This is a genomic window from Streptomyces sp. NPDC107454, from assembly GCF_055582885.1.
Map to the genome: position 1 here is coordinate 1 of NZ_JBVJPA010000018.1, position 55782 is coordinate 55782.

Here is a 55782-nt window from a genome sequence, read left to right on the forward strand (position 1 = left end):
CTGTGGTGGCGGGGTTGGGGTGGTTGTCCTGGTGGACGGTGAGCAGGGTCATGTGGGTCTCCGTGGTGCTGTGGGAGGTGCCGGGATGGACCGTGCAGGGTCATAAGATACGAACCTACCGGTTTTCTTTTCAAGGGTGGGCGGGGAATTTCGCGGGGGTGGGTCGGGGGGTCGGGGTGTGGGGTCGGGTGGGGGTGTGCGGGGTGCATATTCACTGGCTCGCTGGGGGTGTGTGGTGGGGATCTTCGCTGGGTAAGCGGGGGTTTTGATTCCGTTCTGTGGGTGTCTTCCGGGGGTTGGGGGTGGTGTGCGAGGCTCGGGGTCGGGTGGTTGTGGGGGTGTGCTGGGGTCTCTTGTGTGGGTCTCGGGTGAGGCTATAGTGAAACCGGCCGAGCGGTTTTGTTTTGCGAGTGGTTCTCTGGTGGGTGTCGGTGGTGCCGGGGGTGGTTTCCGGGATGCGTATGGCCCGGGTCGGCACCCGGACGCACACGGTCCGGGGTCCTCTTTCGGGGTGAGTGGCGCGGGTCATGCGCATGGCTTCGTAGCTCGAGGGCCTGTACCTCGGTGGGCGACAGGCGTGTGGTGTGTGCGCATTCGGTCTTGTTTTCCTGGGACACCTCACCAGGAAGGACGCAGCGACGGCCGCGATGAACTACCGCGTCGGCGCGGTGGACGCCGAACAACTGGCTGCGGAGCTGGAGAAGAACCGGTTGCTGACGTCTGATCGAGGCAACTGACGCTCACCCACTACTGGCTACTTGCCCCTGAAAGGGGTCTGGCCTCGTGGTGATGCTGGTGTGGAGGGGCGGCGACGTGCCGTCAGTTTGCGGGCGGCCTCTGTGGAGAAGCAGCGCCGGGGCCGAAGGAAGCATGGAACGTCAGCAAAATCGACTCTCGGGTGAGCAGGCGACCCGATCGGCCCAACTTCCCAGGCCGGCCCATCACGTTGGTGCCATGCGCACGCGTCGGCCCCTGCCCGGGGAGGGGCCCGCGGTGCTCGGCAAGGATCCGCCTGGAGGCCTCAAGTGGTGGCCTTCTCGTGTGCCGGGCTGAGGTAGTGCGTGGTGGTCTGTTCGGCGTGCGGGATGAGCAGGCCCTGCAACTCCTCGGCTGCGACCTTGAGCAGGTCGCCGTCACGGGTGGCGTGGAGGGTTTCGAGGACGAAGGTGACGTGGGTGGAGTCCTCGGTGACGCGGGTGCGGTGGGCGTCGCGGTGGTTCCAGTGGCGGGTCAGGACGCCGGTGGTGTCGGCGTAGATGATCTCGCCCGGCTTGGGGTTCTCGGTGGTGTCGGGTTCGCCGAGCGGGGTGAAGGTCTCGGTGCCGTCCGCGTGGCGGATGTCGACGTCCCCAGTGACGTGGTCGAGGTCGAAGGCGCCGGCGGGCAGACCGTGGCGGACGGAGACGGCGTTGTAGGAGTCGACGGGCGGGTTGATACGCGGCAGGGCCCCCTTCTTCGCGAGGCGGCGACCGAGCGCGTCGACGCTGGGGCGGATGCGGCGAGGGTTGGTGCCGAAGGCGCGGTAGGCGGTGTGCCACGCCTCGATACGGGGGTCGTCCTCGTTGGCGGGCTGCCAGGCGCCGTCGGCAAGTTGCTGCTCCAGGTCCTCCACGGCGGCGGTGGTGTGGGGCCAGGATTCATGGCTACGCAGGCCGGTCGCGGTGACCAGGGCGACAAGGGTGTCGGGGAAGGCGTCGGCGACGGCGGGGCTGAGGCGGAAGACGGTCATGAGCGGGGTTCCGTTCCTGTGTGCGTGCGGACGGGCGCGGGTCAGGGCTTCCAGGGTCCGATGCGGTCCAGGCGGCGGCGCTGCTGGAGGGCGGTGGGTACGTCGAGGCCCTGGCCGCGCGCGGTGAGGTGGTCGGCGACGGCGGTGCGGTGCTCGACGGGTTTGTGGTCGTCGTACTTGAACTTGGCCACCACGTCGGTGACTTCGAGGCGCAGGCCGCGGATGCCGGGCAGCATCCGGCCATACGGCGGCTGGTCGACGGCGACGGGGGCGTGGTCGCCGTCGGGCTGGAAGTGGGCGAGCTGGCGGCGCAGCAGCTCGGCCTTGGCCTCGGGGTCGTCGATGATGTGGGCGCGGCAGGTGAACTGGACGGCCGTGTAGTAGCTGGTGGGGACGCCGTCGGTGAGCGGGGTGCCGGCTGTGGCGCGCCATGGGCCGGGGATGAACGCGTAGTCGCCGAAAACGGTGAGCAGGACGTTCGGGTCGTGGTCGATCGACTTCCAGGCCGGGTTGGGACGGGCGAGGTGGACCAGGAGGTGGTCACCGTCGCTGCTGAAGTGGGTGGGGACGGCGACGGGCGGGTGGCTGGGCAGGCCGTTGACGCTCAGGATTCCGAAGTCGTGCCCATCGGCGATCCAACTCTGCCATTCGGCTTCGTCCAGGTTGGTGTCCCAGGGCTGGATGAACATGCTGTGCTCCTTGCGTAGTGGGCGGAGGTGGGGGCGGGGAGCGGGGTTCAGGCGAGAGCGAGGAGGCTGACGGCGACGGCGGCGGTGCCCAGCCCGACGAGCTGGGCGCGACGGATGCGTTCGGCGAGCACGCTGCGGGCGAGCAGGACGGTTCCGGCCGGGTAGAGAGCGGTGATCACGGCGACGACGGTGAGGTCCCCGCCGCGGGCGGCGAGAAGGAACAGCAGGTTCGCCACGGAGTCCAGCACGCCGGCGGCTGTCGACATCGCGTAGGCGGGGCGCTCGGAGCCGAGCCTGCGGTACATGAGGCCGGCCGCGGCCAGGGTGACGGCAGAGGAGACCGCCCGGCCGATGATCAGCGGGGCCACGCCGCTGTCGGAGGGTGCCTGGTGCAGGAAGATCAGCTGGAGGGCGATGGCACCGCCCGCGCCGAAGGCCAACAGCAGCGCGGTGCGCGACGGGCGTGCCGCCCCGGGGCCATGTCCGGCGCTGACCAGGACCACCGCGACCAGCGCGAGCGGCAGGCCCACCAGCCCGGCGGCGCCGAGGTGCTCGCCCTGCAGCAGACCCACGCCGACGGGCAGCACGGCGGACACGAGGGCGGTGACGGGCGAGAGTACGTTCATCGGGCCGATCGCCAGGGTGCGGTAGAGCAGGGCGAACGCGGCGGCCGAGGCGATGCCGGACGCGGCGCCCCAGCCGAGGGCGCCGACGCTGAACGAGGCGCCGAGGAACGGCCACAGCAGCAGCTCGACCGCGAGAGAGGCCGGGGCCGCGATCATCACGGTACGCAGCACATGAGCCTTACGTGCCCCCAGACCACCGAGGAAGTCGGCGCATCCGTAGGCGAGTGAGCTGCCCAGGGCCAGCAGCAGAGCGGTCACGGTACATCCCTTACGATTCGATGGAACGACTAAACGGTACAACAAACCGACTGAGGTGTGTCAACCAAACGACCGGGCGGTGCACTACAGTGACCCACTGGCGAGGATGGTGATCGGATGGCCGAGACAGAGGCAGCCCTGCGGACGCTCGCGCACAACGTCAGGACGGCCCGCACCCGCGCGGGCCTGTCCCTGGACGAGCTCGGCCGTCGCGCCAAGGTCAGCAAGGGGGCTCTCGTCGGGTTGGAGAAGGCGCAGGGCAACCCGAACTTCGCCACCCTGGTCCGGCTGGCCGACACTCTTGGCGTCTCGGTGTCCGCTCTGCTGGAGGGGCCGTCCGAAGGCCGCGTCCGTGTCGTGGCCGCCGACGCCGTGATGCCCTTGTGGACCGGTGTGCAGGGCAGCGAGGCCCGGCTCATGCTGACGACCTCGGGCCCGGCGCCGGTCGAGGTCTGGCGCTGGAAACTGGAACCGGGCGAGGAGTACCCCAGCCACCCCCACCAGGCCGGAGTCGTGGAGACCGTCAGCGTCACCGCCGGCCGGATGACCCTGATCGTCGACGGCGCCGAGCACACCGTTGAAGTCGGGCAGACCGCCACCTTCGACGGCGACGCTCCGCACACCTACCGTGGCGCCGGCACCGAACCCTGCCGGCTGATCATGACGGTCCACCTGCCACCCGGTCCCGTTTCCACCGCCTGAGCCGACGACACCCGGGTGGGCCGCAGTGGCGCCGTCCCCTTCGTCCTGGCCGCCGGCTGCGGACGGCCCCGTTCGGTCGTTCTGCCGCGGTACTTCTCGGCGCCGTGGGTTGTGTCCCTGGCGACAGGGCGGTGAGGACCCAGGCAACCGGCGTCGCCCCGCGCTCGCGCATAGGTCAGATGACGTAGCCATGGCAGCCGCCGCACGAACTACGTCATTTGGCTCAATCGAAGGCTGATGCCGCCCTTCTAACGTTCGGGTCATCATCCCGACCGAGTCCGGAACGGAATTCCGGGCGAAGGAGGCAATGCCGTGAGCGAAGTGAAGAACATCGTGTTGGTCCACGGCGGTTTCGTCGATGGCTCGGGCTGGCAGGGCGTCTACGATCATCTGACCGCCGACGGCTACCGGGTCACCGTCGTGCAGAATCCGCCCCTGTCACTGGCCGGCGACGTCGCCGCGACGCACCAGATCCTTGACGACCTCAACGGCCCTGCCGTTCTGATCACGCGTTTCGCGGCACCCAGGCGTATCGAGCTTCTCCTCACCCCGGCCGCGGAGATCAGAACGAGAGCGGCTCTCGGCCACGGAGGATACGAAGCGGCATTCCTGCGGGCGACCTCGGTGAGCCCCGCCGGTGTCCTTCCGCATTTCCAGGCACCTACCCTGTGGCTGATCCAGGACCTCGTGGAGTCGGCCCTTCTCTCCGGTCGGCACGCCGAAGCCGAGGCGCACGTCGCAGCGCTGCGCCGCGCCCAGGTACCCGCGATATTCGGACAGGCCGGCTCTGGTGACGCACGGCGCGGCCGCCATGAGGCCGACGGCGACCGGTTCGTGGCACAGTTCGCACGCGCGCTGGCCCTGCCGGGCGCCGACACCTGGCCGTTCGGCCTTGCCCGCATCCGGCTCTTCTACGGCGAACGCCTTCGGCGCGCCGAGGCCACGCAGACAGCGCGTGAACAACTCAACGCCACCCTCACGACCTTCAATCAGCTGGGGGCATCGCCCTGGGGCGACCGCGCGCGCAGCGAACCGCGAGCATCAGGCCTCGCGGCTGTCCAAGCCGGCGCCTCGCCGGACACCCGCCTGTCTCCCCAGGAGTACGAGATCGCGAGGCTCGCCGCCGTGGGTATGACGAACAAGCAGATCGGTCAACGGCTGCACCTCTCGCCGCGGACCGTGGGAAGCCACCTCTACCAGGTCTTCCCCAAACTGGGCATCACCTCTCGCGCAGCGCTCCGCGATGCCCTGCGAGAGCCCGGGAAAGCAGCGGACGCCGGACCGAAGGACACTGTGCCTCCGCAGCCGTGATCGCCGACCTGCGCGGGACGGCCCTGAGCGGCAGTACTGCGTGGAGTACTGGGCCACAAACCCCGCTTCGGCGACATGGCCCGGACGCGATACCGCGCCGACCCCGCCTTCAGTCGCGAGACCTGCATGGCTGGCGCTGCCACAAAGGGCGCCAGCTATGGAAACCAGACCTCGCCGATGCTGTCCTCGCCCTCCTCGCTCCGGTCGACGACGAACGCCGACTCGAAGCGCTCTTCATCCGCGTAGACGGACAGAGCGCCGCCCGTGAGCATATGGAGGAAGCCGTCATAGTCGAAGAACCCTTCATCACTGATGTCGTATCCCTCGCCCAACCGGTCGGGGTCGATCCCCACAGCGGCCAGAGTGCCACGCGGGTCGCCAGTGATCTCCAGCTCGTCGAAGCCCTCGACCATCAGATCAGGGGTACCGGGCACAGCAACAAGGATCTTCGTGTACGAGGCGCCGAAGTCGCGTTCGCAGACAGCGACGATCCGGGCATCCGGATGCTTCTTCCTCTGCGCCTGGAACTCGTCCTCCAAAGCACTGGCCATTACCCCGTCTTCGACAAGCGCAGGGTCGCTGATCTTCACCGTGGAGCCCCACACGGCCGCGCGTACGCCATCCAGCTCTTCCCGGCTGGCCGGGCTTCCCGGATGCTCCAGCCGCGACGGAGCGCACTCACGGCGGATCACCGACACGGTCGACAAGGACAGCACCGCGGCCCTGGCCGCCCCCGGATCGTGGGCAGTAACAGGCGGCCGCTCATTGGGCTGGAGCGGGGCCGCGAAGGGGGGATGGACGACGACCAGATGCGCGTGCCCGCTGTGACGGGGATTCACCTGCGTTCCGGGGGATACGGGACTCATGCCGCCGAGCGTATGCCGTAGCCCGCGATCCGGATGTAACGGTCCTGTGGAGAAGGGGAGTTGACCCGGTTGTCGAACTGTGTATCGACTACGGCCGGTACACGCGTGTGTCTAGCGTGAGGTCCGTTCGTCGGCGCCACATTGACCACGGGGGCCCCTGGCGCCACGAACACCCCATGCCCTACTGGGCCCCCACGGGGACATCACGTGCCAAAACCCATACGCAACCGGCGGTTGCGTGCGCTGCGCCGGTCGGCCGTCGCACTAGCGTGCGCTACGGTCATGGCCCTCACCGGGCTTCCCGGAATCACCATGGCGACCGCTGCACCGAAGCCGCTGGATCCGGGCAAGCGCTGTGACGAGTTGTACGGCCTGCCGAGCAGCACCAGCCCGACCGTTGACCTGCCGGAGTTCGACGCGTCCCGCGCGAAGTCCCAGTGGGACGAATACGAGTATGTCAACCCCGCCAAGGAGTGGGACGGCCTCGGGTCGCCGTCCGCCACCAAGGAAGCCGCACTGTCCAAGCTGACCAAGGCCCCGGCGACACAGCCGGACCGGGTCTGGTGGAGGTGGCTCCAGCAGAAGGACAAATACCCCAGGTTCGAGGACTACCGGGACGCGAAGTTCATCACCAACTCCGGGAACGACCCCCGCGGCAAGGCCTTCGAACGGAAGGTGATCAAGGATCACGGGCTGGTCGGACCGGACTGGATCTGCCAGAAGGAGGTCGAGTTCAAGGACCCCGACACCGGCAAGACCTACCGGCGCAAGCTCGACGCCTACAACACGCGGACGAAGCAGATCCTGGAGATCAAGTCCAACGGCAGCCCGGACCGCAGAGAGATCCCCAAGGACCTCGCATGGGCCAAGGACCCCAACTGGAAAGACAGTCGGGCCAAGTTCGTCTTCGCCGAGCCTCAGAAGGCCGACGCGAAGAAGTTCCTGGGAGACATGCGCCAGATCGCCGGGGACCGGGTCACCGAGTACAACTACCGCTCCGACCGCGTGGAGCTCGCCCCCAAGGGCGGACAGCGCGCCACGAGCGGTCTGCTGCAGCCCCCGGGCCAGTCCGGCTCCACCCGTGGCGGCGCCACCGACCTGATCCGCGAGTCGCGGCCCACCCCGAAGGACATGGCGGAATACCTGAACCGCAGGAACGTCGCCAACCCGGGTGGTCTGCCCCGTGGCCCCGGCGGCGTCGACTTCTCCACCCTGGACCTGAAGTACATCGGCAAGCCGGTCAAGGGCAAGGGCGTCGACTTCGCGTTCGACGCGAACGAGGACCCCACCGAGAACTCCGGATGGGGCGGCAAAGCCAAGGCCCAGCTCATCTCGGACGCGTTCTTCACCTGGCTCGCCCTGAGCCCCGACAAGTTCTGGGTCAACCTCAACCCGGATGAGCCGGACCGCATCATGGACGCCAAGTTCGGCAAGACCGACGCCGGCCGTGTGCTCCTGGAAGCCGACCTCCAGATGAAGCACGACTTCTACAAGGCCATGGACCCCGATACCGACCTCGGCAAACGCTATTGGGCGGCCCTGCCCAAGCAGAACGGCTACCCGTGCATGCCCGGCCTGCGCAACTGGATCGAGCCGAAGACCGCGCAGGTCCGCGAGCAGGACGGCGGCATCTACATCCTTGACACCCCGCTGCGCCTGAAGTCGACCGCGCAGACCACGATCACCCCCGGCCCCGGCACGCCGATCTGCACCCCGAACGAGGCCGAGACCAAGGCGGCACAGCGCGTCATCGACCAGATGATCGTCCCCGCGGTGGAGAAGACCATCAACACCGCACCCCAGTACGCCGACCTGCGGCGCGTCTACACCGCCCGCGTCGCCGCCGAGTACATCCGCCAGCAGGACGCCAAGGCGCCCACCGACTACCACAAGATCATCAACAGTGGTGATGTCTCCCGCTGGCCGCTGCGCGCGCCCAACCAGAACTGGACCCGCGAGGCCCTGTTCCAGAAGTACCGGTACATCTACACCCACGGCGAGTTCGAGTACAAGATTCCTGCGAACGGCACCGTCCAGGTCTACCTGGTGGGCGGCGTCGACATGTCCAAGCAGCCCAAGCACAACGTCAGCAAGGCGCGCTTCACCGCCCAGCACCGCTACCTGCCCCGACAGGCGCAGACCAGCGTGAAGACCCTCACCGACAACACCGACATGACGGGACAGGTCCTTCTAGGCGCGAACACCGCCGCTGACGACACCGGCACATCCACTCCCACGCCCACGCCAACCCCGACACCGACACACACGGGCAAGCCGACTCCCACCCCGACCCACAGCGGTGGAGGCGGCGGAAGCACGCACACCCCGGCACCCGCCACGCCCGCACCCAGCGAGCCGGGCGGTGACCTCGCGCACACCGGCAACGACTCCCCGATCGGCCTGATCTCGGGTATCGCCGCCGCCCTTGCCGTGGCCGGCGGGGCGCTCGTGTGGTGGATGCGCCGCCGCAAGACCGCCCAGGAGTAGCTCCCGGCGGACGAACACACACGATGGGGCCGGTACGCAACCCGCGTACCGGCCCCATCATTTCAACAGCCCTGGGGGATGCAGGGCAGCAGGCGAGTCGATGCCGCCACCGACGAACTCGGCCGGGAGTACGTCCGGGTCAATGGCGTGCCCCTCCGGCATCATCGAAACAGCCCTGGCCTACGACCCCGCCACCGGTGAGCTCATCGTCGGCATCGACGTCCGGCCGGTCCGCACTTGGCCGGGGGTGATGAGAACAGCAGCCTTGTGCAGTTCGTCGCGTCGGACGACGCGGGCTACTCGACCGGCGCGGAGTTCGTCGCCGACGGCGGCTACCTACCAGGGTCCGTCCCCGCCGCGAAGCTGGGGCCCTCCGCGCTTCGGAGAGGTGCGGCCGGGCCCGGACTGCGCGCCTCGGGCAGGCGCAGCAGAAAACATGCACCGGGTGTCCGGCCCGTGAGGGTGAGCGTGCCCTGGTGACAGCGGGCGAGGTCGCGGGCGATGGCGAGCCCCAGGCCGGTGCCGCCGGAATCGCGCGAGCGGGCGTCATCGAGCCGGGTGAAGCGTTCGAAGATTCGCTCAGCGTCCCCGGCGGGCACGCCCGGTCCGTCGTCGCGCACCGTGGTGACGACCCAGCCGTCCTGATTCCGGACGGTGACCAGGATGTGGTCTGCGGCATGGCGGACGGCGTTGTCGACGAGATTGCGCAGCAGCCGCTCGAGTTCGTTCCGGTTGCCGTGAACAAGTGCGGGACCAGTGCTGCCACATGTGAGGGACAACGGGCGGTCGGCAAGCGGGTATTGCTCGATCAGGCGGGAGGCGAGAGCTGCCAGGTCGACAGTGGCGGGCCTGGCCACCGGCACGCGGGCGTCGAGGCGGGCAAGGAGCAGGAGATCCTCGGCGAGAGCCTGGAGACGGCGGGTCTGTCGTGCGGCGGTGGTGGCCGCGGCAGGCCAGTCGGTGCGCTCGGGGTAGGCGAGCGCGACTTCCAGGCTGGCCAGCAGCGTGGTGAGGGGACTGCGCAGTTCGTGGGCGGCGTCCGCGACGAAGCGCCGCTGCTGGGCGGCGGCGTCGTCGAGACGCTGAAGGGTGGTGTTGATGGTGGTGGCCAGGGCGGCGATCTCGTCACCGGTGTCGGGGACGTCGACGCGTTCGCGGGGGTCGGTCGCGGTGACCGAGGCGGTGCGGGCGCGGATGGCCTCGACCGGCCTCAGGGCGAGCCGGGTAGCGGCGTAGGCGACCGCGGCGATCAGGACGAGACCGGCGATCCCGGTGCGCAGGAGCAGGCCGTCCGAGGTCGTGACGACCGCCTCGGCAGCCTGCGGGGCCAGGACGACGTAGACCCGCAGCTTGGCGTCGTCGGCGACGCCCAGGGCGGCGGCCTTGGCGTGGCCGAGTGCGCGGGCCTCGACGTCGGCGGTCATCGCCCGGAAGGTCCGGTCGGACAGGTCGGCACTCCCGTACACGTCGTCGTGCCGCGCGGGCATGCGGACGGTACGTATGTTCCACTCGGGCTGCCCGGCCGACGGCGGGGCGGGCAGCACGTGCCGGGTCCCGGAGTCGAAGCCTTCCATGACGAAGCTGTGGGCGACCGACGAGCGTCGGCCGGTGGCGACGATCTCGTAGGGCAGGGCACTTCTGTCGTCAGGAGCGACGCCCTGCTCCAACTGCCCGACGAGCCCCCAGAGTTGTTCCTGAGCCTGCGTCGTGGTGGTGTCCATGCTCTGGCGGTACACGTCACGGTGAAGCCACCAGCCGATGCCGACCAGGACTACAGCGGCGGCCGAGGCGGCTGCGAGGGCGGCGCGGGCCCGTACCGAGCGCGGCCACCAACGGCGCCGCGGCTCAAGCGCGTTCACGGTCGTCCACCAGCCGGTAGCCGATACCCCGGACGGTCTGCAGGGACCGCCGGTCGAACGCGGCGTCCACCTTCTTGCGGAGAGCGCTGATGCGTGCCTCCACCAGGTTGGGATCCCATGCGTCGTCGGGCCATGCGTGATGCAGCAGGTCCGTTTTCGAGACCGCCTGCCCCGCCCGGCGGGCCAGCAGCTCCAGCACCGCGAACTCGCGGGGCGTCAGGTCTACTCGGGTACCGGCCCGGCGGCAGACACGGGTGGCGACATCCATCGAGAGGTCGCCCACGGCAAGGACGGGCGGTGCGGTCGTGGGAGCCCGCCGCACGAGGGCTCGTAGCCGCGCGACGAGCACCACGTAGGAGAACGGCTTGGCCAGATAGTCGTCGGCCCCGGTGTCCAGGGCCTCGGCCTGGTCCCACTCGCCGTCCTTCGCGGTGAGCACCAGGATGGGAGTCGTGTTGCCCTCGCGGCGCAACTGGGCGCACACCTTGTAGCCGTTGAGTCCGGGCAGCATCAGGTCCAGGACGACGAGAGCGTATGCGCCGGTGCGGGCCATCCACAGTCCCTGTCGGCCGTCGTGGGCGAGATCGACGGTGTAGCCCTCGGCGGTCAGACCGGTGTGCAGGGTCCGCGCGAGGTCTATCTCGTCTTCTATCACCAAGATGCGCATGACGTGCAGCGTCGCACAGTCCCCGCACGGCTTCCTGATGCCGTGATCAGGTTGGGTCAGCGACGGGTCAGCAGAGGCCGGGCACGCTGACGGCGCCCTTGTTGCCTCTGAAAGACCCTGCTGCCCATGCCTTTTGACGACCGCGGCCCCGCCGTACCCGGAACAGTGGCCACTCCCGCACCCGCAGCCCCGCTCGGTGAGCTGAGCCTGTGCATCACTTCTTCGCTCTCACCACTCCGCCTGCTCACTTCCCGCGTCCCCGTCCATGCGGTCCAACACTTGGAGTTCGAGATCAGCACCGTCCGTGAGCAAGCACCACAGCCGGCAAAGGCTGCCCCGTCCTCCAGCGGCCTCTCCCGATTCCGCATCAAGGCCTTTGTCGCAATCGTGCCCATGACCGTGACGTTCGCTCTTGGACTTTGGGGCATCCGCAGGCAGAACAGTATGTGGGGCGACGAGTCCGTCACCTATCAGCTCGCGCATCGCGATCTGACCCACATATGGCGCACCGCCCAGCATGTTGATCTGGTCCACGCCTGCTACTACGCCATCATGCACGAAATCTACGGCCTCGTCGGTGGCGGTCTGCTGACATTGCGGCTGCCGTCGGTGCTGGCGATGTCCGTGGCAGCGGCCGGAGTCGGACTTCTGGGGCTACGCCTTACGGGACCTCGCGCAGGGCTGCTGGCCGGACTGGTCTTTCCCCTTGTCCCGCAGATCCAGCGGTACACGCAAGAAGGCCGTTCCTACGCCATGGTGTGCGCCCTCGTCACCTGGGCGACCTATGTGCTCGCCACCTGCGTCGTACGCCACACACGGTGGCGGTGGACGGCCTACGGCTCCACCATGCTGCTTGCCTGCCTGCTCCATGAGTTCGCTGTCCTCGCCCTGGCCGCACACGGCGTGACGTTGCTCGTCTCCGGCGTTCCACGACCACTACTGAGGGCGTGGCGCGTGACTGTCGCGTGCATCGTCGCCGGGCTGCTGCCGCTGGCCATCCGCAGTTCAGGGGAGTCGGGACAGGTTTCCTGGATCGCCTGGCCCGATCCCGTGCAGTTTCTGGGGTTCTTGGCCATGGTGATCGTGGGCATGAGATGTGCCCGGTGTCCCATGAGTGTCAGGGCGCCGATACAACTGCCGGCCCTGGCCCTGCCGATCCTCGTGCTCCCCGGCCTCCTGCTGCTCCTTCTCTCACCGGTCAAGCCCCTTTTTGTCGACCGGTACGTTCTCTACAGCAGCATCGGATTCGCGTTGCTGCTGGGTGCCGGGATGGATCGTCTCCACAGACGGCAGCTGTCCTCTCGGGCATCGTGGGTCGCAGCCCTTGCGGTGCTGGCCGCACTCCTCCCGCCGAGCCTCTACCTGCGGATGCCCCAAAGCCGACACGATGACGTGATCGCCATCGGCAACGCCGTACGGCATGCAGGTCGTCCGGGTGACGGACTGCTCTATCTGCCGGGCCGACACCGAGTCTGGATGGGAGCCAACCCTGAAGACACCCGGATCCTGACGGACCTGGCCCTGGTGCAGGACCCCACTTCTTCGAACACACTCGCCGGAATCGAGCTTCCCGCCCAGGCCATACCGGCACGCATTCTGAAATTCAGCCGGATCGTCGCGGTCCGCGACCCAGAGGGTGCACACTCGGACACGAACTCCCAGGAGGAGGCGAAAACAAGGACCTTGAAGCGTTATTTTCGTGAGTGTGGAACAACTCGCGTCACTGGGGCGCGTATCACGGTCTACGTCCGCAAGGTGCAGTCCGCGGTGGTGGTGGCCGTCGACGGCTCCTCAGTGGACACGAAGGCATCGCGCGATTCCAACCGGCGCCTGAACCGTCGTAACGAGCTCAGAACTGGGGCATCGATTCCACCCATTTGGCACGCCAGGCGGGCGGAGCGAACGGCTCCGCGAAGTACTGGGTCTCGTGGGCGACCTTTCCGTCGTGGAATTCCATAATGCTGATGGTGGATGCCGGTTTCCCGTCGTAGTCGATCACATATTCGGTGATCCAAAGATCCCCACTACCGAGAATCCGTCGGACGGTGAAGGTGAGCTTGGCCGGGTGGTGTGAGCGCAGCGCCTGGAGATTGCGGCGGCCGTGGATGCGCTCACCCGACTGGGGATAGTCAGTGATGACGTCGTCGTGATAGATCTCGTGCTCGACGTCTTGGTCCCCGGCAGCGGACGCTGCCCAGTGCCGGTCCAGCGCCGCTCGGTTCTGCTGGTCTCCCACCGCGTTCCCTCCGATCACAGAAGCATCGGACGAGATCCATCCAGGCCGTGTCCTCATTCTCTCCCCGGACGATGCCCCCGGCCAGCCGCAGCGGGCACTGGGCCAGCGCGATCGGCGAAAGGATCACGTTGAGAAAACGGCATTGAGCCGGGTCTCCCCGTCCCATGCCTGTCGGATGGTGCTCGGCGAAGCCCGCTCCCTCGCGCAGACCGCCCGGTACGCAGCAGACACCGACCGGGAGGTCCGCGCCGGACTCGACCCGGACAGTGAGGCGATGCGCGGCTCGCGCACCGGCGGCACAACGGCGGGCCACGTGCCGGCTGCCGCCCCGCACGGCAGCCAGACCGTCATCGCCCAGCGCCAGGTGGCGGTCAAGCGCAACGAGATCCCGGCGTTCACCCCGCTGTTGGCCCGCTTCGACCTGCACGGCGTGATCGCCACGACCGACAGGATGCCGGACCATGCTTCCCCACGCCGTCAACATCACCCCCGCAGCCGACCACTACCGGTCGACGGCGTCTGCTCGGATGCCGAGGTACCCGTAGTGAGAGCATGACGGCCGGCCCAGGTCAGGGCTGCGGTTGCGGCCAAGGTGAGGAAGGGGACGGTGAAGCCGGCTCGTGTGCCGCCTGGACCGTCGACGAGTCGACCGACCGCGGCGGCAGAGACGGCGATGCCCGCCGCGCTCGCGGAGTTCGTCCAGGTGAAGGCTTGGGTCAGGACCGACCGATCCATGACCGACTCGATGAGCGTCGAGGAGACGATGATGCACGGAGCGACGCTCGCACCGGGGAACAGGAGGGCAAGGCCGAGCTGCCAGGGGGAGTTGGCCAGGAGCGGCAGCAGCGATGCGCAGGCGAGAAAGGTCAGGATCAGGGGCAGTTGGGCCGCAGGCGGGGTGTGCCGGTGGTGTCGCCCGTAGGCCAGACCGGCCAGCAGGCTTGCCGCACTCATCAGCCCATACAGGAACCCGGCTGCCGTGACGGCGTGGTGAACGTCGGCGAAGGCGCTCACCGAGACCTGCATCGAGCCGAAGAAGACGCCGAGGGCCAGGTTGACCGCCAGTAGCGTGGCGAAGTTCCGGGTCAGCAGAGGCCGTTGGCCCCGGGCGGCCGTACGATCCGGCGCGGGCGCCGGGGCCGTACGACGCAGCGCCGCGAAGGCCATTCCGGCGCCGACGACGAGCGCCCCCGCCAGCACCGTACCCGCGGCCGGGTGCACCTGGGTTGCCATCAGCACCGCGAGGGTGGGACCCAGGAGAAAGGCGACTTCGTTGCTGATGGTTTCGAGTGCGAAGGCCAGGGCGAGTTCGGCCCTGCCGTGCAGCAAGGCCGACCAGCGGGCCGCGGAGAGCGCACCGAACTGCGGGATGGTCGCCCCGGCGGCGAGGCCGGCCGCCATCAGCGGGACCGCGGGCGCCCCCGTCAGGCTCAACGCGACCAGGGCGGCGATCGCACCGGCGTGAGCGCACAGGAGGGGGACGAGGACGCGTGGCTGTCCGAAACGGTCCATGAGACGGGCCGTCTGCGGGCCCACCAGGGTCTCCGCCACGGCGAACGAACCGGTGACCAGGCCGGCCACCTCGAACGATCCGGTCTCGGCATGGACCAGCCAGACGATGCCGAGGCCGGCCATAGCCACCCCGACCCGGGCAGGAGCCGCGGCGAGGAAGAAGGCCGTCGCGCCGGAGGTCTGGAGGGCTGAACGGTAGGAGACGGTTTCCGTCCGAGCCAATACGGTATGGCGAGATCCCCGTACGCTACGGCGGAAATCCGGTGCGGTACGACGAAACCAGTCCCGCGATGTCACGGTGGACCTTCCGCTGCGCGGTGGGACGGTCCGGGCGGACGGCGCCCGTCGTGGGCACCGCCCCCCGCCGCCAGGAGTCGTCCATGATGACGTCGACGGGGCGGAATCGAAGTCCGCGTCGGCGTCGGCTCCAGCGCCGGCAGAAACGTTGAGTGCTGAGATCGAGGAATCGAGATCGAAGAGGGAAGTGGGCGGAAGAAGACACTAGTGGCGACGGGGGGCGGAGGGAAGACCGCCCAGATGACGCAGGTCGCCCCGCCCGGCGCGGGCTGGACGGCCGGGCAGGCCTGGGCGGCCCGGCCTACCTGTGGCGGCGCCACCCGCTGGGCGCTCGCCGGAGCGGTCGTCGAGTGGGGCACCGACGAGCGCAGGTACGGACCACAGCCGGAACTGCGGTCGGGTGAGGACGGCAGCCCGCCGCCCGCCGCTGCCCTCCGCCAGCGACGCGCCGTGCTCCGCCGTGCCTTCCAGCAGCTCCCTGAGCGAGGCCAACTGCTGCTGTGGCACACGGCGGTCGAGGCAGAGGCCGAGGACATCGCGACACCCGCGGCCCTCGAGGGCCTGGAGGCCGACGAGGCGCGGCTCGAACTCGAACGCGCCCGCACGCGCCTGCGCGTGGAGTCACAGCAGGCCCATCTCGATCTGGCCCCCGACGAGTACTGCCGCCACTGCAACCGGCTCATCGGGGTCTACGCGCGCCCACGCGCCGTGGAGCCCATGCCCGACATCCAGCAGCACCTCCAGCCGGGTGCGTACTGCCGGAGCGCGGCCGAGAGTTCGACCAGTCCCCCACGCGGCTGCCGCTGTTGCTCGCTGCAGCAGTACTGGGCTTCGGCGCCGCGGACTACCTAGTGCCGCGTGCCCGGGCCGACGACAGGGAGCCGGTCCGGGGCGCACGACGCCCCCGGCACAGGGCCGGAACCCGGCAGATGGACACCCCATCGTCCGGTTGCGAATCCCGGCTTCGGCGCCGCTGTTGAGGCTCGTCACGAGCCGGCCGCGGCCTTCCGCGGGGCCGGAGCTCGTGCTCGTCGGCGTCGGACCTGCTGGCGGCCACACCGGTGTACCGCGCGGTCACGGACCAGGGCGGGGGAGCGGGGCCTGGAGCCTGGGTAACGGTGTTCCCCGCGCCCACCGCCAGCGATCCGCCGACCGGCGGCTCGTCCGCGGTGCCACCGCACCTCTTCGCCACCGCGGACGGTGGCACGGGTACCCGCTTCCGCAACGCGCGGACCTGTCTGTGACTCGACGTCGACGGCGACCGCGCCGACGACTTCCGCCACGGCCTCTCGGCCGATGGGCTGTTCAGCTCCCGTCAGGATTCAGACCTCGTCGTGAACCCGGTCAACACGGCCATGGGCGCGCCCATCATTCTGAGGACCCTCGACAGTACCGCACCCGGAAGGGGCCGCCTCTGGACCACGCAGAATACGGCCTCCGCTCCCCAGTTCCAAAGGGTGAACGGGGTCTGGCGCCGATCTTGTTTGCGCCATAAGACGCTGTTGCTTCGAGCTTCGAGCGGAGGTGGAAGACCGCGCCACGCAGCGCACTCGACACCCGCCAGGAAGACCTTCTGGTGCGGCTCCTGCCCGTAGGACGTCTCAGCAGCCAGCCGCAGGTAAGCGAAGCACACTGCTGCGCACAGTGCGCAGCGGGTGCCGCAGATCATGGGGAGAGGCACTATTTACCTGTAGATGCCTTGGGCGTGACGCGGCCGAGTGGCACGATCTACGGACGGTGCGACACGATGCTTTCTGACACGCTGGTCCAGCCGCGAGGGGACGCGTTCGCCGTCGTGGATGCACGTGGCGTAGTGGTCAGCTGGAGCCCCGGAGCAGAGCGGCTGCTCGGCCACACCGCAGCACAAGCACGGGGGCTGACCGGGGCGAGCCTGCTGTTCTCGCAGGCCGACGCGGCCCGGATAGCGGGCCTTCGCCCCACCGAAGGTTCCGTCTTTCTCGGTGCCTCGGCACTGCGGCACCGAGACGGCCACGCAGTGGGGGTCGTGATGTGGGCGCACCCCTGTGCGCGCGACCACGCGGAGCAATGGCTCGTCCAGGCCGAAAGCGCGGAAGCGCTGCGGCAGTACGAGCTGCGGCAGGCACTCCTGAGAGGTCTGTTCACAGAGTCGCCGTTCATCATCGACATCTTCGATGCGCGCCTGCGGTTCCTGGCGCAGAACCTCTCACGCAACCGTGCCCCGGGATTCGCCGACACCGTCATCGGTCACACCATGCGGGAAGTGGCTCCGCCCGGGCTGCTGGACATGAATGCGCTGGAGGAGCGCCAGCAGCAGGTCTTCGCCAGCGGCAAGGCCCTGATCGGCACCGAAGTGCACGGGCGTGACCCTCGGGAACCGGACCGCGACGCAGTGTGGTCGGAGAGTATCTTGCCCCTGCGCAGCAGCTCCGGAGAGGTGGTCGCTCTGGCGCACATGGTGTTCGACGTCACCGAGGAGGCCCGTGCACGGGAGCGGCTGGACCTGGTGAACGCGGCAAGTGCCCGGATCGGCAGCAAGCTGGATGTCCTGCACACCGCGAAGGAACTCACCGATGTGGCCGTGCCGTGGTTCGCCGACTACGCCTACGTGAATCTGCTGGATCCGGTCTTCGGCGGCGAGGAGCCGGTGAGCGGCCCGGTCCCGGACACGGTGCCGCTGCGGCGGGCCGCGGAGACGATGCTGCCCGGGGAGCCTGCTTCCATGGCGGTCGGTACGGGTGAGATCGACCCGTTCGCCGCGGCGCCCGGATCGCCCACCGCGCGGGCCCTCGCCCTTGGCAAGCCTGTGCTGCTGACCGGGCAGGAGCTTGATGCGGAGTTGACCACATCGGACTTGGGCCGAGCCGCGGAAATCCGGGAGCGCGGAGTTCATTCCTGGCTGATGGTCCCTATGCACGCGCGTGGTGCCGCGTTGGGTGTGGTGGTGTTCGCGCGCTTCGCCCGAGCGCATCCCTTCGAGACCGACGACATCCTGCTGGCCGAGGAGTTCGTGACGCGTGCGGGGGTCTGCATCGACAACGCGAGCCGGTACACCCGCGAACGGGCCACGGCCGCGGCGCTGCAGCGCAGTCTGCTGCCGCAGCGCATGCCGGTCCTCGGCGGCGTGGAGACCGTGTCGCGCTACCTGCCAGCGAACGGGCAGGTGGTACTGGGCGGTGCATGGTTCGACGTCATTCCCCTGTCGGGTGCGCGGGTCGCGCTGGTGGTGGGCGATGCCGGGGGACGCGGACTGCACGCCGCGGTGACCATGGCCCGGCTGCGAACTGCGGTGCGCACCCTGGCAGAGCTGGACTACTCTCCCGAGGAACTGCTCACTCATCTGGACGACCAGGTCAAGCGGTTCCGGGACGAACAGAGCGGCGGACCGGGTGCCGACAAGCCGTCGCCGACGTGTCTTTACGCGATCTTCGACCCGATCTCAGGGTCCTGCGCCCTGGCAAGCGCTGGCCACCCCCCGCCGACGCTGCTGGCGACGAGCTGCGAGGTGAAGGCCATCGAGATCCCCTCGGGCGCGCCGCTGGGCGCGGGCGGCATTCCCTTCGAATCCGGAGAGGTGACGCTCACCGACGGGGACACCTTGGTGCTCTACACCGTGGGGCTGAGCAAATCCTGGGGTAGCAGTGCCGATGCACGGGCCCGGCTCCGTACGACACCGTCATCGCAACTCCCCGTGCCGGCCCCGCAGGACGCGGTCCCGCCCGGTGGCCTCGGCGGTCTCTGCGACGAGGTACTGCGCAGGCTCCTTCCGGACCGCCTCCAGGACGATGTGGCGCTGCTGCTGGCGCGGGTGCGCGCCCTGACCTCCGAGCACCACATGTCCTGGGAGTTGGCTGCCGAGCCCGAGTCTGCCGGGCAGGCACGTGCCGTGGTGACGCAGAGGCTGGCCGCCTGGGGTTTGGAGGAGCTGGCTTTCACCACCGAGCTGCTGGTCAGTGAGCTGGTCACCAACGCGATCCGCTACGGCACGCCCCCCGTCACGCTGCGGTTGATCCGCGACCGCAGCCTGATCTGCGAAGTCTCCGACGGCAGTAGCACCTCCCCGCACATACGGCGCGCCCTCGACAACGACGAGGGAGGACGCGGACTGTTCATGGTCGCGCAATTCGCCAAGCTCTGGGGCACCCGCTACCACACGAGGGGCAAGACGATCTGGGCAGAGCAGCCGCTCCCGCTCAGCACGGACACCGACGGGGCAGGGGCAACAGCGCCGCGAAACGCCCCGTAGAACAGGGCACTTGTATGCAGGGCACCGGCCCGTCGTCCCGCCGATGAGGAGCATGAACAGCAGCGACCTGCGCGAACTCGCTGCCGCCCGCAAGCATATCGCCGAGCTGTTTCGCGCCTGCACCGTGAAGAATTCGGTCCTTTGCACGCGCACTTCCTGCAGAACTCCGGCGCGATCTGGTACCCCATGAATGGAATGACGCGGGCACTCAAGTAAATCGAGCAGTACAAGGCCGCATATGTCTTTCCGTTCGCCGGCCCGCAGTGCTTCCTCGCCGACGACCTTTTCCATCTGAACGACCTGGACCGGGACGAGGTGAACGTTTTTCTGGACCAGTTTGTCGGGCAGATTCCGTACGACGAGATCGCCGCCATCCTGGACCGCCGGATCACCGTGGACTCCGGGCAGGAGCGCCGCTACCGATTCCGCGCCAGCCGACCTCTGGTCGAGGCCCTGCCGCTCCGACGCCTCTCGCAAAGGACCGCATACGGAGTACGCCCCCTGGATCACGAGGTTCGCGACCTCTGATCGTAGACCGTTCGTGCCTCACCGATGGCAGGAGCGACCTGCTCCGCCCATCGCCGTATCTCGTGCACGACCGGGCACATCGTCCCGCCCAGCGGGGTGAGTTCGTACTCCACACGGACCGGTACCTCAGGGTAGATCCTTCGGGTGATGAGCCCGTCCCGCTCGAGATCGCGCAGGACTCGGCTCAGCACCTGCGCGCTCACCCCGAGCCGGTTCCTGAGGTCGTTGAACCGGGTGGGACCGTCCTCGAGGGCGTAGGTGATGAGCACGGTCCACCGGTTGGCCAGCCGCTCGACGGCCTCTCGTGTGGGTGTGCCCTTGCCGTAGATCTCGGCTTCCCGCCGAGGCGCTGCGCTCATCCGGTCAACATACATTGCCCCGGGCGGTGGAATGGAGTCCCGTTCACCATCCCGTTCACCGGAGATGAATTTCCGCAGCTTTCCGGTGGTGTGCGAATTCCGGGATCCGGCGCTGAAAGCGGCGGATCAAGAATGACGGCGACGAGGCCTCGACTGCCGGTCATTCGTCGCCCACCAGGTCACTTACAAGTGACCTGGTAACAAAAAAGAGACCCTCTTTTCAAACTTGATGAAAGTTCAAGCATCTCCTAGTGTTGATCCGGCCGGCCCAACCAATTCCTTTCGACCGAATCAGAGGATTGTCATGTTCGATCGTCGTTCCGTAATCCGCGGCGGCGGCGCCGCAGCCGCGGCGGGTGCCTTCGCTCTCAGCGTGGGCAGCGTCCACGCCGAAGGCGCCGCAGCGTCCTCTCCGCCCTCCTCGAAGCCGGGATTCCTGCCGCTCCCTGCCCAGGCGAAGCCCCTGCCGGACAACGGCAAGGGCTACCGGCTCCAACGCGCGGGCCGGAACGGCTACGTGGTCATCACGGGGTTCGTCCAGTCCGTGTTCGTCGTGGCGCGGGACGGCGTCATCGTCGTCGACGCGCCACCCGCGTCCCGCGGAAAGCTCCAGGAGGCCATCGCCTCGGTGACCGACAAGCCCGTCACCCACTTCATATACAGCCACTCCCACCTGGACCACGTGGGCGCGGTGACCGACTTCCCGGATGCGGTGCGCATCGCCCACGCCGAATGCGCACGGGTACTCGCCCTGCACAAGGACCCCGCGCGGCCGATGCCCCAGAAGATCGTGGACGGCCGGTACAACCGACTGCACATCGGCGGTGAGGAGATCCATCTCATCTATCCGGGCGCCAATCACGAGTCCGGGAACGTCCTCACCTACTTCCCCGCGCAGCGTTTGGTGGCCATGACCGACGTCGTCATGCCGGGATGGGCGCCCTACCGCGGCTGGGGGAACGCCGACTACCTGCCGGGCATCCTGCTCGCGCACGACGCCATCCTCGGCCTGGACTTCGACACGTACGTCGGGGGGCACGTCTACCGCACCGGCACGCGGGCCGACGTCCAGCAGTCGCGGGCCTTCTTCGTCGACTTCTGGAACACGGCGAAGAAGAACATGGGCGCGATCTCCTTCGCCGAGGCCGCGGCCCAGGCCGAGCCGGAGAACGTCTGGGCCGCCCAGAAGGTCTGGATCGACCGGGTGGCGCAGGCGACGCAGGCCGAACTCGTGGAACGGTGGGGCGCCGAGATCGCCGCGGTCGACACCTTCACTGCGGACTCCGCGGGTTCGGTCGTCGTCTCCATCTCCACGGACGCCACGATCAACTTCCCGTGACCCACCATCACCCCGGCCGACCGGCCATCCCCCTCCGGCCGGCCGGGGCCCGCCGTCCCCGCGCAGTCGGCGCGGGGACAGCGGGCGATCTGCCCAGGACAACCAGACACACGGCAGCGGCAGTGTGCGCCCTGGCGGCCGCGGCCCGGGGTTCAGCGGGACAAGAGAGGACGCGATGAGCACTCCGCATGAACAGGGGACCGATGACCTGCCCGCGGCTTGCGGAGACAAGCGGGAAGAGCCGTTCGAAACGGGGCGCCGGAGCGAGGTCGCAGGCACGTCGACCGCGCCCCGGCAGTCCGTCAGAGTGACCGTCAGCGCGGAGGGCGACATCACGGAGATTGACTTCCCCACCGGTGCCTGCCAGCGGATGGCCCCGAAAGAGCTGTCCGAGGTATTGGTGGCCGCGGTGTGGGAGGCTCAGAAAAGGGCCTTGGAGCAGGTGGCCGAGTGGACCTCGGGCCCCCGCCCTCCGGAAGCCGGGATCGGCGATCCACCTCTGGGCGGGTCCGAACCGGCCCTACCGCCGTCCGGGAAACTCAACTCGCCTCCGTCCGTGGGCGCGAACGCCGACGACGGTAAGCCCGGGAACTCGGGTCTTCTCCGGTGGATTGCCCTGGGAGACTTCGCCGACTGACGGCAGGCCTTTCCGATCCGGATTGACTGCAGGGTGAGGCGACAGGGGACCGGAGGCTGGAAACCCCGGGGCTCCTGGCCGGCTGGTGTTCCAGGGCATCCTGTTCGCGCTGCATAACCGGATCGCCTGGGAACACCCCTCGCAGGAACTCGGCTTCGGGTCAGTTATGACCTGCCGGCGTCGCCTGTCCGAGTGGACCGCAGCCGGGAGGTGGCCCCGGCTGCACGAGGTTCTGCTTGCCAAGCTGCGCGGCGCGAGCGCCCTGGACTTCTCCCGGGCTGCTGCCGACGGCTCCCGCATCAGGGCGTTACGCGGGAGCCGAGACCGGACGAAGCCCCGTCGGCCGGGGCAGGACGGGCAGCAAGCATCATGTGATCACGGACGCCACCGGCATCCCGCGGCCCCGGCGCCGCCCGGACGTGGTGCCGGGTGACCGCGGCTACGACGACGGCAAGTACCGCCGGCTGGTCCGGGACCTCCACGTGAAGCCGCTGATCGCCCGCCGCGGCACCGAGTGCGGAACCCGCCTGGGCACCCAACCCTGGCTGGTGGAACAGGCGTTCGCCCATCTGTATCGGTTCCGCCGCCTGTCGATTTGTTGGGAGATATGCGATGGCCTACATGAAGCCTTCCTCACCCTGGGATGCGCACTCATCTGCTGGCGACGCCTGAAGCCGTCCCGATAGGAGTGCTTGGGCTCGACTCCTCACCATCCGCTGTGAACGAGCTGTGCGTTCCTCTTGACTCGACGTACAACAACGACGATCCTCGTGGGCGAATCTCGCGCTGGGCATGACAATTTCAGGCCAAGGTCCACGGGGGCGTTGGCCGGCCTGGAGCGTCGACCGCGCATCCCGCCGACCGAGGGACGTGGGCCGTGACCCCGACCAGTCGCCCGTACCGCAGACGCAAGCACGTCACCATCGTGTCGCTGCTGCTCCTCCTGCTGTCCTTCGCCCTTGGCCCCACCCCGAGTGCGGCGGCGGGCGGCGACTGGTGGGACCCGGTCGCACGGCCCGCGCCGGACTCCCAGATCAATGTCACCGGCGAGCCGTTCACCGGCACCGACGCGAACGGTCACGTGCGCGGCTTCGTCGACGCCCATGACCACCTGTTCGCCAACGAGGCGTTCGGCGGTCGGCTCATCTGCGGCAAGGTCTTCTCCGAAGCCGGTATCGCCGACGCGCTCAAGGACTGCCCCGAGCACTACCCCGACGGCTCCCTCGCCATCTTCGACTTCATCACCAAGGGGGGTGACGGTCGGCACGACCCGGTCGGCTGGCCCACCTTCAAGGACTGGCCCGCCCACGACTCGCTCACCCACCAGCAGAACTACTACGCCTGGGTGGAACGCGCCTGGCGCGGCGGCCAGCGCGTGCTGGTCAACGACCTCGTCACCAACGGCGTGATCTGCTCCGTGTACTTCTTCAAGGACCGCAGCTGCGACGAGATGACCTCGCTCAGGCTCCAGGCAAGGATGACCTACGACCTCCAGGCCTACGTCGACAAGATGTACGGCGGCCCCGGCAAGGGCTGGTTCCGGATCGTCACCGACAGCGCCCAGGCCCGCGAGGTCATCAAGCAGGGCAAGCTGGCGGTCGTCCTCGGGGTCGAGACCTCCGAACCCTTCGGCTGCAAGATGATCCTGGACGTCCCGCAGTGCGACAAGGGCGACATCGACCGGGGCCTGGACGAGCTGTATTCGCTGGGCGTGCGCAGCATGTTCCTGTGCCACAAGTTCGACAACGCGCTGTGCGGCGTGCGCTTCGACTCCGGCACGCTCGGAACCGCCATCAACGTCGGACAGTTCCTGTCCACCGGCACCTTCTGGAAGACCGAGAAGTGCACCGGTCCCCAGCGCGACAACCCCATCGGTTCGGCCGCGGCGCCCGAGGCCGAGGCGAAGCTCCCGCCCGGCGTGAGCGTCCCGTCGTACGGCACGGACGCCCAGTGCAACAGCCGCGGGCTCACCGACCTCGGCGAGTACGCCGTGCGCGGCATGATGAAGCGCAAGATGATGCTGGAGATCGACCACATGAGCGTCAAGGGCGTCGGTCGGGTGCTCGACATCTTCGAGTCCGCCTCCTACCCCGGCGTGCTCTCCTCCCACAGCTGGATGGACAGCGACTGGACCGACCGGGTCTACGGCCTCGGCGGCTTCGTCGCGCAGTACATGCACGGCTCGGAGGGGTTCGTCGCCGAGGCGAACCGCACCAAGGCCCTGCGCGACAAGTACGGCGTCGGCTACGGCTACGGCACCGACATGAACGGCGTCGGCGGCTGGCCCGGACCGCGCGGTGCGGACGCCCCGAACAAGGTCACCTACCCGTTCCGCAGCGCCGACGGCGGCTCCCTCATCGACCGGCAGACCACGGGGCAGCGCACCTGGGACCTGAACACGGACGGAGCCGCGCACTACGGCCTCGTCCCGGACTGGATCGAGGACATCCGCAAGGTCGGCGGCCAGAGCGTGGTCGACGATCTATTCCGCGGCGCCGAGTCCTATCTCGGCACCTGGGGAGCCACGGAACAGCACCAGGCATCGGTGGATCTGGCCAGAGGAGCGCCGGCCACAGCCAGTTCGACCGAGTGGAACCCGTTCGTCAGTTACGCGCCCGGCCGCGCCGTCGACGGCACCCGGGACACCCGCTGGGCCAGCGACTGGAGCGACGACCAGTGGTGGCAGGTCGACCTGGGCGCCACCCACCGGGTCGGGCGCGTCACCCTCGACTGGGAACGTGCCTACGCGAAGTCGTACCGCATCGAACTGTCCACCGACGGCATGAACTGGCAGACCGTCTGGTCCACGACCACCGGCGACGGCGGACTGGACACCGCCCACTTCGGCGGCACACCCGCTCGCTACGTCCGCGTCCACGGCCTGCAACGCGGCACCGGCTGGGGCTACTCGCTCTGCGACGTCGGCGTCCACAGCGACTGACAGCAGCGATTGACAGTGCGCCCGCACCGGCATCCCGCCCATAGGGATGCCGGTGCACCGCGCCGACCCCGTACAGCCGTGACCAGACTGGTCGTCTGACGGGCCGCGTCGATGGGCGGCACGGGTGGCTCGGGTTCGTACCGGGTGCCTACGGGCGGCCATGGCATGGCGTTCGACGGCGGGGCTCAGCGGCGCGCAGGGCGACGACTGGATCCGGCAGGCCGAAGACTGCGACCTGAGGTCAATCCGTATGGGTTTCTCGCGGTGGGAGGTTCTCCCGTGGCCGCATGATCCAGATCGGTGATCTTGCGGAGAGCCGGGATCGGCTTCGACGGCACTGCCGTGCCGCATGGCCGTTGTGCCCACACGTTGTGCCCACATCACGTTTGCCAGGCGTCAGGCAGGCCGGCGGGGCCCGGCGGAAACTCAGGCGACCTCAGCGCACCATCTGGGTACAGTCGGGCCATGCCCGAGCTGCAGCGACTTCAGGCCGGCCATGCGTCGGCGGTTCTGGCCTTCGAGCTGGCGAACCGTACCTATTTCGCTGCCGCGATCTCTGACCGCGGCGACGACTTCTTCGACCAGTTCGCCGACCGGCACAACGCCTTGCTGGCTGAGCAGGAGGTCGGCACCTGCGCCTTCTATGTGCTCGTCGCCGAGGACGACTCGGTACTCGGCCGGTTCAACCTGGTCAACATCGAGGATCGCACCGCGGAACTCGGCTACCGGGTCGCGCAACACGTTGCCGGCCGCGGCGTGGCGACCGCGACTGTCCGGAATCTGTGTCAGCTGGCGGCGACGCGGCACGGGCTGCGCACACTCAGGGCGGCTACCTCCCTCGAGAATGCCGCGTCACAGAAGGTGCTGACCAAAGCCGGGTTCGTCCCGGTCGGCCCTGCCGACCCAGCCGATGTCGGCGGTAAGTCAGGCACCTGGTATCAGCGCCATATCTAGCCTCGCCCCACCAACCGATCCTGGAGCGGCACCCGTTGGGACCGACCGTGACCCGGCACTGTCCGCACTGCCGGCAACCCGTCACCATCGTCCCGGAGCATTGTCACGGCTGGGAGCGCCTCAGGCGGCGACCCAGGAGGACGGCTCCTGCGCCGGCGATCAACCAGCCGGCGGCGATGCCGGTGAGTGCGGTCTCGGCCCGGGCGTCATGGGTGGTACCGGTGGCGGCCAGCGCAGGCCGGGCGGGATCGGTCGCCGTGGCGGCTTGGAGGAGGAGGGCGGTGACCGCGTCGGGGTGGGAGATCATGGCCACGTGGGAGGAATTGATCTCCACCATGTGTGAACCCGCGCGTTTCGCCTCGAAGCGTTCCTGGTCGGGATTGATGGTCTTGTCCTGCTTCGCGACGAGGAACCACGAGGGGATGTGCTTCCAGGCGGCTACCTTGGCCGTCTCCGAGAACGCGGTCGTTGCCGCAGGCCGCTGGGTGACCGCCATGACCCTCGCGGTCTTTTCCGGCAGGTCCGCGGCGAAGACCGGATGGATCCTGTCGGGCTTGAGGTACAGGTCTGTCCCGCTGACGCCGCCGGCCCGGTAGGGAACGGACTTCGTGGCGGTGCCGAGTTCGCTGGGGAACTTGGCCCCCAGGGACATTCCGCTCTCGCCCACGTCGGGCATCAGTGCCGATACGTACACCAGCGACTTCACCCGGGGGTTGGCCGCGGCGGCCGTGCTGATCACGGCGCCGCCGTACGAGTGACCGGCCAGTACGATCGGGCCCTTGATGCTGTCCAACACGGAGGCGATGTAGGTGGAGTCGCTGTACAGCCCGCGCAACGGGTTGGCGGGAGCGACGACCTTGTAGCCACGGCGTTCCAGCCGTTCGACCACCCCATTCCAACTGGAGGCGTCCGCGAACGCCCCGTGCACCAGCACGAAGGTGGGTTTGGCCGTGGCCGTGGCCGTGGCCGTGGTTGTGGCCGTGCCGCCGACCGCGGCGACAGGGGCCGCCAGGGCCGTACACATGGCCACGGCGCACCCGGCCGCAATGACGTGCGTGCGACGTATTCGGCTCCGTGAACCCGGGACCGGAAATGCTGGCATGCCGTTCTCGCTTTCCGTGAGACCTATGACACGGATTGTTCAGGCGTCCACACCGGCAGGCTCGGCCAGCGCTCCAACCGGGTGAAACGGGTGAAAGAAGTACGCCCCGGGAGTGAATGTCGGAGGCAAAGGGTGTTCGGAACCTACGTCGTGCCGTATGGCGCAGGCCGGTGACCGTCCGGCGTCGTGCGTCAAGCGCTGAGCCTTGAGGGCCCGGATCTTCGCGTGGGACCGGTTGACCGCCGGCTGGACTGTGGACAGGGTTTCCCATCGGCCCCAGTCGGGTACTCGGGCCGCCCCCGGCACTGCGGTATCCCTGGTCGGCCCAGCAATTGATGCGGGCCCGGGCGAGCGCGTCGATGATGCCGCTCTCGCGGGCTGCCCGGACATCGTGGACGACCCCGGTCAGGGCTGGTGAGGCCCATAGGAGGCGTCCCTTGGGATCCGCGATGACCTGTTGGAAAGGGAGTCCTGCTTCTGTCATGCGGCGGGGCGGTGACACCCCATGAGACGGTCAGAAGAAGCCGCAGCTGTCTTTGGTCATGGGTTGGCCGTCGCAGTGGAACGCACGCCGGGCGCCGGAGAGGTGGACGGCGGAGGATAACTCGGGTGCAGCGAGGGGGACAGCGGAGCCAGCGACTCGCACAGCGAGGACGGGAAGGCGGGCTCCTTGCGCTGCACGTCCCGGCAGCCTCCGGCCGAGGTCCGGATGATCGACTCCCAGCCCGATTTCTTCGCCCGGAAGAACCAGCGGTCGCCCAGCCGGGAGGAGCAGGCAGGGTCCGTCGAGTCGTCGCAGGCCGGTCCCGTGCGCCAGGAGAAGTCCAGCACCAGCCACTTCCCGTCGCACTTCTCCGAGTCCCGGTACGTGTGCTCGGGCGCGCCGACCGCCATCAACGCCTGATCATAGGAGGCGGCGGTGCAGCCGGTGGCCGGCGGTGTGCAGCCCAGCTTCCCGCACAACCGCAGCGCGGGCGGCTTGGCGCCATCGGCGGTGAAGTGAGTGTAGTTGTCGACGATCACGTCTCGGTCGCCCAGCGGCTCGGGCAGCCTGACCTTCGCCGTGGCCGTGCTCTCCTTGGTGCACCCGGAAGCCAGGTCCCCGGACGGCGAGGTGAAGGTGACCTGCACCCGCACGAGGTCCGTCATCGGGTCGGTGAGCACTGCCTTGAGCTTGCTCACGCATGCGTGAGCGCCACTGGGCACCTGTGTGTCGAGGAGCAGCGTGCGGCGGTCCCCGCTGAGATGGACTCCGGTGACCGCGGAAGGCTGCATCGTGGTCCACGGAATCGGCTCGGTTGCCGTCGGCGAGGGTGACCTCTCGTCCCCCTGACCGGCCACCTGTGTCCCGCACGCGCCGAGGAACAGCACGGCAACGGCGCAGAGCAAGACGGCCGCTCGACGTGTTCCACCTGATCGTCGCAAGAGCGCTCAATCCCCCCGGCACGCACCGACGTTTCCCAGGCCAATATAAGGCTGTGGCCGGGAAGGCTCACCAGTTGGGTGGGTGGGCTAACGGGCCGACTCTGCCTCGCCTCATCAACCCGGCCTTGCTGGATGGCCCGTCGCATTCAACGGGCCATCGAACAGCCAGTGGCACTCGCTACGCGGCGTCACCGGGAGGACCGGGACGATCAGGAAGCGACCCTGGCGTTCAGCCCGTAGTCCAGTTCTGCACCATCGACCAGCACCGCCTCGACCGTGCGTGTACGGGGGTCGATGTCAGCGACGATCCCGTCCCCGGCGTAACGGGGGTAGCCCGAGGCGCCCGTCTCGCCCGTCGCCTCGACGACTGCCGATCGCACGGCGGAGTCCTCCGCGGAGGCGCCGCCTCTGCCCTCGATGTGTTCAGGTACCAACAAGATACGGAAGCGCTGCGGCTCTGTAGTCATGCTCCGGATTTAATCGCCTGTCCCACCCGTCGTGGGAAAGGCGCACGACAGGTCTGCGCAAACAGGCTCCGTCGGCTGGGCTTCCCCATCCGGCACGGAGGTGATGCAGGAATCGGAACACCCGTCCGTCGCCTCGCTCTACCGCCCCTTCGCTGACGCTGAAGAGGCCGCCCCCGCGGCCCGGCAACTCTCTTCGGACAGACGTCCCCGCTCCCTCGGCGACATCGAAAGATGACGGTCGTTCGCTGGTCCAGCACTGGCAATTGCTGGTTGCGTCATACGCGTTGGCCGGGGCACTCGGATGTCATCACGATTTGATGACGAAGGGTCGTCCTGTGTGTGCTGTGCGGACGTCTGTGGCGTGGGGGTGGTGAGACGGCGGTGGGGCTCGCCCTGTGATTCAGGCCGTCGGACCTTTCCTCCAGGACGAACGAAGGATCGACTATGCAGCACCGCACATGGGGATTTGCCGCTGTCGGCGTGGCCGCCGCCGGTCTTTGCGCCGTGTTGGCCACGACGGCGCTCGCCTCGTCCGATCACTCAACCGGGCGTCAGGCCATCAAGCAGTCGCAGACCGCGGCCCAGCAGCCCGCGAACACGAAGGTGTCCTCCAGCGATGGGGCCAAGTCTCAGATGTCCGAGGAGAACCAACTGCTCCTGAAGATACAGATGGAGATCAAGGCGTCCACCAGCGGTCCGAGCGCGGCCCAGGTCGCCAAGGCCGACAAGTTGGTCGGGCAGTTGAAGGCAGAAGGCAGAAGGCAGGGCCACTGCGGCGCAGCTTGCGTGGCTGGCGCTGACTCCCGCTCAGAAGCGCGTGGAGGCAGCCCCGGTGGGCACCAGCTGAGTGGAACGTGAAAGCAATGGTGGCCGAGGGCGGCAGGCCGACCTGACGGGCTTCGAGGAGTTCTACCAGTCGGCGTACGCGCGGCTGGTCGGACAGTTGTTCTCGGTCACCGGCAGTCTCGAGCAGGCCGAGGACGTCGTACAGGAAGCGTTCATCCGGGCCCTGGACCGCTGGCCCCGGATCCAGGCCTATGACGTGCCGGAGCTGTGGGTGCGCCGGGTGGCGATCAACCTTGCGGTCAGCGAGATCCGGCGGTTGCGCCGACGTGCTGCGGCTTTGCTGCGCCTGGGTGCCCAGCGCCCGCAGCCCCAGCTCACGCCGCAGACGATGGGTGTCGCCGAGATGCTGCGCCGGGTGCCGGTGAATCAGCGCCCCGTGCTGTTGCTGCACGATGTATTGGACCTGCCGATCGAACAGGTCGCCGAGCAGTTGGGCCTGCCAGCGAGCACCGTGCGCGGCAGGCTCGTCCGAGCCCGCGCGAACCTGGCCCGCCACCTCGCCGCCGATCCGGAAGGAGCCCTGTCCCGCCATGGCCGACCCTGAGCGCAGCCTTCGCAGTCTCGTCGAGGAGGGCACCCGGGCTTCGCGGCAGCCACCGGTCGCTGACCTGCGGCGCCGTGCCCGGCGTCGCCGTACGATCCGCGAGGCCGCGACGATCGCGGCTGCGGCCATGGCCGTGACCGCAACGGTGGTGGCCGCCCTCCCCATGGTCGGTTCCGAGCGTTCCGGATCCACCGCGCCCGGTCCGACGGTGCCCAGCACACTCCGGCCCACGGTTACCGAGTCCACGAACTCTCTGGTCGCTTCGCCGATCGAGACCGTGCCCGGCGGCACGATCACGCTCAAGGGCACGGGCTGCGCTCCGGGGAAGGCGGTGTCCTTCGGGATCCGCTGGGACCGCGGTGCGAAGTTGAGCCTCTCGATGGAGGAGCAGAAGGCACAGAGGCAACCGCAAGCAACCGCTACGGCCGGCGGGTCGTACAAACTGACCTCGGTCCGCGCACTCGCCACCGGGACCTTCGAAGCCAGGGTCACGCTTCCGACCACCCCTGCGATCAACAAGCCCAAGCTGTGGGCGCGATGCCAGACCCCGGCCCCGGCCCACCAGCTCACTCAGTACATCTCGATCCTTGTCCACAGCACTTAGAGAACCTAACAAAGGCGTTGGACGTGGCGGTGGGTGATCAGGCAGGTGGCGAGGTCGAGGAAGGCCTCGTGGATGTCGTCGCGTCGTTCCCAGCGGATCCGTAGCCGGCGGAAGCCGTGCAGTCATGCAGCCATGCGATGGTGCGCTCGACCACGTAGCGGAAGACACCCAGGCCGCTGCCAAGGGCGAACTGGCCGCCGAGATCACCAGGATCCACGCGGAGATCAACCACGTCCCGCCCGCCTACGTCAACGTGGTCTTCTCCGAACTGCCTCAGGACAGCGTCTACGTCGGTGGAGAACCAGGGACGCCGCTCTTGATCGGCGGCTGGGCACGCCGCGGCCACCCGCAGGAGGAGACGACCCGCCTGGCACTAGAGCTGTCGGCGGCCGCTTCCCGCATCACCGGGATTTCCGAGCGCGGCATTTTGGTGGTGATCCAGGACAGTCCCGCGCGTTCCGCCGTCGAAGGCGGCCAGGTCCTGCCCGACCCGGGCCAGGAGAAGGAATGGCTGAGCCGTCACGAGGCGTAAGGCCGTGGCCGGGGTGACGGCGCGTGGGCCCAGGGCTTCTTCGACGTACGGCTGTTCCGGCGCTGGAGGCCGTTTGGGTGGCCCCGGAAATGTGGCGGTCGGTGGCGGCGGCAGCATTCTCACATGGCGCGCAGGCCCCGGTCGGCGAAGGCGATCAACCACTCGAAGCTCTCGTCGATGTCGGCGCTCCACTGGAAGGCGTTGGCCACCTGCAACGTGGCGAACCCGTGGCAGAGGCTGCGGAGCATACGCAGGGCGTGGTCCACGTCGGACTCCGGGACCTCGTAGCCGCGCAGGACCGCCATGAACGCGCCCAGCAGCCGCTGACCTGCGACGGCCAGCGGATCGTCCGGGCCGGACGGTTCCACACCGATCGTCGCGGCGTACCGGCCGGGGTGTTCCAGGACGAAGGCGCGGAAGGCACGCGCCGCAGCCGCCAGGGCGTCGCGACCCGCGTACCCCTGGACCGCGCCGCCGACGGCGTCGGCGGCCTCGCTCAATGCCAAGGCCGCGATGCGCCGGTTGAGGTCTTCCTGGCCACCCACGTGCTTGTACAGGGACGGGGTACGCACGCCCAGCCGCTCGGCCAGCAACCCCATCGTCAGGTTGGCGAGGCCCACCTCGTCGGCGAGGGCGGCACCGGCAGCGACCACGGCCGCCGGGTCCAGGCCGACCCTAGGCACGAGCGGCCTCCGATCCGAGGAAGGCGAGCATGAGCGAAACCACCCGTTCGGGGAACTGGTTGTGAGGGTAGTGCCCGGCGCCCTCGATCATCTCCAGGCGACCGAGGCCGGACGGCAGGGCCTCAATGATCGCCGAACCCTCGGCGTGCGGGTCGGCCCAGTCGGGGTCGAGCGTGCCCATCACGACCAGGACCGGGCATCGGACGTTGCCGAGCTGCGCGCCGGCGTCGGTCGGGGCGCTGCGGCCCATGCCCTGCATGGCCTTCATCCGGCCGGGCTCGCTCAGCAGGGAGTCGATGTGGCCGAGCCGCTCGGCCCAGTCGGCCGGCTTCACACCGGGGTAGGCCACGTCGAGGTACGAGCGCCAGAGCGGCACGCTACCGAACGCGCCCGCGCCGAGCAGCCGCAGCATGCCCTGCCGGAAGCGCTTCACCCGCAGGTCGCCGAAGCGGATCGACTGCTTGCGGGTGAACGGCGCCAACTCGACCACCGCGGTGATCAGCGAGGGCTCCTGCGCCGCGGCGATGGTGGCGGCGCCGCCGGAGATCGAGTGGCCGACGAGCACGGCCGGGCCGCCCAGGTGGCGGACCACGGCGAGCAGGTCGCCGGCGATGGCGGTGCGGCTCCAGGCCGGCCAGCCGACGCTGGACTCGCCGCAGCCGCGCAGATCGACCGCGGCGACCCGATAGCCCGCCGCCACCAGCGGCGGGATCACGGCACGGTACGCGGCGCGGCTGTCGCCCATGCCGTGCGCGAGGACGATCAGCGGGCCTGACCCCGTCACCTCGTAAGCGATCGTGCCGCCGTCGACGGCAAGGTACTCGGTCATGTCATCCCCTTGGCTGGCTAACTCCGTTAGCTAAAAGCTAATGTCATTACCCAAGCCTGTCAATGTCGAAATCCCCGGCACGGCTCGGGGGGACGACGAGGCGTCGCGGAAGTCGCTCGGGCCGGGCGTGCGACCGGGGTTCGTGCTGTACGACCTGTGCGCGGCGCCCTTCGACGGGATCGGCCGGATCCTCGGCGAGTCCACCGGCGTGACCAGGGCGGTCGCCGGTCGTGCCCGAAGGAAGGTGCAGGCGATCGCGTGGCCGATGATTCGTGTGGGGGAGCGGCAGGCGGTACTCGTCAACGGCCTTCCTGGGGCCGTGTCTTGGTGTGAGGACGGCAGTCGCCCTCGGCCATCGCGTTCACCGTCGTCGTCGACGACGACGGCCGGATCGTCCGTCGCTGACTTGGCCTGCGTCCTTCCTTCCATGAAGCGAGTGCGACCGCACGGCGGTCATGTCGCAGATTCGGCACCATACATGGGTGATATTCGGACCAAAGATGATCTCTGGCTCCTCGGCGTTCACTTGATCACCGGACAAGGAGTCCCCGAATGAATGGCCGCCGCACAGGCGGGCCGTGTCGACGGCTCAGGCGCGGCCTCCTGTCCGCCGTCGGCGCGCCCTCGTCGTGCCGGCAGTCGCGCCGGCCTATCCGGCCTGAAGTCGCCGTCGTCCCAGCTGCCTTCGGAAGAACGCGGCGTTATCGCCCACCCGGAGCCCCTCTCGCCGCCGGGGTCACGGGGGCCGGACTCGGGGCTGTGTCCGAACCTGCTGATAACGTGCCGCGTCCAGCGGAAATGATCACGAAGGGGCGGTGGGCGTGCAGGAAGTGACGTGCCATGAGGTGAGCGGACAGCGCATGGCCCAGGCCCTCGACGACGTCAGCCGAAGGACCCGGCAGCGGTGGCACTGGATGCGCTACGACGACCCGTCCCTGGAGAAGCTGCAGGAGATGCGCGACGAGCTCGTCGATCACGTAGCCGCCCTCACCGTGAAGGATCCCGCGCTCGGCGAGTCATCGCGCACGGTACTGCGAACCGCGGCGGAGTGTTCCCTGGGGGCGCTGAGCGTTGGCTGTTTCCCCGACGGCGACCAGGAAATCCACTTCCCGCTGATCGGCGAGACGCTCAGCAGCGAGGACATCGCGTTCGGCGACGCAATGGAACAGGTCCCGACGGCCAGATGGTGGTGTGACACGTTTGCGATGTGCCTGGTCAGCGGACTGGTGTGGGAATGGCAGCGGGTGATCGGTCTGCTGCTGCGGAGCGACTACGCGCCCACGATCCGCGACGGGGTGCCGTACTCCAAGCTGAATTCGACGTCGGATCGGGCGGACCTCGCTGCGATGGACGCATTGTGCGGCTACCTGACCCAAGCGCGCGGACACCTGCCCCGAGACTGGCCCACCGTGACCCTGTGCAAGCCGGACGGCGACGAGCGCACCGAGGCGGCCCGGAAGCTGGACGCGGCCGGCCCCCTGACACCGGATCAGCGCCTCCTTCGCGTACTCCTCGACGACGACCAGCATGCCTTCGAGCAGGCACTCGTGGCCCGGCTCATCGAGCACCGGGAGAGCGTGGGATCCGATCCCGCCCCCAGTACTCTCCTGCCGCTCGCAGCCCTTGCCCTGACCACCCTTGCGGTCCAAGTGCACGGGTGGGAGTTGGGCGTCCGGTCCGGCTATCTGCCACACGGCATGCTGGGTTCCCCGGAGGCGCTGCGGCGAGCGGAAGACTCCGGCGGAAATGAACTGGGCCATTGGATCGCCGAGTAGCCAGTTCGGACGGCCTCAGTCCTCGAGCGCCTTGACGTGGCTGCGGCCACTTCGCCGACTGGCTTCCGACCGACGGTTGTTCTACGGGCCGCGAGCAGTCCGTCGAGCGCGGGCCACCGAGCTCGACCTCACATCACGGACATCGTTCGTGTCAGTCGTGCAGGGCGGTTTTGAGTGCGTCGATGGCGAGGTGACGAGCGACCTTGGTCGCGTTGGTGTCACGGAGTTGGTCCAGCATCAGGAAGTCGTGGACCATGCCCAGAACGCGGACCGCGGTGACGTCGACGCCGGCTTCACGAAGCTTGGCCGCGTAGGCCTCGCCCTCGTCACGCAGGACGTCGGCCTCGTCGGTGATGACCAAGGTCGGGGGCAGGCCGCGCAACTGGTCGATGCTGGCCCGCAGCGGCGAGGCGTAGGGCTCGGCGCGCTGGGCGGCATCGGTCGTGTACTGGTCCCAGAACCAGATCATTCCGTCCCGCGTCAGGTACTCCCCGTCCGCGAACTGCAGGTAGGACGGGGTGTCGAAGTCGGCGTTGGTGACGGGGTAGAGCAGGACCTGGCAACCGACCCGGACATCATCGCCCCTGTCCTTGGCCATCAGGGCGAGGGCCGCGGACATGTTTCCGCCCACGGAGTCACCGCACACGGCAAGGCGCGAGGCGTCCAGGCCGTGCTCTGCGCCTTCGCGGGCGGACCATTGGGCCACGGCGTAGTTCTGCTCGATCTGGGTGGGGTACTTGGCCTCGGGGGCCCGGTCGTAGACGGGGAAGACCGCAGCCGCGCCGGCGCCGACGGCGAGTTCGCGTACGAGACGGTCGTGGGTGTTCTCGTCGCCGAACACCCACCCGGCACCGTGGATGTAGAGGATGACCGGAAGCGTCCCGGAGATGCCGCGCGGGCGCACGATGCGGGTGCGTACCTGCCCCCACTTGCCGGCGTCGACGGTCACCCATTCCTCCTCGACGTCGGGTTTCGTGACACCTTCCCCGGTCTGCAGGCCGGCGAGGATGTCACGTCCCTGATTCGGCGGCACCTCGTAGATGCGCGGGTGCGGGGAGGTCGCCTCGGCAAGGTTTTGCGCCGCGGGTTCCAGGATCGGAGTGGGAAACACTGAAGGCATGCTGATCTTCCTTCCCCTGCAGGGTTCGGGGCAGTAACGGCGTCATATGCGTTATTTGCATAGATATATGCATCTCCGACCAGAATAGCGGGGCGGTGGTACGCCCGCGATGGCACCAGCCCGTCCCTGGGTGGGCAGAGGAAGGGCCACGGCAACGTGCTGGGCGCGGCTCGGAATTGCGGAGCAGATCCACGCGCTCGCCCTCCAGGCGTACGACCGCGTGATCGGCCTGGAGCTCAACGAACTGTCCGTGGACGGCTGTATTACCCAAGGCTCCGTGCGGTGGCGAGGAGCCGGGCGCTCTCCCGTGGACCGGGGTAAACAGGGCCTGAAGCACTCGGTGGCGACCGAGGGCAGAGGCGTTCCGCTCGGCATTGTGGCGACAGGGGCCAACCACCATGACTCCACGTGGCTCGTGGCCACACAGTTGGGCTTCACTGGGGAGATCGGCCGCAAGGGCGTCCCTGCCCGATTCAGGCCGGCAAGAGGTGGGTGGTGGAGCGCAGCCACGCGTGGATGAACGGCTTCGGCTAGCTTCGGCGCTGCACAGAGAGGTGCGGCCGCGTCGTGGACTTCTTCCTCTACCTCTCCGTCGCGATCGTCGCACTGTGCCTGCTCGTTCGCCGAGCGGCCCCGCGCTACCGCTGGGACAGCCGCTCCGCCACCAGGTGCCTGAATTGACGCCTAGAGTACGTCCGCGCACGCCGCGTTGATCATGACGTCAGTGATGACCTCGTTCTGGCGCTGAGCTTGCGGAAGGTAGGGCGGGACGAAGCCCGAGCGGATCCACATGTAGAGGCTGTCTGTGGGCAGGTGGGCAGGTGGGCAGGTGGACAGGTTGGCCGCTCGGCAGTCGAGGCGAGGGCCTCGGCGACGGCGGACTTGCCGGCGCCCGGCGGCCCACCGAGCAGCAGCAGACTCCCGGTCCGCGAGTTCACGCTGGAATCGTTCGTCGGCAATTCAGGTGAACGAGTAACTGTGGCCAGAGTACCCGTGCCGGCATCGTCAAATGATGTTGAGGCAGTCGAGGAACGGTGTGGCGGCCGAGGCGTTTCCTGTGATGCGGCAGTGGTCGCGCCAGGGCTTGCGGGTGGTGGCCCACGCGATGAAGTCGAGTGCCGTGCTGTGGACCCGAGTGGTGGCGTCCGCACCGGGTGCGACAGTGAGCCTTCCGTCTGGCCCGGACGCAGGGGAGACGGTGACGGTGGTGGCGCCTGGCCCGGTCAGGTCGAGCACAAGGGGCTTATCGACGGTGGCGGTGAGTTCGGGTCCCTGCATCTGGGGGAGGCCGGCGAGCATGAAGTCGACGGCGGGGGCGACCTGGTCGTCGGTCGGCTCCGGCAGGGTGAACGGGAGCGGGCCGTCCGGGGCGAGCATGTCGTTGCGCAGGTGGCAGAAGACGTTGAACGCCATGGTGTTCGCCAGGAGGTGGCGCGGATACGTCCCGAGCCCGGGCACCTCGACAGCCTCGTCGGCGCCGGGCGGTTCCTGGACCGCTTCCAGGAGGTCCAGCTGCCGGGGTGTGCTCCGCCGCCACTCGTCGAGGACCTCCGCATGACTCCAGCCGCGTCGTTCGTCGACGCGCAGGTCGTGGTACCGCTCGCGGTTCGTCGGCAGGGAAGGATCGGGCGGCGGCGGGTCCACCGCCTCGGAGGCGAGGGCCGCGAGGTGGGCCACTACGTCGATGACACGCCAGCCGGCGCACGCGGACGGCAGCTCCCATTGCTCATCGTTCACCTGGGGGATGATCTCAGCTAGTTGCGCCGTACTCGAACGTGCGGCGGCGATGCCGGCACGGGTCATCGGTCCTCCCTCGCCTCTCTCGGTGGGACGGCCCGGTCAGGATGCGGCCTGCCGGGACATGCGATAGGTCGCGGCGACGTCCGCGCGGCCGAGTCCGTCGTCGGCCGCGAGGCGGAGGCGTTCGCGTACGACTTCCGCGATGCCCAGGTGCAGGCCGGCGGCACGGGCGGTGTCGGTGATCAGACCGGCGTCCTTGGCCGCCGCTTCAAGGGGGAAGGAAGGCGTGTCGACGTCGTCGTCGATCATCTTCGGGCCCTTGCTCTGGACGTACGGGCTGTTGAGGCCGCTGTCGTCGATGACCTCGATGACCAGGCGGGGGTCCACCCCCAGGGTGCCGGCGAGGGTGAGGGACTCCGCGATGCCCTCGACGGTGGTCAGGACCCAGGCGTTGTACGCGAGTTTGAGGCTGCTCGGCTGGCCGACCTCGTCGAGCCACACGGTGCGGGTGCCCACCGCCTCCAGGACCGGTCGCACCTCTTCCCGTGCCTCCCGCTGGGGAGAGGCCGCCAGGATGGTCAGGGTGCCGGCCACGGCCGGTTCCTTGGTGCCGAGGAGGGGGGCTTCGACGTACGCGACGTTCAGGCGGGTCGCCTGTACCGCGAGACGGCGAGACCCGTCCGGGGAGACCGTGCAGGTCTGCACCCACACCGTGTGGTCGCCCAGGCCGTCGCGGGCCTGGTCCATCACGTCGGCGACCACCTCTTCGTTCGCGAGCGCGGTCAGTACGATGTCGGCGCCTCGGCAGGCCTCGGCCGGCGTGTCGCACACCGCGGCGCCGGAGGCGGCCAGCGGTTCGGCGGCGGCACGGTTCCGGTTCCACGCGCGCAGCCCCACTCCCGCCGCCGCGATGTTGCGTGCCATGGCCTCCCCCATGGTCCCGGTGCCGAGCACGGCGACTACGGGCCTTACCTGCCCGGACGACGGGGTCCGGTTCGTTCCGCTCATCGTCGCGCCTCCATACGATCGACGCGCCGCGCGCCGCGCCGGCCGGCGCGCATGCCAGTGTTGTCGACTGCCGCCCGGTATCGGGGGGTTCAGGCGTCCTGGCCGATCCAGACGGTCTTGGCGTTCATGAACTCCCGCATGCCGAGGTCGGACAGCTCGCGTCCGTAGCCGCTGCGTTTGACGCCACCGAAGGGGATCTCGGGGTAGCTGGTCGTGTTGCCGTTGATGAAGGCCATGCCCGACTGCACGTCGCGGACGAAGAGTTCGCGTTCGGCCTCGTCCTCGCTCCACAGGTTCGACCCGAGGCCGTAGGGGTGCCCGTTCGCTTCCCGCAAGGCCTCTTCCAGGGAGGGGACTGTCCACACCTGCGCCACGGGCCCGAAGACCTCCTCGTGGTACATCCGCATCTCTGGCGTGACGCCGGTCAGCACGGTGGGCGGGTAGTACCAGCCGGGCCCGTCCGGGCGTTCGCCGCCCAAGAGGACCGACGCGCCCTTGGCGACGGCGTCGTCGACGTAGGACTCGACGTCCCGTCGGCCGGACTCGGTGGCCAGCGGTCCGACATCGGTGCCCGCGTCCATCGGGTCGCCCACCACCAGCGCGCCCATCTTCGCCACGAACATCTCGATGAATGCGTCAGCGATGTCTTCGTGCACGAAGAAGCGCTTGCCGTTGATGCAGGACTGGCCGTTGTTCAAGGTCCGTGCCTTGACCGCGACGTCGGTGGCCCGCTCCAGGTTCGTGGAGGGCATGACGATGAACGGGTCGGAGCCGCCGAGTTCGAGGACCACCTTCTTGATCTCGTCGCCGGCGATGGTGGCCACCGACCGCCCCGCCGGTTCACTGCCGGTCAGTGTCGCTGCCGCCACGCGCGGGTCGCGCAGCACCTGCTCCACCCTCCCCGCGGAGATCAGCAGGGTCTGGAACACGTCGTCGGGGAAGCCCGCGTCACGAAAGAGTTCTTCCAGGTACAAGGCGCATTGCGGCACGTTCGAGGCGTGCTTGAGCAGACCCACGTTCCCCGCCATCAGCGCGGGCGCAGCGAACCGCATGGCCTGCCACAACGGCAGGTTCCATGGCATCACCGCGAGTACCGCACCGATCGGCTGGTACGTCACGAACGTCTGCTGCGCGCCCACGCGCCCGCCGTCACCCTCCAGATCCCGCAGGAACGCGGGGCCCTCAGTGGCGTAGAAGCGCAGCCCGCGCACGCACTTGGCCACTTCCTCCTCCGCCGCCCGGAAGGTCTTGCCCATTTCCGTGGTGATCATCTCGCTGACGCTCTCGACCTCCTTCTCCAGACGGTCGGCCGCATGGTGCAGCCACTCCGCCCGCTGCTCGACGCTCGTCAGCCGGTACGAGGCGGCCGCAGCCGCCGCCCGGGCGAGCTTGTCCTCCAGTTCCTCAGGAGTCAGTTCGTCGAACCTCCTCAGGACCTCACCTGTCACGGGACTCGTCGTTGCGATAGCCATGAATCCACGCTATGACCGTCCGATAGAGTAGGCAATTCGCCCATTTGCCTCAGTTGGGACCGTGAGGTGGCATGCTCGCCGTCGGGAGGGAGTCGTACCTTCGAGATCAGCCGGAACCCCGCCGACCAGCAGCGACGCCCCGCCGAGCGGCTGCCACCCCGCCCGCTACCGATCACCACGCACAGCGCCCCGGGCCGCGGCGACGTCGTCGGATGCCCGGGCGTCGTCTTCGCAAGGCGATCACGTCCCGATTGCGCTCGATCGCAGAGAGCGCCAGTTCGTCGGGCCATGACATCCGGGATTCGAGGTCGGCACGCGAGCCGACCTGGACGGGCGGTCGAGGGTGGTTGCCCCCGGTCCGCTCCGTCCCGACGGCCTCCCCCTCGGTCAGGGCAGAGCCGCGACGAGTTCCTTGGCGAGAGGGCCCGAGGAGGCTGGATTCTGCCCCGTGAAGAGGTTGCGGTCCACGACGGTGTACGGTTCCCAGGCGGGACCCCGCGAATAGTGGGTGGGCAGCTTCTTCAACTCGTCTTCCAGCAGCCATTTGGCCTTGTCGGCGAATCCGACACCGGCCTCCTCCTCATTGCAGAAACCCGTCACACTGTAGTTCGCGAACGGTGTTTCGCCGTTTGCGTCACGCGTGGCGAGGAGAGCGGCCGGGGCGTGACAGACGATGCCGAGCGGATTGCCGGAAGCGAGTGCCTCACGCAGCAGTGCCCCGGAGTCGGGGTCGACCGAGAGGTCCTCCATCGGGCCGTGACCACCGGGGTAGTAGACCGCGTCGTAATCCTCCAGGCGCACCTCCTGGAGGGAGATGGGATGCCTCAGTTCATCCGCGGACTCGATGACGGCCTCCTCCCGGAGTGCGTTCTCTTCGCCGCCCGCCATACGGGGCTCCAGGCTCATCGTGTCCACAACGGGAACGACCCCAGCCGGAGTTGCCACGGTGACCTCGTGCCCGGCGTCGGTGAACACGCTGTAAGGCGCGACGAACTCCTCGGCCCAGTACCCGGTGGGATGTCGGTGCCCGTCCTTCATGGTCCAATAGCTCGCACCGGTCAGCACACACAATATCTTGGCCATGAGAAGCTCCTCGGTAAGGTGTTGCCCTGGAACGGGCATGAGGCGACCAGGTTTCACGTGCCCATCAAGTGTGAGCGTGCGTCTTGGTGACGGCAACTTGTGGCCGACCGAGGCATACACGCATCGGCCTCGCGGAATTTCAACAGGATTTCGACGCCGCCATGAATGAAATGTGCGACACGAGTAAACCCCGTTTTGGTGAAGCGTTTTCGGCGATGCGTTTTCTTTCGGGCGAGGAGGTCTGACCGAGAAATTGAACTGACCGATCCGGCGTACTGAAGGCCTGCCGTGATCAAGCGCTGGTTGACTGCTTGGGGGCGAAGCGCGGCCGGCGTGCCTCGGAGTGGTGGCCGAGGAGGGCCTGCGCCACGCCATGGCAAGGCACTTACATCACAACATGACGCAGCACGGCCTTTTTTCGTGCCCGCGCACCAGCCCAGAGTCAGGACTCATTTGGCGAGTGCTGCGTGGGCGCCCTGTTTCCGGTCGCCCTATTTCCACATGTAGTTCTCGGCGGCGTCGACGATCAGATTCTTGACCGCCTGCGGATGTGAGACCAGGGACACGTGCGAGGAGTCGATCTCCACTGTCTTTCGGGCGTTCGCCCGCTTCGCCTCGTACCGCTCCAGGCTCGGGTTGATCGCCTGGTCCTGTTTGCCGACAAGGACGTAGACGGGTCTGTTCCGCCATGCGGCGCCGGTGAGCTTGTCCGTGAACGCCGACAGCGCGATCGGACGCTGTGTGACTGCCATGATGTCGGTCTGACTCGTGGGCAGGTCCGCGGCGAAGACCTGGTGCAGTTTGTTCGGCTGTACGTACACGTCCGTGCCGGTGGTGCCGTCGCCGTTGCGGAAGGGCACCTGCTTCAGAGCCTTGGTGAGCGGTGCGGGGGCGAACTTCGCGGAGAGGCTGGAGAAGGACTCTCCCACATCGGGCATGATCGCGTTGATGTACACGAGGGCCTTGACATTGTTGTTTCCTGCGGCAGCCTGCGAGATCACCTCTCCGCCGTAGGAATGACCGACCAGGACGATCGGCCCCTTGACGGACTTCAGGAAACTCGCGAGGTAAGTCGAGTCCTGGGGGATACCGCGGAGGGGGTTTGCCGGTGCGGCCACCGTGTAGCCGTTCTGCTGGAGCCGTTTCACGACACCGTTCCAGCTCGACGCGTCGGCGAAGGCGCCGTGCACGAGCACGATAGTGGGCTTCTCCCTGCCGGGATCACCGCTCGGGCCACCTGCCTGCGCCGTTACGGGTGTCAGGGCGTAGGTGATTCCCGATACCGCCAGAAGCGCCGCACTCCAACGGACGATGTTCAGGTTGCGGCGCGACGTGCAGGATATTCGCATGTCATTCCTTCGGTGCGAGGGCGTCGAGCGAGGCCCGGGATTCCAGCGTCGAGGACACCTGCCGCCATGTCCCCGCGCACGGGCCATCCGAGTGAGCGCACCCCGGTGGTGTGGAGTCTCCCGCTCGCTCGATGACTTTGCTCCCGGGTTGCTTGCGCAGGCCCCTCCAGGACGCCGTCGACGGTGAGGATCTGGCTGCTGAGCCAGGCGATGGCGAGGTCGGTCAAGGCACAGGATGGTGGTGACCTCGCGTGGTTTGCCGTGGCGGCGGGGGATGCGGCTGGGCCTCTGCCTGCTTGAGCTGCTCGACAGTTGCCTCGGGCAGCCGGGCTAGGGCCGGAGCACGATCTTGCCGTGGGTGTGCCGTCGTTCCAGTTCGCGGAACGCGTCGCGTACCCGTTCCAGCGGGTAGGTGCGGGCGATCGGCACCTCCAGCTCTCCGCGCGCGGCAAGCCGGGCCAGCTCGCCGAGTACGACCGCGCACGCCGCCGCGCCTTCTCCGTAGGTTCGCGCCCCCACCCTGGCTGCCGCCTGCCAGTCGCTGATCGTGTTGATCCGCTCGGGCCGCACGCCCAACTCCACGGCCAGTTCCACGTAGCCGTCGCCGAAGGTGTCGATGAACGCGTCGACGTTTCCGCCGGAAGCCTGCTGGATCTGTTCGGCCGCGTCCTGCCCGTACTCGACCGGGATGACACCGAGATCCTTCAACCAGGCGTGGTTCTGCTCGCCCGCCAGCCCGATCACCGTGGCGCCGCGCCGCCGCGCGAGCTGTACGGCGAGAGACCCGACGCCGCCCGCCGCACCGGACACGACAACCGTGTCGGCCGGTTGGGGGTCCACAGCGAACAGGGTGGCGTACGCGGTCGTTCCGGCCACGTACAACGACCCGGCCACGTCCCAGGACAGCCCCTCCGGGCGCGAGATCAGATTCACATCGTCGACCACGACGAACTCCGCGTGGCTCGCCCTGTGATGGGTGAAGCCCAGAACCTCGTCGCCCACCGCGACGCCGCGCACTTGCGGACCGGCTTCCACCACGACGCCGGCCAGATCGCTGCCCTGCCCGGAGGGGAACGTCGCAGGCCAGCGCCCGTGCCGGGCGCCCTTGCGGATCATCGTCTCGCCGGGCTGGATCCCGGCCGCGCGGACCTCGACAAGGACCTGCCCGGGGCCGGGCGTCGGCCGCTCCACCTCCTCCACCCGCAACACATCGATCCCGCCGTACTCGTGGAACCGCACCGCCTTCATCGCGTGATCACCGCTCTTCCTCGTTCGGACAGGTCTTGGACGGTCACGCCCCGGACGGTCACACAGCGACCGGGCCATCGCACTCAACGGTTCAGGAACGGACCTGTCTTCCCAGGATCAACGGTCCGGGGAAGTATTTGACGAACGGTGAGCATGCACCATCTTGAAATAGGTGGTCAGGGGTGGTGCTGTGCGAGGGCGCTCGTGCTCGACCGGGCGCGTCCGCTGGCGAGCATCCAATTGCCCGCTTCCTTCTGGCCGGTGGTGAGCTTGGCCGCGCGGGTGGCCTTGAAGCCGTTGACGACCACGGGGCCGTTCTGGTCGTCGTTCAGGCCCATGAAGCTCAGATCGGCCAGGGCGCCGAGACTGGCGGCGCGCAGGTGGGCGAGGAGGTGGTCGCGGCGGCGGGCGGCGGTGATGTCGTGAGTGCGGCCGGGCACGGGCAACGGAGATCCAGATCATCCGGGCTCGCTCGCGATCTTCTTCAGGGCACGGTCCAGCCGCGAGGCTCACGCAGCGAGCAGGCCGATGATCGCGTCGTCCCAACGTCCCTACGCCCCGACGGTCGTGGCAGAGATGTTGTCGCCGCCTGCCATGTCGGCCAGGCGCTGGTCGTGCCGCAGTACCGCGAGGACGACCAGCGCGATTATCCCGGGCGGCAGCACCCGCCGGCGCGGGCATATCGCCTTCAGGTGGCGACGCAGCAGGTCGGCGATGTGGGCCAAGGTGCGCGTGGACAGCGGCAGATGACATGGGTGGACAAGAAAGACGGCGCCCCTGGCGAACTCTGCCTGCTGTCCGTCCCGCTCCGCACGACGCGTGGCGATCCGCTCCCGCACCTCGGGGTCCGCCATGGGCCGGATCGTACGAGCGGCACTGGCGACGACGAGCGGGAAACCCCGAAACCGCCCTGACAGATGATGCGCACGGCAGACTGCCGTCCCCGGCCAGTGCGAGCACCCCCGAACAACGTCACACCAGGCCCCTGACCTGCCTTCACGATGGCGGCGGCTCAGTCTTGAGCCTGTCGGCAGGCACTCGCTCGATGCGGGTCCAGCCCCTCCAGCCACGCTCCTCCAAGATCGCCAACAAGCGCTCGGCACCCGGTGAGGACTCGACCATGGTTGAGTCCATCAGATCGACGAACTGGTCATCGAAGCCGTCAGCACCCACCTCGCCGGCCTCCACCGCGCGAATCCTCAGGCGCTCCAGGATGTCGACGACCTCGACGACCCGCGGATCGTCGGCCGGCCAGTCGAGTGCACCCCTGAGAAAGCTGGAGAGCCTCACCATGTCGGGGTCGTCCAGCTGCTCGTGCTTCTTGGCGATCACGGCGTCGATCAGATGCGGCACCTGGGCGGTGATCATGATCCAGGCATCCCGCTGGGCTGGCACAGCACTCCACTTGGCCATTCGGAGACACGGCCGTCTCGGTCGGCCTCACGGCTGGGTCAGCCCGGCTTGACCGCCAGCGTCGCAAAATAGTGCGACATGTATTGAGCGGATGCGTTGGATTGGTGCGGCGCTTCCGCGAAGCCGGTGAGGACGAACCCCGCAGCGAGTTGCCCGCCGATCTGGTCGGTGAGGGTGTGGCTGTATTCAAGAGCGGCATCCGCGCCGAACTTCGTGGCGCGTTCCTCGGCGGAGTAATGCGTGACATCGCTGTAGGGCAGCTTGTGCACGACGGTCAGCTCGCCGCGCTCGTCGAGCGCCTCGTGGTCGAACAAGTACACATCAGGGTTGAGGAAGCCCACGAGCAGAGTTCCGCCCGGTCGCAGGGCGCGGAAGCACTCACGCCACACCGCTGCCAGGTCTGGTACGAACAGGTTGGAGACCGGATGGAATACGACGTCGAATGTTGCGTCGCCGAAGGCGCTGAGGTCGCGCATGTCGCCCAGGACGGTGCGCAGCTCGAGTCCGTCGCGCGCCGCCACCATCTGGTCCTGGCCGAGCTGGCGGGGTGAGTTGTCGAATACGGTGACCCGTGCCCCTGCGGCGGCGAGGATCGGACCCTGCTGGCCACCGCCGGAGGCCAGGCACAACACGTCCTTGCCGGTCAGGTTCGTCGGCAGCCAGGAGCGGTCGACTGGCTCACGCCCGATGAGAACAATCGACCAGTCGCCCATGCGGGCGCGCTCGACATCCTCAGCACTCACCGGCCTCGACCACTCGTTGCCCTCTTGGACATACTTGTCCCAGGCTGCCCGATTGTGGGCAACCGGGTCGACACCAATGTCCTGCACGTTTAACTCCCTGCTACAGCCAAGCGGAGACAGTTCGGTGCCGCTAGCCAACACGATTGCAGGGTGCGGGCTCAACGAAATTAGCGGGCATCGAGGTGTCCACGAGCTCGACGGGTGGTCACGCAGCGGGTGCGTCAGCGCTGGTTGCCGGAGTTGCGGAAGCCGTAGGCGTCGCGGGCGATTGTCTTGATGACCCGGCTGGTGCCTTCGAAACCGGCGTTGGTGATCCCGGTGTGCAGGAACGCAAGGATCTCTGGCCACCATGTCTCGACGGTTGTGGCTGGGCGCTGCAGTTCGGGAAGGCCGGCGTCGGCGCATCGGCGGTAGAACCGGTACGGCAGATCGCGGAAAACGACAGAAAGGGGTCGCGGGTCCCATCTCGCCCCCACCCGACCAAGCCCCTACCACCCGGCTTGATCTGGAACCCCGCGTCTTGTTCGTTCCCACGGCCAACTGATCAAAGTCTGGGCGTCGTTGAAGCCCGGGCGCGGATCGGGTCGACCCGCCGCTCCCGGGTGCCCATAGCCTCGCGGCCCTGAGCTGTTTAAGGAGTGGCTGCGTGCGGTTGATGCCTTGTAGGGTCCCAACCATGGCTTGTCGCATTTCCGAGCTGGTGGTCGATTGCCGCGATCCGCAACGGCTGGCGGCGTTCTGGTGCGAGGTGTTGGGCTTCGTCGTGCTCGACATCGACGACGGCGCGGTGGAGATCGGACCACAGGAAGGGTTCGGCGGATTGCAGCCGACTCTGGTCTTCAGCCCCACCACCGACCCCAAGGCGGGCAAGCTGCCGCTGCACATCGACGTCAACGCCACCGACCGCGATCAGGACGCCGAACTCGAACGCCTCCTGAAGCTCGGGGCGCGCCCGGCCGACATCGGCCAGACCGGCGAGGAGCCCTGGCACTGCCTGATCGACCCCGAAGGCAACGAATTCTGCCTCCTGCGAGCCCGCTTGAGCTGAGCATCGGCCCGCGTCGGCGAACGCAAGCGTCAGGGGATGGGGATGCGAACCGGTTCGTCCGCCGGCGCAGCAGATCCATCCCGTAGGGGCGCGGCGTCCGAGGTGAACTGTTCGCCGCCGTAAGGTTCTTGAAGAACTCTGCAGCAGGCTGGATCGGTCTGCCCCATGGGTTCAGCAACTGGGCGGGCTCCCAAGGGGCATCTATCTCCCGTAACTCACCGATTTCGAACTCTTCCTCCTCTAGCGATCCTTCGTCGGCCATCCGATGGCGCGGAAGACAGCGACGGGGTCCAGACGGTCCCGCCCATGCGTCACCCGGCGGTCCTTGACGGTGATCACTGAGACGAAGTGGTTGTCGTAGGCACGCCCGGTGTGGACCGCACGTCCGTGCGCCGCGTACTCGAGCACGACCACGGACGTCTCGGCATCCCGGTGGACAGCGAGTCCGTCCGCGCTGTGCAGGGCCATGCCATCGCCGTAGCCGCGGTACAGGTCGGCAACCGCGCGGGGTCCCTGAACACGGCGCGGGTAGCCGGGTACGGAGATCACGTACTCGAAGACCACATCCTCGGCCAGGAGGTCGAAGAAGTGCTCACCGTCGACGAGGCCCGCCAGCCCCTCCCGGATGATCCGGAAGAACGGGTCCAGCGCTGCGAAGTCGGTGATGTCGTCGATGGACATGGTCACCCCGCCATCGGAGAGGTCCAGGCGTGGACGCTGCGCCGGGTGAAGTCGTGGAAGGTGGTCGCGGGCCGGCCGGTGTCCTTCTCGACGTCGTCGTTGGGCGTGGAGCCGTTGCCGGAGATGACGCTGCTGGTCAGCTAGCGAAGCATGACCGCGTAGTCGGCCGGGACGAGTCCGGCAGCGACCGCGCCGTCGATCCATACGTCGGGGTCGATGTCGTGGTGCGTGACAGGTCGGCCGGTCACGGCGGCGATGGTGTCGGCGACTTCGTCGACGCTGAGGGCCTGCGGGCCGGTGGGCGCGTACCGCGCGCCGGCGTGGGCGTCGGGGGCGAGCAGCGTCTCGACGGCGACCGCGACGATGTCGGCCGCGTCGGCGAAGGCTTCCCTGCCACCGCCGGCGGGGACAGTGATCACCCCGTCGACGACCGGTACGTGGGCGTCGCTGAAGTTCTGCATCACCCGGGCGGGTCGCAGGATGGAGTGGGTGATGGCAGCTCGGGCGGCGAGGTCGGCCTCGACGGCCCTGATGTCGACCTCCGGTGGCGCCTGGTCGGCGCGGTAGGTGCTGAGGTAGGTGACATGGCGTACCCCGGAGGCTGCGGCGAGGTCGAGGAAGGCGGCCACGCGGTCGGCGTAGGTGACCCGCGGAACGGGTGTGACGAGGTAGAGGCGGTCCACTCCGGCGAGGGCTGGCGCGTGGGTGGTCGGGTCGTCCCAGTCGAACAGTACGTCGGCGCCGTGGCGTGCCGCGGCGCGGGCGCTCAGCCCCCGCTCGGCGAGCCTCTTCGTGGCCGCCTTCCGGCGCCACCACGGCGAGCCGCCGGGGGCCCGGCGGCAACGGGAGTCACTCCGCACGCAGGCAGGCCCCGGGAACGATCCCCACACCCGCTGACACCCGCCCGCCGCTCCCCGCATGACGGACGGTGGGACACTGCGCCCGAAGTCGCTGCCGTGACCGCGTTTTCGCGCATCGGTCACAGACTCGTGAAGAGGTCGTCGAGCGGGGCCGGTACCTGTCCGGGGTCGAGGTTCTCGACCAGGAGATGCCCATAGCGGATTTTGCGGCCCTTCTTCGTGCCGAGGAAGCGCCGCAACTGCTGCGGCCGGGGCCGACCGTGGTGTGCGGGCTGGTGCAGGAAGGTCTGCCAGGCCCGCAGATCGCCCTCGGCCTGGATGATTTCCTCGACGCGCGCCGTGCCCAGCGCGCGGATGAGTTCGTCCTCCAGGTCCGCCACGCAGACGAAGAAGCCCCGGTGCGGCGCCCGGGCCCGCTTCAATCCGCGGTCGTAGAAGCGCTGCTCGCCCTCGTCGCACAGTCCCCTCAACTGCAGGCCGAGTCCGGGTGGCCCGAGAAGACCGGCGTAGCGGCCGACACTCATCGCCCCGCCCATCGATACGACGCACACCCCCTCGGCGGCCAGGTCCCGGCCACGCCGTGCGGCCAGCGCCTCGACGGCCGCGAGGTCACTCGGTCCTTCCAGCAGCACCGCAGTGCGCAGCCCCAGTTGCACAACCAGATCGCTCACCGGTCCGCCGGGACCGCCGGCGGCCCAGCGGCTGACCGCGTCCCGGAATGCGTTCATGTACGCCATGAAGCGAGTCTGCACTTCCGCCGACCGGCACGGCACGGGAATATTCGACGGCACCGCTCGACATGTCCAGAATTCTCATCACCTGGGCCGACGTCGCCTGAGCCGGACGCTGAAGCAGGAGTCGGCGGCGGGGGAACTCGGCGATGCCGGACGGGACGCCGGACTCACGCGGGGGGCACGCCATCTCGTCGCCATGATGCTCAGCCCGCCGTGTCGGGGCTGTCAGGGCTGACGGGGCTGAGGGGCTGTCGGGTCTGCCGGGGTTGGCGGGGCTGTCGGGTCGAGGATGCGGGTGTGGCCTTTGCTGCCGGTTCGGTGGGCTGCGTCGGCTGAACCGGCTCCAGTGAGGTGACGGTCACCGCCATCGGCTGGTTGTGCCTCGTTGTGGCTTGGCTACGGAGACACCGCCGCGGGTGCTGGATCCTTCGTGCCCACGCCGGTGGTGCGGAAGCTGGTCCGGAATGCGCCGGGTGTCACGCCCAGGTGTCGTACAAACGCTCTGCGGAGCGACTCGGGTGAGCCGAACCCAGTGCGCCGTGCCACTACCGGCAGGGAGTCGTCACCCGCCTCCAGCAGCGCCTGGGCGGCTTCCAGTCTGACCTGCTCGACGTAGCGGCCTGGAGTGGTTCCCACCTCTTCGTCGAAGAGCCGGGTCATGTGCCGGACGCTGACGCCTGCTCTGCGGGCCATGGCCGTGAGTGTGTGGTTGGCCCCAGGGTTCTCGGCGACGGTGTCCAGGACCCGGCGGAGCATCTCCTGGCGCGCGTGAGGCGCCCGGGAGCGGACGCTGAACTGGGATTGGCCGCCCGGCCGTTGCATGAAGACGACCATGTCCTTGGCGACCGACCGGGCGACCTCCGCACCGTAGTGATCTTCGACCAGCGCCAGGGACAGGTCGATACCGGCGCTGACACCTGCCGAAGTCATCATCCGCCCGTCCCGTACGAAGATGGCGTCCGGCTGGACCCGAACGGACGGGAAACGCGCGGCCAGTTGCCGTGAATGCCGCCAGTGCGTCGCGGCGCGGCGGCCGTTGAGAAGTCCGGCTGCGGCCAGCAGGAACGCTCCTGTGCACACCGATGCCGTGCGGCGGCTCTTCTCGTTCAGCTGCCGGACCGTATCCAAAAGAGTGTCGTCCTTGATCAGCGTCTCCCATTCCGGGCCGCCCGGGATCACCAATACGTCGTACGGTTCTTGTACGTCGTCGGCGGACAGGTCGGCGCTGAGGCGGATCCCGGCGGAGGTGATGACCTCCGCCCCGTCCTCGGACGCGATCTGCACCCGATAACGCCCGCCGAACTCGTTCGCCGTCGTCAGCACCTCGATCGGACCGGTCACATCGAGCAGCCGCACGCCCGGAAAGACAAGCACGGTCACGACGAGCGGATCCATTGCCGGGCGCTTGTGGTTCATCGGATGCCTCCGGGCTGTGCGCGGTGTGGACACTGGATCGGCAGGGCGTTGGCGAGGGTATGCCCGCCTCGGCATGCCGCCGCATCGCCTCGGGATCGGGGCGAGAGCCTCGCAAACAGCCCAGGCGCCGACGTAACCGACCCCGATTGCCGAGTGTGCACCGTCGCGTCTCCTGTGGAATGCGGCAGGGCGTGTCCTGACAGGTGCCGCGGGCCGCACGGCCGCACGAGCCCCGTCCAAGGGCCGTAACCGTCCCCGGTCCGCCCAGTCGTCGGATTTCCCTGTGCTCATCATGTGCCGGTGACCCGTGCCGAAGCCACGACCGGTTTGCTACCTGCTGGGAGGCACAGCCTCTCAGTCCGCCTTTCGTGGCGGCTGACGGACCCTCCGCGTCTGCGGGTACGGCGCCGGCGGACCGCACACATGGTCGCCTGGACGATCGACCACTACGGCGAGCCGGCCCAACGAGACCGATGGCTGCCCCGGCGCTGCGCCATGGAGGGCCTGTCGAGCCACTGCCTGACCGAACCGGTCGCCGGATCGGACGCCGCCGCTCTGCGTACCCGTGCCGTCCGCGACGGCGGCCACTACGTCCTGACCGGGGTCGAGCAGTTCACCTCCGGCGCGGAGCCTCCCAGGTGTACGTCGTCCTGGCACGCACCGGCGCCGACGGCCCGCACGGCATCTCCGCGTTCCTCGTCGACAAGGACGACCTCGGCCTCTCCTTCGGCGCCGACGAGCGGAAGACGGGCTGGAACGCCCAGCCCACTCGCCAGGTGATCCCGGGCGGCGTCCGACCGCCCGTCGACCGGCTGCTCGGCCACGAGGGCGAGGGCTTCCGCATCGCCATGAACGGCCTCTACGGCGGACGCTTCGGCATCGCCGCCTTCTCCCTCGGCGGCGCCTGCAACGCCCTGGACCGCAGTGTGGCCCACCTCGTCGACCGGAAGGCGTTCGGCGGCCGGCTGCTCGACGCGCAGGCGCTCCAGGTCCGGCCGGCGGACATGGCGACCGAACTGGTCGCCGCCCGCGCGCTGGTCCACCAGGCCGCCCAGGCTCTGGACCGCTGCGATCCGCAGGCACCGTACCTGTGCGTGATGGCCAAGCGGTTCGCCACCGACACCGGATACTCCGTCGCCGACCGGGCCCTGCAACTGCACGGCGGCTACGGCTGTCTGAGCGAGTATGGCATCGAGAAGATCGTCCGCGACCTGCGAGTCCACCAGATCCTGGAAGGAACCAACGAGATCATGCGCGTCATCGTGGCCCATGGCCTGACGGAGGCATTCGGATGACCGACACAGACGACACCGTGCCGCCGACCGGTACCGACGACTCCCTGCTGCTGCGCACCGAGGGCCGCGCCGCGTACCTCACCCTCAACCGGCCCAAGGCGCTCAACGCCCTCACCCACGCGATGGTCCGCCGCATCGGCCTCGCGCTGACGGCCTGGGAGCACGACCCGGCCGTGGAGACCGTCGTCCTCACCGGCGCGGGGGAGCGGGGCCTGTGCGCGGGCGGCGACATCCGCGCCATCCACGACGACGCCCGGAACGGGGACGGGACGGCGTCGCCGGCCTTCTGGCGGGACGAGTACCGGCTCAACGCCCGCATCGCCCATTACTCGAAGCCGTACGTCGCCGTGATGGACGGCATCGTCATGGGCGGCGGCGTCGGCGTCTCCGCCCACGGCAGCGTCCGGATCGTCACCGAACGCTCGCAGATCGCCATGCCGGAGACCGGCATCGGCTTCGTACCGGACGTCGGGGGCACCTATCTGCTCGCCCTCGCACCCGGGGAACTCGGCACGCACCTGGCGCTGACCGGATCCCCGGTAGGCGCGGGTGACGCCCTGCTGTGCGGCCTCGCCGACCTCTACGTACCGTCGGAGTCCCTGCCAGGGCTGCTCGCCGACCTCGCCCACGCGCCGGTACGACAGGTCCTGGGCCAGTACGCACGGCGGGAACCGCCCGGTGAACTCGCGGCAGCACGGCCCTGGATCGATGCCTGCTACGCCGCCGACACCGTCGAGGAGATCATCGACCGCCTCCTTGAACACGGAGGTAGTGCGGCCAAGGAGACCGCCGAGACCCTGCTCACCAGGTCTCCGACCTCCCTCAAGGTCACCCTCGCCGCACTCCGCAGAGCCCGGCGGCTGGGTCCACTGGAGAAGGTGCTGGACCAGGAGTACCGAGTCTCCTGCGCGGCCCTCACCGCACCCGACCTGGTGGAGGGCATCCGGGCCCAGGTCATCGACAAGGACCGCAGCCCGCGCTGGACACCGCCGACGCTCGCCGAGGTCGACGACGCGGACGTCGAGCGCTTCTTCACGCCCCTCGGCGAGCGGGAACTCGGCCTCGCCGCATCCGACACCCCGCAGGAGATGCCCTGGTGAGCAGGCCCGTCGTGCTCATCGGGCTGGGACACACGGGCGGCCCGGTGGCCGCCAACCTGGTCAAGGCCGGCCACCGGGTACTGCCGCCCCCGCCTGGCAGTCGCCGGCCGACTACACCCTGGACGCCGGCCACTTCGACTGGGGCCTCTTCGACCGGGACGACGACGATCCCGACCCCGCCTTCGAGGAATCCCTCAACGCCTGTTACCAGCAACCCGGATGGCTCGCGACCGTCCCCAAGACCTGCGGCGCGCTCTTCAATCCAGGACGGCCCCTGCTGCCGGCGGCCGCCCCACTCGCATGTTCCGTTCCGCTGCTTCGCTGCGGCCAACTGTCGGTGCTGAGTGCTTGTATTCGTGCCATGACAGCATCAGTATTTCCGGCTCCGCCCGATCGTATTGAGCGGCGGGACGTCACCGTCATGCAGCAGGCCACCGTCGATGAGCTGACCCATATTCAGCGGCTGTGGCCGTCGTTCGAGCAACTGGTCGGGCTGCGGGGACGCAAGATGTACGCGCAGATCGACGAACTCCAAAACACTTACACGGTGTGCACGCCGGTCAAGGAGCACGACAGCCCGGACCGCCTGGGCCTGCAGTTGGGCACCTTGGCAGGGGGCTGGTACCTGCGGGGCCGCCTTGTCGGCGAACCGCCTCAGATCTATGGGCGGATCGCCGATGGGGTCGCCGAGTTGCAGGCAGCGATGCCGGCCGATGACACCCGGCCGCTGGTCGAGTTCTACCGCCGCCACGACCAGATTGAGCTGTGGCTGCCGATCCGGTCGTGACACCGGCTCAGCGGTACAGCAGGCCAACCGAGAGAAGCAGCCCAGCGCACCCGCCGGTCAAACGCCGAAGAGGTCGAGGAGCGGTGGGACCTGGACAACCTTTCGAGCTCGACGATTCCTGGGACGCTCTGCGCCGTTGCTTCACGGACGGCGACCTCGCCTTCCACAACGGCGACTTCCCCTTGTCGCACGTCATCCTCGGCGCAGTGTCATGGCACGAAGGCGACGACTACGGTCGACAAGAGCGATGCGTATTTCGTCCCGGACAGCGATATCGCGCGCGTGACGGCAGAGGCGCGTCGTCAGTGCGCGCCGCGTATGCCCGACGGTTCGGCCCGCGCGCTGGACTGGGCGGCCCGGCAAGGGCTGGGCAAGGCGGGGGAGGCGGAGTTCCCCGGTACGAGGCAGGGCCGTAGTCCGCGCAGCTGGCAGGAAGCGGTCCGGGCGGGAGGCATCCCCTGGGTCGGGGAGCGGACCTGCGGCGCTCATCCCCACGTAGGCTGGTCGGGTGTTCAATCGGCTTGGCGTCAGCGTGTTGCCGCCGGGACCCAGATGGGCTGCTCAGCTGCGGTTCTGGGTCGACGGCGAGGAAGTGGTGGCGCAGGCGGTCGGTGAGGGAGGCCACGGTCCGTTTGCGGAGGAGGCGTTGCCTGCCGACGGTCACAGTCCTCTCTGGGCGACCGACGAGGGACGACGGGCAGTGCTGGGGGAGCCAGAGTGCACGGGCGGATGCTGCGGCTACCTGTCGGTGTTCGTGCAGCGTCACGGTGGCATCGTCGAGTGGTCCGATTGGCAGGTGCCTGTTGATCAGGCGCGCCCCCCGACGTTCCACTTTGATGTCGATCAGTACGACGGCGAAGTGACCCGAGCACTGGCAGACCGGTGGTGGCAGGTCCAGGTGGAGTGATGCGCCGCTCCGGTTCTGTCCTGGGCGGTGTGTGGCCGCCAACGCCTACGGGCCGTCGCCGCTTGGCCGCGGCTGACAACAACGACCTCGTCGTGCACGTCGGGCGTCAGGACTGTGTCCCCCACCCGCACCGCCGCGCTGCTGACCGACAGGGAGCGGGTACCGGGCCAGCCGTATGTGACCGGTGTCCTCGCGGGTGGCGGCGAGGCCGCGCTCGGCGATCAATTGGTCGACGCGGCAGTCGGGGACTGTGCTGACCGGACTACGGAGTCTGCGCGCCGGTGGTCGGCCTGCGCTCCGTGCGGCCGACCCCGGCCGGACCGGCCACGGCGTCAGCGCGAGACGGACTGCGGGGCGGCGGGGACAGGCGTGAACCGGTAGGCGCCCTCATGGGTGATCACGCGGCCGGCGGTGGGCGGCGCGAAGTGGGTGCCGAGGTCGCCTCCACTGTTTGCTGAACCGGCATCAGCCTGGGCGCCCTCCCCGGATGTTGACCCCGCGGCTTCCCAGGCTGCGCCCCTTGCGGGGCTTTCATCGCCGCTTCGTGGTGATCCCAGGCGCATGCTGATGGCGTGCTGGTGATCTGCCGCCGCGCACCGCCGGGCGTGGTCGTGGAGCCGCTCTCATTCCTTCAGGCCTGGGCTCCACCCGGACCCTGCGCGCCCGGCCAACCCATCCGGACACACCGCTGGTTGTTCGCAAGTATGAATAAGAATCACGTACTTATCTATTGACGCGTTCATAGCAAG

54 protein-coding genes and 5 pseudogenes are annotated in these 55782 nt (G+C 68.5%); 27 read left to right on the plus strand and 32 right to left on the minus strand.

All coding sequences use genetic code 11. The features are described 5' to 3' along the window. The first annotated feature begins 584 nt into the window (after nucleotides 1–584). Nucleotides 585–737, plus strand: coding sequence for a hypothetical protein (locus tag ACZ69M_RS38575; protein ID WP_470057418.1), 153 nt, complete (start codon nucleotides 585–587; stop codon nucleotides 735–737). Nucleotides 738–1021: 284 nt separating this feature from the next. Here ACZ69M_RS38575 and ACZ69M_RS38580 read toward each other — a convergent pair whose 3' ends face one another. Genes ACZ69M_RS38580 through ACZ69M_RS38590 form a run of 3 tightly spaced genes read right to left on the minus strand, consistent with a single transcriptional unit; the run spans nucleotide 1022 to nucleotide 3302 of the window. After that, nucleotides 1022–1729, minus strand: coding sequence for a B3/B4 domain-containing protein (locus tag ACZ69M_RS38580; RefSeq protein ID WP_470057420.1), 708 nt, complete (start codon nucleotides 1727–1729; stop codon nucleotides 1022–1024). A 41-nt stretch (nucleotides 1730–1770) separates the two neighbouring features. Next, nucleotides 1771–2418, minus strand: a complete 648-nt coding sequence (locus ACZ69M_RS38585; protein WP_470057422.1) for an FMN-binding negative transcriptional regulator — start codon at nucleotides 2416–2418, stop codon at nucleotides 1771–1773. 47 nt (nucleotides 2419–2465) lie between these two features. After that, the gene (locus tag ACZ69M_RS38590; RefSeq protein WP_470057423.1) at nucleotides 2466–3302 is read right to left on the minus strand and encodes an EamA family transporter; all 837 of its coding nucleotides are present in this window, start codon (nucleotides 3300–3302) and stop codon (nucleotides 2466–2468) included. A 117-nt stretch (nucleotides 3303–3419) separates the two neighbouring features. On the opposite strand from ACZ69M_RS38590, the gene ACZ69M_RS38595 reads away from it, so the two are divergent. After that, the gene (locus ACZ69M_RS38595; protein WP_470057425.1) at nucleotides 3420–4004 is read left to right on the plus strand and encodes a helix-turn-helix domain-containing protein; all 585 of its coding nucleotides are present in this window, start codon (nucleotides 3420–3422) and stop codon (nucleotides 4002–4004) included. Between the two features lie 312 nt (nucleotides 4005–4316). Next, a complete protein-coding gene (locus ACZ69M_RS38600) occupies nucleotides 4317–5315 on the plus strand; it encodes a LuxR C-terminal-related transcriptional regulator (protein ID WP_470057427.1) in 999 nt (332 codons plus the stop codon). Nucleotides 5316–5470: 155 nt separating this feature from the next. Here ACZ69M_RS38600 and ACZ69M_RS38605 read toward each other — a convergent pair whose 3' ends face one another. Beyond that, a complete protein-coding gene (locus ACZ69M_RS38605) occupies nucleotides 5471–6181 on the minus strand; it encodes a DUF6333 family protein (RefSeq protein WP_470057429.1) in 711 nt (236 codons plus the stop codon). 312 nt (nucleotides 6182–6493) lie between these two features. On the opposite strand from ACZ69M_RS38605, the gene ACZ69M_RS38610 reads away from it, so the two are divergent. Next, complete coding sequence (locus tag ACZ69M_RS38610) at nucleotides 6494–8668, plus strand: hypothetical protein (protein ID WP_470057431.1); 2175 nt, start codon at nucleotides 6494–6496, stop codon at nucleotides 8666–8668. Between the two features lie 332 nt (nucleotides 8669–9000). Here ACZ69M_RS38610 and ACZ69M_RS38615 read toward each other — a convergent pair whose 3' ends face one another. After that, on the minus strand, nucleotides 9001–10527 hold the full coding sequence (locus tag ACZ69M_RS38615; RefSeq protein WP_470057433.1) for a sensor histidine kinase: 1527 nt from the start codon (nucleotides 10525–10527) through the stop codon (nucleotides 9001–9003). Continuing rightward, nucleotides 10514–11194 carry a response regulator transcription factor gene (locus ACZ69M_RS38620; RefSeq protein ID WP_470057435.1) on the minus strand — a complete coding sequence of 227 codons (681 nt, stop codon included), beginning with the start codon at nucleotides 11192–11194 and terminating at the stop codon, nucleotides 10514–10516. Before ACZ69M_RS38620 ends, ACZ69M_RS38615 begins: the two co-directional genes overlap by 14 nt. A 279-nt stretch (nucleotides 11195–11473) precedes the next feature. Here ACZ69M_RS38620 and ACZ69M_RS38625 point away from each other — a divergent pair, with 279 nt between their 5' ends. Next, entirely contained in the window at nucleotides 11474–13153 is a 1680-nt protein-coding gene (locus ACZ69M_RS38625) for a glycosyltransferase family 39 protein (RefSeq protein ID WP_470057437.1), read from the plus strand. On the opposite strand, the gene ACZ69M_RS38630 is transcribed toward ACZ69M_RS38625, so the two are convergent. Beyond that, complete coding sequence (locus tag ACZ69M_RS38630) at nucleotides 13044–13430, minus strand: nuclear transport factor 2 family protein (protein ID WP_470057439.1); 387 nt, start codon at nucleotides 13428–13430, stop codon at nucleotides 13044–13046. The two genes, ACZ69M_RS38625 and ACZ69M_RS38630, sit on opposite strands and share 110 nt — an antisense overlap. A 175-nt stretch (nucleotides 13431–13605) precedes the next feature. Here ACZ69M_RS38630 and ACZ69M_RS38635 point away from each other — a divergent pair, with 175 nt between their 5' ends. Continuing rightward, nucleotides 13606–13986, plus strand: coding sequence for a hypothetical protein (locus ACZ69M_RS38635; RefSeq protein WP_470057441.1), 381 nt, complete (start codon nucleotides 13606–13608; stop codon nucleotides 13984–13986). Here ACZ69M_RS38635 and ACZ69M_RS38640 read toward each other — a convergent pair. Further along, nucleotides 13914–15164 (minus strand): MFS transporter, encoded by a 1251-nt coding sequence (locus tag ACZ69M_RS38640; protein ID WP_470057443.1) that lies wholly within the window; start codon nucleotides 15162–15164, stop codon nucleotides 13914–13916. The two genes, ACZ69M_RS38635 and ACZ69M_RS38640, sit on opposite strands and share 73 nt — an antisense overlap. Before the next feature lie 315 nt (nucleotides 15165–15479). Here ACZ69M_RS38640 and ACZ69M_RS38645 point away from each other — a divergent pair, with 315 nt between their 5' ends. The 4 genes from ACZ69M_RS38645 to ACZ69M_RS38660 all read left to right on the plus strand — a co-directional run bounded on the left by ACZ69M_RS38645 (nucleotide 15480) and on the right by ACZ69M_RS38660 (nucleotide 19992). Then, nucleotides 15480–16091, plus strand: a complete 612-nt coding sequence (locus ACZ69M_RS38645) for a hypothetical protein (protein ID WP_470057445.1) — start codon at nucleotides 15480–15482, stop codon at nucleotides 16089–16091. 266 nt (nucleotides 16092–16357) lie between these two features. Continuing rightward, the gene (locus ACZ69M_RS38650; RefSeq protein ID WP_470057447.1) at nucleotides 16358–16483 is read left to right on the plus strand and encodes a hypothetical protein; all 126 of its coding nucleotides are present in this window, start codon (nucleotides 16358–16360) and stop codon (nucleotides 16481–16483) included. Nucleotides 16484–16815: 332 nt separating this feature from the next. After that, the gene (locus ACZ69M_RS38655) at nucleotides 16816–19464 is read left to right on the plus strand and encodes a SpoIIE family protein phosphatase (RefSeq protein WP_470057449.1); all 2649 of its coding nucleotides are present in this window, start codon (nucleotides 16816–16818) and stop codon (nucleotides 19462–19464) included. Between the two features lie 315 nt (nucleotides 19465–19779). Then, nucleotides 19780–19992, plus strand: coding sequence for a hypothetical protein (locus ACZ69M_RS38660; protein ID WP_470057451.1), 213 nt, complete (start codon nucleotides 19780–19782; stop codon nucleotides 19990–19992). On the opposite strand, the gene ACZ69M_RS38665 is transcribed toward ACZ69M_RS38660, so the two are convergent. Continuing rightward, on the minus strand, nucleotides 19971–20351 hold the full coding sequence (locus tag ACZ69M_RS38665) for a winged helix-turn-helix transcriptional regulator (RefSeq protein WP_470057453.1): 381 nt from the start codon (nucleotides 20349–20351) through the stop codon (nucleotides 19971–19973). The two genes, ACZ69M_RS38660 and ACZ69M_RS38665, sit on opposite strands and share 22 nt — an antisense overlap. 304 nt (nucleotides 20352–20655) lie before the next feature. On the opposite strand from ACZ69M_RS38665, the gene ACZ69M_RS38670 reads away from it, so the two are divergent. The 6 genes and pseudogenes from ACZ69M_RS38670 (at nucleotide 20656) to ACZ69M_RS38695 (ending at nucleotide 26222) form a co-directional block, all read left to right on the plus strand. Beyond that, nucleotides 20656–21690 (plus strand): MBL fold metallo-hydrolase, encoded by a 1035-nt coding sequence (locus ACZ69M_RS38670; protein ID WP_470057455.1) that lies wholly within the window; start codon nucleotides 20656–20658, stop codon nucleotides 21688–21690. A 175-nt stretch (nucleotides 21691–21865) separates the two neighbouring features. Beyond that, nucleotides 21866–22327 (plus strand): YbaB/EbfC family nucleoid-associated protein, encoded by a 462-nt coding sequence (locus ACZ69M_RS38675; RefSeq protein ID WP_470057457.1) that lies wholly within the window; start codon nucleotides 21866–21868, stop codon nucleotides 22325–22327. A gap of 64 nt (nucleotides 22328–22391) precedes the next feature. Continuing rightward, nucleotides 22392–22760, plus strand: a pseudogene (locus ACZ69M_RS38680) (transposase); the annotation flags it as partial. Then, nucleotides 22699–23013 (plus strand): hypothetical protein, encoded by a 315-nt coding sequence (locus ACZ69M_RS38685; RefSeq protein WP_470057459.1) that lies wholly within the window; start codon nucleotides 22699–22701, stop codon nucleotides 23011–23013. The pseudogene ACZ69M_RS38680 and the gene ACZ69M_RS38685, both read left to right, overlap by 62 nt. A gap of 191 nt (nucleotides 23014–23204) precedes the next feature. After that, entirely contained in the window at nucleotides 23205–25268 is a 2064-nt protein-coding gene (locus ACZ69M_RS38690) for a galactose-binding domain-containing protein (RefSeq protein WP_470057461.1), read from the plus strand. A gap of 465 nt (nucleotides 25269–25733) precedes the next feature. Continuing rightward, nucleotides 25734–26222 carry a GNAT family N-acetyltransferase gene (locus ACZ69M_RS38695; protein ID WP_470057463.1) on the plus strand — a complete coding sequence of 163 codons (489 nt, stop codon included), beginning with the start codon at nucleotides 25734–25736 and terminating at the stop codon, nucleotides 26220–26222. 103 nt (nucleotides 26223–26325) lie between these two features. On the opposite strand, the gene ACZ69M_RS38700 is transcribed toward ACZ69M_RS38695, so the two are convergent. The 4 genes and pseudogenes from ACZ69M_RS38700 to ACZ69M_RS38715 all read right to left on the minus strand — a co-directional run bounded on the left by ACZ69M_RS38700 (nucleotide 26326) and on the right by ACZ69M_RS38715 (nucleotide 29216). After that, complete coding sequence (locus ACZ69M_RS38700; protein WP_470057464.1) at nucleotides 26326–27246, minus strand: alpha/beta fold hydrolase; 921 nt, start codon at nucleotides 27244–27246, stop codon at nucleotides 26326–26328. 270 nt (nucleotides 27247–27516) lie between these two features. Further along, nucleotides 27517–27781, minus strand: a pseudogene (locus ACZ69M_RS38705) (transposase family protein); the annotation flags it as partial. Nucleotides 27782–27864: 83 nt separating this feature from the next. Then, nucleotides 27865–28599: a hypothetical protein gene (locus tag ACZ69M_RS38710; RefSeq protein WP_470057466.1), complete on the minus strand. Its 735-nt coding sequence runs from the start codon at nucleotides 28597–28599 to the stop codon at nucleotides 27865–27867. Nucleotides 28600–28958: 359 nt separating this feature from the next. Next, the gene (locus tag ACZ69M_RS38715; protein WP_470057467.1) at nucleotides 28959–29216 is read right to left on the minus strand and encodes a hypothetical protein; all 258 of its coding nucleotides are present in this window, start codon (nucleotides 29214–29216) and stop codon (nucleotides 28959–28961) included. A gap of 444 nt (nucleotides 29217–29660) precedes the next feature. Here ACZ69M_RS38715 and ACZ69M_RS38720 point away from each other — a divergent pair, with 444 nt between their 5' ends. From ACZ69M_RS38720 to ACZ69M_RS38730, 3 genes are read left to right on the plus strand one after another with little or no spacing between them, the layout of a single operon-like run. Then, nucleotides 29661–30074, plus strand: coding sequence for a hypothetical protein (locus ACZ69M_RS38720; RefSeq protein ID WP_470057469.1), 414 nt, complete (start codon nucleotides 29661–29663; stop codon nucleotides 30072–30074). Beyond that, entirely contained in the window at nucleotides 30064–30606 is a 543-nt protein-coding gene (locus ACZ69M_RS38725; RefSeq protein WP_470057471.1) for a sigma-70 family RNA polymerase sigma factor, read from the plus strand. The genes ACZ69M_RS38720 and ACZ69M_RS38725 overlap by 11 nt, the downstream gene beginning before the upstream one ends. Then, nucleotides 30593–31210 carry a hypothetical protein gene (locus tag ACZ69M_RS38730; RefSeq protein WP_470057472.1) on the plus strand — a complete coding sequence of 206 codons (618 nt, stop codon included), beginning with the start codon at nucleotides 30593–30595 and terminating at the stop codon, nucleotides 31208–31210. Before ACZ69M_RS38725 ends, ACZ69M_RS38730 begins: the two co-directional genes overlap by 14 nt. Before the next feature lie 5 nt (nucleotides 31211–31215). On the opposite strand, the pseudogene ACZ69M_RS38735 reads toward ACZ69M_RS38730, so the two are convergent. Beyond that, a pseudogene (locus ACZ69M_RS38735) lies at nucleotides 31216–31391 on the minus strand (IS5/IS1182 family transposase); the annotation flags it as partial. Here ACZ69M_RS38735 and ACZ69M_RS38740 point away from each other — a divergent pair. Beyond that, nucleotides 31335–31742 carry a tautomerase family protein gene (locus ACZ69M_RS38740; RefSeq protein ID WP_470057474.1) on the plus strand — a complete coding sequence of 136 codons (408 nt, stop codon included), beginning with the start codon at nucleotides 31335–31337 and terminating at the stop codon, nucleotides 31740–31742. The pseudogene ACZ69M_RS38735 and the gene ACZ69M_RS38740 overlap by 57 nt on opposite strands. Before the next feature lie 119 nt (nucleotides 31743–31861). On the opposite strand, the gene ACZ69M_RS38745 is transcribed toward ACZ69M_RS38740, so the two are convergent. Next, nucleotides 31862–32395, minus strand: a complete 534-nt coding sequence (locus ACZ69M_RS38745; RefSeq protein ID WP_470057705.1) for a TetR/AcrR family transcriptional regulator — start codon at nucleotides 32393–32395, stop codon at nucleotides 31862–31864. Nucleotides 32396–32417: 22 nt separating this feature from the next. Further along, complete coding sequence (locus ACZ69M_RS38750) at nucleotides 32418–33254, minus strand: alpha/beta fold hydrolase (protein ID WP_470057476.1); 837 nt, start codon at nucleotides 33252–33254, stop codon at nucleotides 32418–32420. An 821-nt stretch (nucleotides 33255–34075) separates the two neighbouring features. On the opposite strand from ACZ69M_RS38750, the gene ACZ69M_RS38755 reads away from it, so the two are divergent. After that, the gene (locus ACZ69M_RS38755; protein WP_470057478.1) at nucleotides 34076–35029 is read left to right on the plus strand and encodes an immunity 49 family protein; all 954 of its coding nucleotides are present in this window, start codon (nucleotides 34076–34078) and stop codon (nucleotides 35027–35029) included. A 151-nt stretch (nucleotides 35030–35180) separates the two neighbouring features. Here the strand turns inward: ACZ69M_RS38755 and ACZ69M_RS38760 are convergent, their stop codons facing one another. Next, nucleotides 35181–36149, minus strand: a complete 969-nt coding sequence (locus ACZ69M_RS38760) for an alpha/beta hydrolase (protein WP_470057480.1) — start codon at nucleotides 36147–36149, stop codon at nucleotides 35181–35183. Nucleotides 36150–36291: 142 nt separating this feature from the next. On the opposite strand from ACZ69M_RS38760, the pseudogene ACZ69M_RS38765 reads away from it, so the two are divergent. Further along, nucleotides 36292–36830 (plus strand): annotated as a pseudogene (locus ACZ69M_RS38765) (transposase family protein); the annotation flags it as partial. A gap of 324 nt (nucleotides 36831–37154) precedes the next feature. Here ACZ69M_RS38765 and ACZ69M_RS38770 read toward each other — a convergent pair. The 11 genes from ACZ69M_RS38770 to ACZ69M_RS38820 form a co-directional block, all read right to left on the minus strand. Beyond that, nucleotides 37155–37952, minus strand: coding sequence for a maleylpyruvate isomerase family mycothiol-dependent enzyme (locus tag ACZ69M_RS38770; RefSeq protein WP_470057482.1), 798 nt, complete (start codon nucleotides 37950–37952; stop codon nucleotides 37155–37157). A 36-nt stretch (nucleotides 37953–37988) separates the two neighbouring features. Beyond that, nucleotides 37989–38897, minus strand: a complete 909-nt coding sequence (locus ACZ69M_RS38775; protein WP_470057484.1) for an NAD(P)-dependent oxidoreductase — start codon at nucleotides 38895–38897, stop codon at nucleotides 37989–37991. Between the two features lie 89 nt (nucleotides 38898–38986). Next, nucleotides 38987–40369, minus strand: coding sequence for an NADP-dependent succinic semialdehyde dehydrogenase (locus tag ACZ69M_RS38780; RefSeq protein ID WP_470057486.1), 1383 nt, complete (start codon nucleotides 40367–40369; stop codon nucleotides 38987–38989). 387 nt (nucleotides 40370–40756) lie between these two features. Beyond that, on the minus strand, nucleotides 40757–41452 hold the full coding sequence (locus tag ACZ69M_RS38785; protein ID WP_470057488.1) for a type 1 glutamine amidotransferase domain-containing protein: 696 nt from the start codon (nucleotides 41450–41452) through the stop codon (nucleotides 40757–40759). 491 nt (nucleotides 41453–41943) lie between these two features. After that, the gene (locus ACZ69M_RS38790; RefSeq protein WP_470057490.1) at nucleotides 41944–42648 is read right to left on the minus strand and encodes an alpha/beta hydrolase; all 705 of its coding nucleotides are present in this window, start codon (nucleotides 42646–42648) and stop codon (nucleotides 41944–41946) included. 483 nt (nucleotides 42649–43131) lie between these two features. After that, the gene (locus tag ACZ69M_RS38795) at nucleotides 43132–44049 is read right to left on the minus strand and encodes an NADP-dependent oxidoreductase (RefSeq protein ID WP_470057492.1); all 918 of its coding nucleotides are present in this window, start codon (nucleotides 44047–44049) and stop codon (nucleotides 43132–43134) included. A gap of 176 nt (nucleotides 44050–44225) precedes the next feature. After that, nucleotides 44226–44489: a hypothetical protein gene (locus ACZ69M_RS38800; protein ID WP_470057493.1), complete on the minus strand. Its 264-nt coding sequence runs from the start codon at nucleotides 44487–44489 to the stop codon at nucleotides 44226–44228. A gap of 111 nt (nucleotides 44490–44600) precedes the next feature. Next, on the minus strand, nucleotides 44601–44903 hold the full coding sequence (locus ACZ69M_RS38805) for a hypothetical protein (RefSeq protein WP_470057495.1): 303 nt from the start codon (nucleotides 44901–44903) through the stop codon (nucleotides 44601–44603). 142 nt (nucleotides 44904–45045) lie between these two features. Further along, the gene (locus ACZ69M_RS38810; protein WP_470057497.1) at nucleotides 45046–45417 is read right to left on the minus strand and encodes a hypothetical protein; all 372 of its coding nucleotides are present in this window, start codon (nucleotides 45415–45417) and stop codon (nucleotides 45046–45048) included. A gap of 83 nt (nucleotides 45418–45500) precedes the next feature. Next, nucleotides 45501–46292: a class I SAM-dependent methyltransferase gene (locus tag ACZ69M_RS38815; RefSeq protein WP_470057498.1), complete on the minus strand. Its 792-nt coding sequence runs from the start codon at nucleotides 46290–46292 to the stop codon at nucleotides 45501–45503. Nucleotides 46293–46426: 134 nt separating this feature from the next. Continuing rightward, the gene (locus ACZ69M_RS38820) at nucleotides 46427–46681 is read right to left on the minus strand and encodes a transposase (protein WP_470057500.1); all 255 of its coding nucleotides are present in this window, start codon (nucleotides 46679–46681) and stop codon (nucleotides 46427–46429) included. A gap of 200 nt (nucleotides 46682–46881) precedes the next feature. Here ACZ69M_RS38820 and ACZ69M_RS38825 point away from each other — a divergent pair, with 200 nt between their 5' ends. Next, nucleotides 46882–47253: a VOC family protein gene (locus ACZ69M_RS38825; protein WP_470057707.1), complete on the plus strand. Its 372-nt coding sequence runs from the start codon at nucleotides 46882–46884 to the stop codon at nucleotides 47251–47253. 240 nt (nucleotides 47254–47493) lie between these two features. Here ACZ69M_RS38825 and ACZ69M_RS38830 read toward each other — a convergent pair whose 3' ends face one another. The 4 genes from ACZ69M_RS38830 to ACZ69M_RS38845 all read right to left on the minus strand — a co-directional run bounded on the left by ACZ69M_RS38830 (nucleotide 47494) and on the right by ACZ69M_RS38845 (nucleotide 50944). Then, complete coding sequence (locus tag ACZ69M_RS38830) at nucleotides 47494–47934, minus strand: nuclear transport factor 2 family protein (protein ID WP_470057709.1); 441 nt, start codon at nucleotides 47932–47934, stop codon at nucleotides 47494–47496. Between the two features lie 140 nt (nucleotides 47935–48074). Further along, nucleotides 48075–48794: a Rossmann-fold NAD(P)-binding domain-containing protein gene (locus tag ACZ69M_RS38835; protein ID WP_470057501.1), complete on the minus strand. Its 720-nt coding sequence runs from the start codon at nucleotides 48792–48794 to the stop codon at nucleotides 48075–48077. A 119-nt stretch (nucleotides 48795–48913) separates the two neighbouring features. Further along, nucleotides 48914–49531: a TOPRIM nucleotidyl transferase/hydrolase domain-containing protein gene (locus ACZ69M_RS38840; RefSeq protein WP_470057503.1), complete on the minus strand. Its 618-nt coding sequence runs from the start codon at nucleotides 49529–49531 to the stop codon at nucleotides 48914–48916. 393 nt (nucleotides 49532–49924) lie between these two features. Continuing rightward, nucleotides 49925–50944 (minus strand): GlxA family transcriptional regulator, encoded by a 1020-nt coding sequence (locus ACZ69M_RS38845; protein ID WP_470057505.1) that lies wholly within the window; start codon nucleotides 50942–50944, stop codon nucleotides 49925–49927. Nucleotides 50945–51364: 420 nt separating this feature from the next. Between ACZ69M_RS38845 and ACZ69M_RS38850 the strand changes: the two are divergent. The 4 genes and pseudogenes from ACZ69M_RS38850 to ACZ69M_RS38865 all read left to right on the plus strand — a co-directional run. Then, nucleotides 51365–52239, plus strand: a pseudogene (locus ACZ69M_RS38850) (acyl-CoA dehydrogenase family protein); the annotation flags it as partial. Further along, a complete protein-coding gene (locus tag ACZ69M_RS38855; RefSeq protein WP_470057507.1) occupies nucleotides 52236–53339 on the plus strand; it encodes an enoyl-CoA hydratase/isomerase family protein in 1104 nt (367 codons plus the stop codon). The pseudogene ACZ69M_RS38850 and the gene ACZ69M_RS38855, both read left to right, overlap by 4 nt. A gap of 421 nt (nucleotides 53340–53760) precedes the next feature. Continuing rightward, nucleotides 53761–54126, plus strand: a complete 366-nt coding sequence (locus ACZ69M_RS38860; RefSeq protein WP_470057508.1) for a hypothetical protein — start codon at nucleotides 53761–53763, stop codon at nucleotides 54124–54126. A gap of 508 nt (nucleotides 54127–54634) precedes the next feature. After that, nucleotides 54635–55033 carry a hypothetical protein gene (locus tag ACZ69M_RS38865; RefSeq protein ID WP_470057510.1) on the plus strand — a complete coding sequence of 133 codons (399 nt, stop codon included), beginning with the start codon at nucleotides 54635–54637 and terminating at the stop codon, nucleotides 55031–55033. Nucleotides 55034–55782: the final 749 nt, after the last annotated feature.

Bases quoted from the DNA above. Each gene is read 5' to 3' on its own strand.
- ACZ69M_RS38580 (WP_470057420.1), bottom strand. From the start codon at position 1,729: ATGACCGTCTTCCGCCTCAGCCCCGCCGTCGCCGACGCCTTCCCCGAC.
- ACZ69M_RS38585 (WP_470057422.1), bottom strand. From the start codon at position 2,418: ATGTTCATCCAGCCCTGGGACACCAACCTGGACGAAGCCGAATGGCAG.
- ACZ69M_RS38595 (WP_470057425.1), top strand. From the start codon at position 3,420: ATGGCCGAGACAGAGGCAGCCCTGCGGACGCTCGCGCACAACGTCAGG.
- ACZ69M_RS38605 (WP_470057429.1), bottom strand. From the start codon at position 6,181: ATGAGTCCCGTATCCCCCGGAACGCAGGTGAATCCCCGTCACAGCGGG.
- ACZ69M_RS38610 (WP_470057431.1), top strand. From the start codon at position 6,494: ATGGCGACCGCTGCACCGAAGCCGCTGGATCCGGGCAAGCGCTGTGAC.
- ACZ69M_RS38620 (WP_470057435.1), bottom strand. From the start codon at position 11,194: ATGCGCATCTTGGTGATAGAAGACGAGATAGACCTCGCGCGGACCCTG.
- ACZ69M_RS38635 (WP_470057441.1), top strand. From the start codon at position 13,606: ATGGTGCTCGGCGAAGCCCGCTCCCTCGCGCAGACCGCCCGGTACGCA.
- ACZ69M_RS38645 (WP_470057445.1), top strand. From the start codon at position 15,480: ATGACGCAGGTCGCCCCGCCCGGCGCGGGCTGGACGGCCGGGCAGGCC.
- ACZ69M_RS38665 (WP_470057453.1), bottom strand. From the start codon at position 20,351: ATGAGCGCAGCGCCTCGGCGGGAAGCCGAGATCTACGGCAAGGGCACA.
- ACZ69M_RS38670 (WP_470057455.1), top strand. From the start codon at position 20,656: ATGTTCGATCGTCGTTCCGTAATCCGCGGCGGCGGCGCCGCAGCCGCG.
- ACZ69M_RS38675 (WP_470057457.1), top strand. From the start codon at position 21,866: ATGAGCACTCCGCATGAACAGGGGACCGATGACCTGCCCGCGGCTTGC.
- ACZ69M_RS38695 (WP_470057463.1), top strand. From the start codon at position 25,734: ATGCCCGAGCTGCAGCGACTTCAGGCCGGCCATGCGTCGGCGGTTCTG.
- ACZ69M_RS38700 (WP_470057464.1), bottom strand. From the start codon at position 27,246: ATGTGTACGGCCCTGGCGGCCCCTGTCGCCGCGGTCGGCGGCACGGCC.
- ACZ69M_RS38710 (WP_470057466.1), bottom strand. From the start codon at position 28,599: ATGCAGCCTTCCGCGGTCACCGGAGTCCATCTCAGCGGGGACCGCCGC.
- ACZ69M_RS38715 (WP_470057467.1), bottom strand. From the start codon at position 29,216: ATGACTACAGAGCCGCAGCGCTTCCGTATCTTGTTGGTACCTGAACAC.
- ACZ69M_RS38720 (WP_470057469.1), top strand. From the start codon at position 29,661: ATGCAGCACCGCACATGGGGATTTGCCGCTGTCGGCGTGGCCGCCGCC.
- ACZ69M_RS38730 (WP_470057472.1), top strand. From the start codon at position 30,593: ATGGCCGACCCTGAGCGCAGCCTTCGCAGTCTCGTCGAGGAGGGCACC.
- ACZ69M_RS38740 (WP_470057474.1), top strand. From the start codon at position 31,335: ATGCAGCCATGCGATGGTGCGCTCGACCACGTAGCGGAAGACACCCAG.
- ACZ69M_RS38750 (WP_470057476.1), bottom strand. From the start codon at position 33,254: ATGACCGAGTACCTTGCCGTCGACGGCGGCACGATCGCTTACGAGGTG.
- ACZ69M_RS38760 (WP_470057480.1), bottom strand. From the start codon at position 36,149: ATGCCTTCAGTGTTTCCCACTCCGATCCTGGAACCCGCGGCGCAAAAC.
- ACZ69M_RS38770 (WP_470057482.1), bottom strand. From the start codon at position 37,952: ATGACCCGTGCCGGCATCGCCGCCGCACGTTCGAGTACGGCGCAACTA.
- ACZ69M_RS38775 (WP_470057484.1), bottom strand. From the start codon at position 38,897: ATGAGCGGAACGAACCGGACCCCGTCGTCCGGGCAGGTAAGGCCCGTA.
- ACZ69M_RS38780 (WP_470057486.1), bottom strand. From the start codon at position 40,369: ATGGCTATCGCAACGACGAGTCCCGTGACAGGTGAGGTCCTGAGGAGG.
- ACZ69M_RS38785 (WP_470057488.1), bottom strand. From the start codon at position 41,452: ATGGCCAAGATATTGTGTGTGCTGACCGGTGCGAGCTATTGGACCATG.
- ACZ69M_RS38795 (WP_470057492.1), bottom strand. From the start codon at position 44,049: ATGAAGGCGGTGCGGTTCCACGAGTACGGCGGGATCGATGTGTTGCGG.
- ACZ69M_RS38805 (WP_470057495.1), bottom strand. From the start codon at position 44,903: ATGGCGGACCCCGAGGTGCGGGAGCGGATCGCCACGCGTCGTGCGGAG.
- ACZ69M_RS38810 (WP_470057497.1), bottom strand. From the start codon at position 45,417: ATGATCACCGCCCAGGTGCCGCATCTGATCGACGCCGTGATCGCCAAG.
- ACZ69M_RS38825 (WP_470057707.1), top strand. From the start codon at position 46,882: ATGGCTTGTCGCATTTCCGAGCTGGTGGTCGATTGCCGCGATCCGCAA.
- ACZ69M_RS38830 (WP_470057709.1), bottom strand. From the start codon at position 47,934: ATGTCCATCGACGACATCACCGACTTCGCAGCGCTGGACCCGTTCTTC.
- ACZ69M_RS38840 (WP_470057503.1), bottom strand. From the start codon at position 49,531: ATGGCGTACATGAACGCATTCCGGGACGCGGTCAGCCGCTGGGCCGCC.
- ACZ69M_RS38845 (WP_470057505.1), bottom strand. From the start codon at position 50,944: ATGAACCACAAGCGCCCGGCAATGGATCCGCTCGTCGTGACCGTGCTT.
- ACZ69M_RS38855 (WP_470057507.1), top strand. From the start codon at position 52,236: ATGACCGACACAGACGACACCGTGCCGCCGACCGGTACCGACGACTCC.
- ACZ69M_RS38860 (WP_470057508.1), top strand. From the start codon at position 53,761: ATGCAGCAGGCCACCGTCGATGAGCTGACCCATATTCAGCGGCTGTGG.